The following is a 56060-nucleotide window of genomic DNA, read 5'->3' on the forward strand; positions in this document are numbered from 1 at the left end:
CGGGCAGATTGGCGCGCAATAGGTCACCGGTGCTCTTGGCCACGAGAATCGCCGGAATGGTGACGCTGGGATCGATGCCGCCCATGCCCTGGACCGCGTCGGCGGTGTTGACCACGATCACGCCCGTGGCACCAGCCGCCTGCACGTTGACGGCCTTGGAAGCGAAGGTGCAGTTGCCGCGATCAACCAGTGCGATGTTGCCGGCAATCTCGTCCGGATTGCTGATGGCCTCGCAGCCGTCGCTGCCCGAGGTACCGCCATCGACAGCCGCCACGATGCTGCCATTGAATGAACTGTCGTTGGCAACCACACCGAAGGAAGCAGTACCCATTTCATAGCCGCCCGCCGCCGCCGCCGGTGCACTCACCAGCAACGAAGTCAGATTATCCAGCACCAGTGCGGCCTGCTGGTTGACCTGCTGGCCGATCCATACGGTGTTGCCGTTGTCGACCAGTGCCTGGGCGCGCTCGGCATCGTCCATATCCGGAAACGCCTTGCCCAGCGTGTTGTTGTAGGCGTGGTTGGCATAGATATTATTCATGTCGCCATACAGGCTGCCATCGGAACTGGCCAGCCCCTGCATGCCCAGGCCATGGCCGATCTCGTGCATCACCACATTGAGGAAGTTGATGGTGCCGGCCGGCGCCTTTCCATCCAGGCCGTAATACCACTCGCTGCCGGCCAGGCAGTTGGGCTGGCCGAGGTTGCTGTTGAAGCGCGAATTGATGTCGATGGTGTCCGGATTGAGTTCGCTGCCGGCAATCGCATCAGCCAATGCCGAGGGATACCAGGTGTCGGCGGCAATCCCCGGGGCGAAGTCAGCGAACACATTGGTGGTGCCGGCTGAGCCGAGTACCGCGCCGGTGGCGGTACACGGCAGTGCCTGGAACGAAGCGCCGATGTATACCGGCACCTGGCTTTCCAGCACCGCGCCCCACATCTGCATGGCGAATTCGTAAACCAGGGTGCGTTGTTCGCCCAGCGTGGTGCCGGGGTTGAGGCCGATCGGGGTGCGCGGGCTGGGATCTTCCAGGCCGGTGCCGGTGCCGACGTCGCCGCTGACCAGGATCAATTCGGCGCCGTGCGCCGGGGCGGCCGAAGCCAGGGCAATGGCGGCGGCCAGTGCGCCGGGAATCAGGAAAGACTTATTCATGGTCAGCCTCCATGCTGTTGTCATTGGTTGCGGTGGCGTGCTCATCCTGGTGCTGGATATGCAGCTGACCACTGCTGTCGCGGCTGACCGTCAGGTGGCTCATGTAGCTCTCCGGCACCTGCATGCTGGTACCGCCATTGCTGAGCTGGCGCTTGCTGGCCATTGCCGCGCTTTCACTGGCCGGTGCGACGAAACCTTTCTTGCTGGCCAGACGTGGTTCGGCCTGGCGACGGTTGCTGGCTTTGGCTGCTTGCTGCAGCTGTTGACGCTCGGCAGCGGTCGGTGCGCGCAGCTGGCCGGTGGCCTGGTCGATGCTGACGATCTGGTTGGCGCTGGCGCTGTCGTCGACAACGGCGGCAGGCGCGACCTGTTCACCGGCGTGGGCACCGGCGACGACGAGGACGCTCGCGAAAAGCCATGATGGCTGGATGATGGGATGACGCATTGCACACTCCTTGGCATAACGGCAGGGGCGGCCCGAATCCGGGAGCGGTGACTTCCCGATTCCCGTGTTGCGGGCGTAAGACGATCAGCAGGACGATGCAAAGCTGATCGACTTTCGAGTGTGCGATCGAGTTCAGTTCACATTCAACCAACGCATTTCCTGTGACGTCGACGAGGCAACGCCGACCGCGACGCGATGATCGAAACAAGGCCTGACAGCCGCGTTCTGAAGCCACTGCCGGCTGTCAGGTGCAGCGTCGGCAACAAGTCTGGAATTGGCCATGACGCCGGTTATTGTGACTGCGAAGAGGCCTTGCATGCGCGGGGCGCGTGGTTTCATCACCCGTGCATGATGCGGATTCGCTGCGCCTGGTCGACGACAAGCTCGCCCGACAGTGCTGCAGATGGATGCAATGGCCTGGATACCGTTGGTAGTGCCGCCAATCCCGGCCTGTGCACACCGGGAGGCAGCGGGATACCGGCGATGTCCAGAAAAAAACCGGCGCCCATTGGGCGCCGGTCGGCTTCAGACATCGATGCGACGTGTGGTCAGCGTTTCAACGCGGAACAGACCAGTACCCCGACGGCATCGCGTGGGGTCAGTACACGGCTGCGCAGCGAACGCTTGGTGTAGTCGGCCATGCAGCTGACGTACTTGCCACGGTTCTTCGAGGTGCTCTCGCACATGTCGCTCCATGCCAGCACGTTGGCACCGACGATCAGGCCGCCTTCCTCATGCACATCCACGCCGGTGTTGCACCAGCCGATGCGGGCGTCGCCATCGTTGAGGGTCCAGCCGATGTCGTGATACAGGGCCGGCGTAAGGTCGACGTTGATCTGCGCCTGCAGCGTCGGCGTGGCCGCCGGTTCCATCAACGCATTGGGTGACAACGCGGTGTCGAAGTGCGAGAACGAAGATCCGCTTTCATAGGGGTTGGGTGCATACAAGCGCACGCGCCCATTGTCATCGGCACCCTGCAGCAGGTTGGGGTCGACCTGGATCGCGGCCTGTGCCGGCAGGTTGGCCCGGATCAGGTTGCCCACGCTCTGTGCCACCAGCACCGACGGGATGGTGACGGCAGGATCATCGCCGCTCATGCCCTGGGTACTGTTGGCGGTATTGACCACGATCATGCCGGTGGCGCCCGCCGCCTGCACGTTGGCGGCCTTGAGCACGAACGCACAGGTACCGCGATCGACCAGGGCAATCCTGCCGGCCAGCTCCGCGCCATTGGTGATGGCCTCGCAGGCGTCGGTGCTGACTGCGCCACCATCCAGTGCCGCGGCAATCGTGCCGTTGAGGTTGGATGCACTGGCGGCCGGGCCGAAGGTGGCGGTGCCGAACTCATAGCTGCCAGCGGCGGCCGCCGGCGAACTGACCTTGAGCACGGTGCGGTTGTCGAGGATCAGTGCCGCTTCCTGGTTGACCTGCTGGCCGGTCCATACCAGCTTGCCGGTATCCAGCAGCGACGCCGCGCGCTCGGCGTTGGTCATCTGTGCGAACGACTTGCCCAGGGTGTTGTCGTAGGCATGGATTGAATAGATGTCCTGCACCCCGGCCAGGAATCCGCCCGCCGAATTGGTGAAGCCCTGCACGCCCAGGCCGTGGCCGATTTCATGCATCACCACGTCGAGGAAGTCGATGGCATCGGCCGGAGCATTGCCATCAAGACCGTAATACCAGGTACGTCCGGTCAGGCAGTCCGGATTGACGCCGATGTCGCCGTTGAAGCGCGAGTTGATGTCGATGAAGCCGGGATCGAGATCGGTGCCGGCGATGGCATCGGCCAGTGCCGACGCGTACCAGGTGCCGGCTTCGATGCCGGGTGCGAAGTCGGAGAACACGCTGGTGGTGCCGGCCGAACCGAGCACCGCGCTGGTCGGCGTGCAGGCCAGTGGCTGGAACGAAGCACCGATGTAGATCGGCACGTCGCTCTTCAACACCGCGCCCCACAGCGACATCGCGAACTGATAGACCTTGGTGCGCTGGTCGCCCAGTGTCTTGCCGGGGTTCAGGCCGACCGGTGCCTTGGGGGTGGGATCATCCAGGCCCAGGCCGGTGCCGGTGTCACCACTGACCAGCACCAGTTCGGCGCTGTGCGCGGGGGCCGACAGTGCCATCGCGGCCATCAGCGCGCCGGGCAGCAACAACCCTGATACGAAGGTGGACTTATTCATCGCTGGCCTCCATGCGCGTGGTGGGCTTTTCGGCGGCTGCCGGCAGGCCGTCATCGGAATGCTGGATGTGCATCGTGCCGTTGGCATCGGTGGTGACGGTCAGATCGCTCATGTAGCTTTCCGGCACCTGCATGGCAGTACCGCCATTGCCAAGGCGGCGCCGGGTGCCCAGTGCTTCGCTCTGGGTCTGCGGGGCGGCAAAGCCTTTCTTGCCGGCCAACTGCGGCGTCGCCCGCCGCGCACTCTTCAGCGAGGGCGATTGCTGCTGCAGTTGCAGGCGCTCCGCGGCGGTGGCCGCGCGCATTTTGCCGGTGACCGGGTCGATGGTGACAATCTGGCCGGCGGCGACGGGTTCGGCTTGCGGGCCAGCAGCTTCGGCGGTGGCCTGGGGTTCGGCGGCCTGCGCGCTGGCGCAGGCGATCAGCATGGCGGACAGCCATAGCGGTGGGATGACGAGACGACGCATTGCACACTCCTTGGCATAACGAAGGGACGACCCGATACCAGAGGTGAAGCGATTGGATTGTGCTGGCACGGGACCAGGCGGTCAGATGATGCTCGGGGGAGCCGACCTGGCCTGAGTGTGCGTTAACGCACGTTCACCTTCAACCCGCCTGTTCACCGCGGTGAGGATGAACAGGCGGATCGCATTCCTGTTCCGTGCATCGCCATGGATGGCGGCCGACTCAGCCCGCAGGCATTGCCGCGGCGCGTCTCAGAGCACACCGCTGCCCAGCAGCAGCCGGCCCATCGCCACCACGATGACCACTGCATTCAAGACCAGCCCGGCTTTGGCCCGGCGATTGCCGGCCGGTCCGGAAAACAACACGCCGATTGCGCCGATGATCGCACCGACCACCGCAAACGGGATCAGCAGCCAGTTGCCGATGCCCAGCAGCGGGATCAGGAACAGCACCATCCAGACCAGCGAAAACATTCCCCACAACAGGCTGATCAGCCCCATTCCCATGCTCCCGTGCCAGCGCCGCCCATCGGCCGCCTCGTCGCAATTCAATATCGGGGCCGTGAACAAGGCTTGCAAGCACGCTGTGTCAGCTGGCGACGCCGTGCATGCCTTCGATTTCGACCATCAGTTCGCGCCGGCAGACATCGGCCCGCAGCATGAAGAACGGCACCGACGGGCCCAGTCTGGCGCGCAGGTGCGCGGCCACCTCGGGCGCATCTTCGCCGTCGCGGACGTAGACCTTGAGCCGCGAACTGGCATCCAGCGTCGGCGGCAGCAGGGGCTGCTGCTGGCGCGCGGCGGTGATCAGGCTGGCCAGATTGGCCAGGGTCTCGTCCAACTGCGCGTGCAGTGATTCGATGTGGCGCGAGGCATGGCCAACGATGCTGGCAGTGCCGGACAGGAACAGCGGCAGGGTCGAGTTGGCCGGTGGCAGCAGGGCGCGGGCGAAACTGGGCGATTGCGGACCGTATTCGCGCGGGTAGCGGTAGGCGCTGACCTGGCGCGGGTTTTCCAGCGGCAGCCCGGGCGCGCGTGCCGCCAGCCAGTACACCTGCAGCACCCGCTGGCCGTCGCGGCTGCCGATGGCGGTGGCCGCTGGCAGGCTGCCCACATCGACCTGGCCCAGGCCACGCACGCGGCCGACGCAGAACTGCCGGTAGCGCTCCTGGTCGTTCTCGCCCAGGGTGATGGCATCCAGATAGTTCCAGACCCGCAGCAGGTGCGGGTAGCCGCTGGACTGCCAGAACGCCCGCAGCCGTGCGTAGGCCTGCTCGCTGGCCGCGAGGATGGCGCCATCACCGCTGCCGGACCACTCGGATTCGGCCACCTCCAGCACCCCGAACTGCAACCGGCCATCCTCGCTGACGGCGATGTCGGCGTGGCGGGCGTGGCTGACCGGGCCACTGCCGCGCCACACTTCCAGCACCGGCGCGGTGGCCAGCGGTTGCAGCGGTACCTGCAGGTACCGCGGGTCGGCCAGTTCTGTCCGGCCCGGGGTGGCGTCGCCAAAGCCGAACACCGCCAGGGTGTCGGCGCGTGCCAGTTGTTGCTGGATAGTTGCCACGCATGACATCGGCGCGGGACAGGAGAGAACGTCGACCGCCAGGTGCATATCGGGACGGTCAGCGTGGGGAACAGCGGTCATCAGCAGGGGGCAGGCCGGATACGATGGCAAATGATAACGCGCTGCTCACATGGGGGCGGGGCAGGATTAGTGCAAATTCAGACAGGCCGGCACATCATGGCCGACAGCAGGGACAGGAGAGCGCGGATGAAACTTCGACTATCAATGATGTTGGCGGCGGTGCTGGTGCTGGGCGGCTGCGCCAGCAGTTCCAAGGTCATGCTGGGCCAGGCACGGCCGGCGATCGACCCGTCGCAGGTGCAGATGTATCCGGCGGTACCGCCGGGCGCGACCCAGATTGCCCAGCTGGAAGCCACCAGCGCGGTCGGCTTCGGCACCCAGGGCCAGACCGATGCGGCAATCGAGCGGATGAAACGTGAAGCCGCGGCACTGGGTGCCAATGGCGTCGTGCTGCTGGGCATGGGCAGCCAGGGCTCGCCCGGTGGCATGTCGGTTGGCGGCGGCAGCTATGGCAGCCACGGCTATGGTGGGGTCGGCTTTGGCATCCCGACCAGCCAGAAGAGCGCGGCCGGCATCGCCATCTACGTGCCGCCGAACATGATGAAAGCGCCACCACCACAGCCGATGCCGGCACCGCAGCCGGACCCGGTGCAATAAGCCGGCGCGCCAGCGCAGGCGGCAAATGAAACGGGAGGCCATCGGCCTCCCGTTTTTCTTTCATCACCTGACCCGCGCATTCCGGCTCCGCCCGGTCATCCAGCGATGACGAGATCGCGGACCCGGCGTCAGCGCGAGTGTTGCGGCACGAACTGTTCCTGCACCGCCTTGGCCAGCTGATCCGGCGGCAGCAGGCCCTGGTCGAGCAGGAAGTTGTTGAACGCGAAGCGGTCGAACCTGTCGCCCAGCGCCAGTTCGGTCTGCACCCGCAGCTGCATGATCCGGCTGTAGCCGTAGAAATAGCTGCCGGCCTGGCCGGGTGCGTTGAAGGTGTAGCGATCCAGCTCCTGGCGCACCATCGGTTTGGACAGGCCGACGTCCTGTTCCAGCACTTCGCCGGCGCGTTCACGGTCAATCAGGCCCAGGTTGAGCATCGGGTCGAGGATGGCGCGGGCCGCGCGCAGCAGGCGCAGCTGCAACGCAATCAACTGGCCATCGAGCGGCTCGTACGGGACCATCTCGGCCTCGGCGTACAAGGCCCAGCCTTCGACGTTGACCGAGTTGAAGGCAAACATGGTGCGGGCCAGTGATACCCCGCGCTCGACCATCGCGGTGAACTGCAGCTCGTGACCCGGCCGGCCCTCATGCGCGGCCAGGGTCCAGCGGCTGGCATCGAAGTTGAAGTCGTCGTAGTGCTCGTTGCCGCCATCCTTGCCCGGATTGCCCAACGGCAGCACGAACGTGCCCTGTTGACCGGTGTTGCCGACCAGCGGTGCCGGCAGGAAATGCGGCGCCGGCTGGGCCGCGCTTTCGGCTTCGCTGCCCAGGCGCATCTGCATCGGCCGTTGCGGCACGCTGACGATGCGCTGCCTGGCGATGATCGGATCAATCGTATCCAGCACCGTGCGATAGCTGGACTCCAGCTGATCGTTGGCGATGGTCTGCTTCTTCAACGCCTTGATCACCTGCCGGTAATCGCTGGCTTCGATGCCATTGGCCTTGGCCACCAGCGGTGCCAGCTGCTGCATGGCAGCGCGGGTTTCCATGAATTCCAGCTGCGCGCGTTCCATCAGGATGCGCGGATCGATGTCGATGCCGTACTGCTTCAGCTGGAACGCATACAGCTCCGGTGGCAGCCGGTTGTCGGTGCGCGCCTTCGGCAACACGCTGCTGCGTACCCATCCAGCGTAGTCCTTGAACTGCGCATCCATTGCATCCAGTGCCGCCTCGGCGCCGCTGACCTTGTACTCGGCAAACAGTTCGCGCACGCCCTTGGCATAGGTATCGACGTTGTCCAGTGCCCGCTCCACTTCCAGCCGGGTCGGTGGCAGCAGCGCCGGGTTCGACAGTTTTTCCTCGTAGCGCTGGCGCGCCAGCGTGGTGAAGGCGGTGCTGCCCGGCAGCTGGCCGGTGTAGCGCTGCAGGCGGTCCAGTGCCTTGGCCTGGCGCTCGGCCGGGACCTGCTTGGACAACAGGCTGTTGATGCCACTGAAGACCGACTGCGGTGCGTCGACCCACGGCAACATCAGGCGCTCGTTCAACTGGCTGCCCTCGATGCTTTCATCGGCGGCGTGGATCATGATGGCCAGGTCCTGGCGCACGTTAGGGTCGCGTTCGCTGGCCAGCCTGGCCTGCAATTCGGCCTTGGCCCGGTTCGTGGCTTCGCGGAAACGGCGCGGATTGTCCGGACCCAGATCGGTAACCTGATCGTCATAACCGGGTACGCCGAGGAAGCTCAGGCTTTCGGCCTGGAACGGCCCCTGCGCGTCCAGCAGGATCTGCGCGTACTGATTGCTCTTCTGCACCCATGCGGGCGAGTTGGCGGCAGCCTGCGCGGCCGGTTCGGCTGCATGGGCCGGCGCCAGCAGTGGCGCGGATACTACCAGGGCAATGGCAAGGACGAGTGGCTTCATGGTCGATTTCCGGAACGTTGGTTGGCGCCACGCTACGCGGGCGTGGCGCGCTCCACAATCGGCCGGAAGTCACTGCGCCGCGGCAGCGGTCGCAGACCAGCGGCCAGGCGGCTCAGCTTTTCATCCGGATCATCAGCTCCAGCACCTTGCGCGCGCGCTGGCCATACGGCGGGCTCAGCCAGTCGATCGCCCGCAGCGGACCCTGGTACAGGATCGGCCGCAGCTTGGAAAACGTGTTGAAGCCTTCCACCCCGTGGTAATGGCCCATGCCGCTGTTGCCGATGCCGCCGAACGGCAGCGTGTGCACGCTGACATGCAGGATGCTGTCATTGACGGTGACGCCGCCGGACAGGGTGTTCATGATGTACCACTGTGCCAGCGACTTGTCGTTGGTGAACGGATACAGCGACAGCGGACGCGGCCGGTCATTGATGTACTGCGCGGCTTCCTCGCGGGTGCGGTAACTGCGGATGGGCAGGATCGGGCCGAAGATTTCGCGCTGCATCAGTTCCATGTCGTCGTTGACGTCCAGCACCAGCTTGGGCGACATGATCCGGCGGCTGGCATCGGGGGTCTGATCCGGGGCGAGCTCGACGATGCGTGCGCCCTTGCTGCGTGCGTCTTCCAGTGCCGCCTGCAGGCGGTCATGCGAGCGCTGGTCGATGATCGCGGTGTAGTCGCCGTTGTTGATGTCCGGATAGGCGCTGGCGAAGGCCTCGCGTGCGTGGCCGGCGAAGGCCTCGATCTTGTCCTGCGGCATCAGCAGGTAATCGATATTGGTGCAGATCTGGCCGGCATTGAAGGTCTTGGCCCAGATCACCCGCTTGGCCGCGGTCTGCACGTCGTAGTCCGGCGCGATGATGGCCGGCGACTTGCCACCCAGCTCCAGCGTCACCGGGGTCAGGTTGCGCGCGGCATTGGCCATCACCGCCTTGCCGGTGGCCGGCGAGCCGGTGAAGAAGATATGGTCGAACGGCAGCGCGGTGAAGGCCGGCCCGCGGCCGCCGCCGTCCTCGAAGAACACCAGTTTCGAGGTCGGGAAATACTTCGGTGACAGGGTCTTCAGCAGTTGCGCCAGATGGTTGGAGTTTTCCGACATCTTGACCATCGCGGTATTGCCGGCGGCAAAGATGCTGGTCAGCGGATGGAACACCATCGCAATCGGGAAATTCCACGGCACCACCACCCCGACCACGCCGACCGGTTGTGGCAGCAGGCGCGCCCTGGCCAGCGGCAGCCGCATCGGGTCGACATGCCGCTTCTGCGGTTTCATCCAGCGCTTGAGGTGCTTGATCGCTTCCTGCAGGCCGTCCAGGGTGACCGCGATTTCGGCAAAGCCGGTTTCGAAGCGCGAACGGCAGCCGTAGTCCTGGTTGACGGCTTCGATCAGCGCATCGCGGTTGTCCGCCACCAGCCGCACCATCTGCTTGAGGTCGGCCACGCGTTGTTCGTGGCTGGGATAGCGCAGGCGCTCGAAGTGTGCGCGCTGGCTGGCCAGGGCATCCTGGAATTCAGCCGGGATGGCCGGGGTCTCCGCGGCGGCGTTGGCAGTGCTGGTCATCGGTGTCCTCGGTAGGGTGAACCCTGCGGTCGCCAGTCTGGCGCCACAGGGCGGTGATCGGTCATGGGGCCGGCAACGGCTCGACAATCGGGAAGCCGTAGCTGAAGGTGTCCAGCATACCCATCAATTCGGCCAGTTTGCGCGGGTCGCCCTCGACCCTGGCCTGGCCCGATTGCATTGCCGCCGCGAACGTGGTCTGGCCGAGGATGACGCTGTTGAGGGCCGCCCGCGACAAAGTCAGGCTGGCGTCGGCATTGGAAGCCTGCTGGCCTTCGACATAGGTCAGCGCCGAGTTCTCCAGGTTCAGCACGTACTGCTTGCCGAGGTCGGTGAAGTTCCAGTTCAACACGATGTGCTTGCCCTCGGCCTTGCCAGCGTTGAGGCGTACGCCCAGGTAGTCGAAGAACAGGCCGGTATCGACCGCCTTCAGGGTATCGGCGTTGAGGGTGTTGAGTGACGGCAGCTGCGGCACGCCATTACGCAGTTCCTGCGCGCCGGTCAGGTAGGCCGAACGCCAGGTGCCGGCTTCGCTCTGGTAGCCGAGTTGTTCCAGCGCATCGGCACCCAGTTCGCGGGCGGCGCGGTTGGAGGGATCGGCGAACACCACCTGGTTCATCACGCTGGCGACCCAGCGGTACTCGCCATTGGCGTAGTCCTTGCGCGCGCGCTGGATGACTGCATCGGCGCCGCCCATGTAGGCGATCGTCTTGGCTGCCTGTCGGGTTTCGGGCAATGGATTGAGGTTGGCCGGATTGCCGTCGTACCAGCCCAGGTAACGCTGGTAGACCGCACGCGCATTGTGGCGCAGGGTGCCGTAGTAGCCATGCGAGGACCATTCGCCCTGCTGGCTGGCCGGCAGCTGCAGGGTTTCGGCGATCTGGTCCGGCTTGTAGCCCTGGTTGAGCAGGCGCACGCTCTGATCGTGGATGAACTTGTACAGGTCGCGCTGCTTGCGCAGCATGTTGTCGACCCGTTGCTGGCCCCAGGTCGGCCAGTGATGCTGCGCGATCATCACTTCACTACGGGCGGCGAAGCGTTCGCGCGCCTGTTCGATGTAATGCGACCAGGCCACCGCATCGCGCACCTCGGCACCACGCAGGGTGTACAGGTTGTGCATGTTCTGGGTCACCACCTCGGCGGCGTCGAACACTTTCTGGCGCGGGAAGTACACCATCATTTCCGATGGCGCTTCGGTCCCCGGTGCGAGCATGAACTCGATATCGACGCCATCAATGCGCATCTCGCGGGTGGCATCGGTAATGCTGTCGGTGGGCTGGATCAGGGTCAGTGAACCAATCCCCAGTGACTTGCCCAGGCCGGTATCGACGCTGCCGCGCACGCCGGGCGCGACCAGGGTGCCGAACTGGTACGAGGCGCGCCGGCTCATCGCGTTGCCGGCGATGATGTTCTCGGCCACGGCGGTGTCCATGAAGTGTTCCGGCGCGTAGATCCTGACCTTGCCGGCGGCGACGTCGGCTTCACTGGTGACGCCCTTGACCCCGCCGAAGTGGTCGGCATGGCTGTGGGTGTAGATCACCGCCACCACCGGTTTGCGCGGGCGGTGCTGGTAGTACAGATCCAGCCCGGCCCTGGCTGTTTCGGCGTTCAACAGCGGGTCGATGATGATCAGGCCGCTGTCGCCTTCGACAATGGTCATGTTGGACAAATCCAGACCGCGCAGCTGGTAGATGCCGTCGGCTACTTCGAACAGGCCGTTGATCGCATTCAACCGGGCCTGCCGCCACAGGCTGGGGTTGACCGTGTCCGGTGCCTGTTGCTGGTCGAGGAAGTCGTAGGCCTGCAGGTTCCAGACGGGGCGTTCACCGTCACCGCTGATCTTGCCGCCGGGCAGGGCGGCGATGAAGCCGCGCTGCGCATCGGTAAACGCCGACGCATCCTGCCACGGCAGTTGTTTCGAGAATGCGGCATTGGCCTGGATGGTGGCCGGTTCGGCTGGCTTGGATGTGCTCTGGGCATGCACGGCGTGGGCGACGAACAGCGAGAGCAGGGCGAAGGTGGCGTGGCGATTACAGCGCATGGACGAGTGATTCCCCGGATGGAAAGTTGCAGTGAAGGTGGCGCTCAGGCCAGACGGGAGGCGTCTTCGCGGATCATCTCGGCACCTTTTTCACCGATCATGATCGTCGGTGCGTTGGTGTTGCCCGAGATAACCGCCGGCATGATCGAGGCATCGATCACCCGCAGGCGCTCGATGCCACGCACCCGCAGCCGGCTGTCGACGACGGCCATCGGATCGTTGTCCGGGCCCATCCGGCAGGTGCCGACCGGGTGGTACTGGGTATCGGCGCGGGCGCGGACCATTTCCGCCAGTGCCTTGCGATCGTTGACGTCGACCGGAATGAGCGCCTTGCCGCGGATCGGATCGAATACGCTGGATTCAATGATCCGCTGCTGTATCTGCGCGCCGGTGACCAGCATCTCGATGTCGCGCTCGTCGCTGAGGAAGCCCGGATCGATCAGCAGTTGTTCGCGCGGATCCCGGCTGGCCAGCTGCACGTTGCCGCGGCTGTATGGCCGGACCAGATCGACGTGGCTGGAAATGCCGTGGCCCCAGTGGATCTTGCGGCCGTGATCGTCGACCACCGCCACCACCATGATGGTTTGCAGGTTGGGTGCCGGTTGCTCCGGCGATGATTTGAAGAAGGCGCCGGCGGTGGCGTACGGCGATGACACCAGGCCGGTGCGGTGGCCGCGCCATTCCCACATCGCCCGGGCAAAGCGCAGGCCGAAGCCAGCCGACACCCCGAACGTATCGGCATGGCTCCTGGTATGCCAGGACTGCACCAGGTCCGGATGGTCCTGCAGGTTCTGGCCAACGCCCGGCAGATCCAGCGCGCTGTCTATTCCCATCGAACGCAGGTGCGCGCCCGGACCAATCCCCGACAGCAGCAGCAACTGCGGTGAGCCGAAGGCACCGGCCGACAGGATCACCTCACGGCGTGCTTGTACGGCGCGGGTCTGACCGTCCTGCAGGTATTCGACGCCAACGGCGCGGCCATTTTCCAGCAGAACGCGACTGGCCTGCGCATGGGTCAGTACCTGCAGGTTGGGACGTGACAGGTGTGGGGTCAGGTAGCCTTTGGCCGCACTGCACCGCTCGCCATTCCTGTGGGTTACCTGGTAGAGGAAGCAGCCCTCCTGGCTGGCGCCGTTGTAATCCGGATTCAACGGCAGCCCGATCTCCTGTTGCGCGGCTTGCAGGTAAAGCTGTCCCAACGGGCTTTGATAGTTGGCGTAGGTCACGTTCAACGGGCCGCCCTGGCCGTGGTATTCGTCGTTGAACTGCTCGTTGTGCTCGGCCTTGCGGAAGTAGGGCAACACCTTGTCATACGACCAGTCCGGGTTGCCCAGCGCCGCCCAGTTGTCGTAATCCCAACGATTGCCGCGGACGTACAGCATGGCGTTGATCGAGCTGGAACCGCCCAGCACCTTGCCGCGTGGCTGGAACCCGCGGCGGCCATTGAGGCCGGGCTGCGGCACGGTCTGATAGGCGTAGTTGACCAGCTTGGTCGGCATCAATGTGACGACACCGGCCGGGGCCTGGATCAGCACGCTGCGGTCGCTGCCGCCGGTCTCCAGCAGGCACACACTGATGTTGGGGTCCTCGCTCAAACGTGAGGCAATGACACATCCGGCAGAGCCGCCCCCCACCACTACGTAATCGAATTCCTTCATGAACAGGGCCTCCCGTCGAATTGGATGATGCAAGCCTTCTGGCGGCCAATCTGTCGTGGCAGACTCGGCGTTGCAAACAGCTCGCCTATCATCATTCGGCGGCGCGAGGGAGGAAGGTATGACGGCACGTGACGAGGGCATGACCCTGCATGACAAACGACGCATTTCCCGCCGCAAGGCGGGACGGCCGTCGCCGCATGACGCGATTTTTCCGATCCTGCCGTTTGCCGGTGTCATCGCTTTTGCCAGGGAGCAGAACTGGAGCGAAGTCGGTGGCTGGTTTCCCAGTCTGTTGGCCGAGCGCCCCGCTGGCGACCGGCGCTGCAGCTATGCCGAGGGGCGCGAGGGTTTGTTGCGGGCCCAGCACCGCGCCCGCGGCCTGCAGCTGGCGGTACACTCGGGCGCACGCAAGGCACTGCCGCACATGGGCGCACTGGGCCCCGGTCTGGCCGCGCACCGGCTGCTGGGCGATGCGTTGCAGTTTGGTCTGACCTACCAGCGCGTCGCCGGTTGCATGCTGGATCTGCGCCTGCAGCAAACCGCTGATCAGGCCTGGCTGGCCGCGTATCCGTTGTTCGATGATCCGGAACTGCAGCGGTTCCTGGATATCGATCATCTGTCCACCGTCGCCAATGCATTGCGCCAGTTGCAGCCGAATGGGCCGCCGCTGTTCGAACGGGTCGAACTGGGCTTTGAAGCCAACGGCCTGCACGATGCATTGGAGCGGCTGTTCGAAGTGCCAGTGGCGTGCGGTCGACCGATCAGCCGGCTGCTGTTACGTGGCGACGCGTTGCAGCGGACGCAGTTGCTTTACAGCGCGCTGAATATCGATCTGTCACGCCAGGCCTGCGAAAGGGAGCTGGCGATTGCCTGTCTGTCAAGCGATGGCGGCAGCAGCCTGCGTGGTCATCTGTACGACGCCTGCGGTCGCCTGCGGCCGCTGGCCGACGTCGCCAACACGCTGGCGATCAGCCTGCGCACGCTGCATCGCAGCATGGCCAGCGAAGGCATCCGCTATTCACAACTGCTGGATGAGCAGCGCCAGAATGAAGCGATGGGATTGCTGCTGCGCGGACACGCGACCGCAGCGGTCGCCGAGAAGCTCGACTTCAGCGATTCGCGCAGTTTTGTCCGTGCCTTCGAGCGCTGGACCGGCAAGAGTCCGGCCGCATGGTGCCGCGAGCAGCACTCCGCGTTGCGCAGGGCTGGCTGAGGCGATCCGGCGAGGTCGTGTGGCGGCTGGGCTCAGCCCAGTGCCAGCGCTGCCTTGATCATCAACGCAAGCACGCAGCCCAGACCGACGAACCAGGCCAGACTGCGCAATTTGTCCAGGTTGGCGATGTACATCACGCCATGCAGCACCCGCGCGACCACAAACACCAGCGCCAGCAGGTTGATGGTCGCCACCGGCACGCCGGCCAGCTGTGCCATCAACACACCCGCGACGAAGGCCGGCAGCGCTTCGAAGGCGTTCAATTGCGCCGCATGTGCGCGTTTGACCCGCGGTTCGTGCTGTTTTTCGATCCAGCCACGTGGGTCGCGGTTGTCCATGTGCTTGCCCGATGCCTTGGCAATGGAAATCCACACGTACGGCAGCAACGCGGCAATCAGGATGCACCAATAGGCAAGGCTCATGGTCAGGCTCCGGCGAAAGATGCCCCAGCATAAAGCCTGTGGCGTGCCTTGCGGCAGCATGGTTAGGAGCCTGCTCCGCTGGAGAACGGATCCGGCGACAACAGCGCGGAGGCTGCGCGATGGTGAGCGGAGCAGGCTCCGCTCTACGGCGAACGGCGGTCGCAGACAACAACGGCGCCCGCGGGCGCCGTTGCAATGCAGACAGGCAATCGCGCCGGCTTATTTGGCCTGCGCGGCCTGCATCATCTTGTCGCGGTTGGCCTTGAACGGATTGCCGTCATACCAGTTGGGCCATTGATCGCCGGCAGCGATGACTTTGCCGACGCCATAGACGGCCTCGAGATCCTGGACGGTGCCGTCCAGCTTCCAGGTATCGGGGAAGTACTCATCGCTGGGGCTGTGGTAGTGGGTGGCATAGTCATCGGCCGCTGCCTTGCCAGCCGCCGCGCCGCCATCGACCAGGTCTTCGCCGCCATCGGTGTACAGCGCCGGTACCCCGGCCTTGGCGAAGTTGAAATGATCCGAGCGGAAGTAGAAGCCACTCTGCACCGAGCTTTCGCCGTGCAGGGTGCGGCCCTGTTCGGCGGCGATCGGCTTGAGGATGTCTTCCAGCTGCGAGCTGCCAAAGCCGACCACGGTCATGTCCTTGGCCTTGCCGGCCACCGACATCGCATCGATATTGACCACGCCGGCGATCTTGTCGAGCGGGAAGGTCGGGTGGGCCACGTAGTACTTGGAGCCGAGCAGGCCGGATTCTTCCAGGGTCACCGCCAGGAACACCACCGAACGCTCGGGCTTCGGTTCCTGGTGGGCGAACGCGTCGGCGATTTCGAGGATGCCGGCGACGCCGGTGGCATTGTCGACCGCACCGTTGTAGATGTTGTCGCCGCTTTCACCCTCGTGCTTGCCCAGGTGATCCCAGTGCGCCATGTAGACCACGGCTTCGTCCTTGCGCGAAGTGCCGGGCAGCACGCCGACCACGTTGCGCGATTTCTTTTCGGTGCTGGTGCTCTTCAGGTCCGCCGACAACGTAGCCTTCAGCGGTACCGGCTTGAAGCCGCGCTGGTTGGCGGCCTTGTACGAGGCTTCCAGGTCGATGCCGGCGGCCGAGAACAGGCGCTTGGCGGCATCGGCCGACAGCCAGCCCTGGATCGGCAGGCGCGGATCCGGATCGTCCTTGGCCGGCAGGTCGTACTGCGGGCCGGACCAGGAGTTCTTGACCACGTCCCAGCCGTAGCTGGCACCAGCAGTGTCGTGGACGATGAAGGCAGCGGCGGCGCCCTTGCGCGCGGCTTCCTCGAACTTGTAGGTCCAGCGACCGTAATAGGTCATCCGCTGGCCGTCGAACAGTTTCTGGTCGCCGACATGGAAGCCCGGATCGTTGACGAACATCACGACGGTCTTGCCCTTCCAGTCCTGGCCAGCGTAGTCGTTCCAGTCCTGCTCCGGTGCATCCACGCCGTAGCCGACGAAGACCACGTCGCTGGCGTCGATCTTGACTTCATTCTCGCCGGTGCGGGTGCCCATCACGTAGTCGCTGCCGAAAGCCAGATCCAGCGGTTTGCCGTTGACCTGCAGGTCCAGCGTGCTGTTGGCCTCGTCGGCGGTGGTCTCGACCATCGGCACGTCCTGGAAATAGCTGTCGCCATTGCCGGGTTGCAGGCCGGCGCGCTGCATCTGCGCCTGGATGTAGGCCACGGTCTTGTCTTCACCGGCCGAACCGGGACCGCGGCCTTCGAATTCGTCCGATGCCAGCGTCTTGACCAGCTCGGCGAAGTCAGCCTCGTTGATGGCCGGGCTGAACGCATGGCCGGTGGCGACCGGCGCGGCGTCGGTGGAGGTGTCGGCGGCAGTTTCGGCCGCTTCGCGCTTGCACGCGGTCAGGGCGGTGGCAACGGCCAGCGCCAGCAGTAGCTTGCGGGACATCGGGATTCCTTACGCTTTGGAATCCCCGATTCTATGCGATCCAGCCCGGCACGAAACCTGGTCGCGGAAGGACGCCGTGCCGGGCCGCGATGCGGCAAGGCCACCTGCGTGCCGGCAGATGGCACCCGCCGCAAAGGACGATCGCTCAGTCCTTGGGCGCGGTATCGGTGTTGAACATGCGCGCGGTAGCGCCGGTGATCGGGCCGGTCTTGGCGCTTTCATGCACCAGCAGCGTTACCTCGCGCTCGAAAATCAGCGGGCCGTCGACCACCGCATGCGGTCCGATGATGATGCGCGGCACCCTGTTGACGCCGAAGTTGAAGCTGCCCTTGGGCTTTTCCACCTTCAGCTGGCCCTTGACGTGCGAATCGATGCCGATGGTGACGTCGCCGGTGACCGTCTGCACGTCGCCGCCGACCTCGGTAGCGACCAGGCCGATGCCACCGTTGACGTTGGAGACGTCGCGCTGCACCTGGGTGCCGCGGTCGAGGAAGATGCTGCCGTTGACGGCTTCGACGCCCCCGCTGATCCGGACATTGTTACCGGCCTTGATGCCGCCGTTGACGGTGGTCAGCGAATCCAGCACCGCGTTGTCGGCAACATCGATGCCGCCATTGACCGTGGATGCGTCTTCGACATGCGCGCCGGCGCCGATATGGACGCTGCCGTTGACGGTCTCCAGATCGCCGTAGGTCTGGCCGGCGTCGGCGGTGACGGTGCCGTTGACCTTGGAGACATCATTGCTGGCCAGGGCCGGGCTGGCCACCAGGGCCAGGGTCAGGAGCAACGCATTGCGTGAAGGGGTCATATTGGCTTCCTCTGGTTCGCCTGTGTATGCCGTTGTGATGCCGGATCCGCGTGGAAGGTTTAAGCCGTTGCCGGCGAATACCGCTGGTCGCAACTGGTCTGCTGTCATCTGAGCACGCTTGGTTACAATCGACACCTGCCTGAAGTCACTGGAACCTTGCTCGTGTCCCCAACCTCCACGCCCGCCTCAACCCGCCCCAAGCCCGTGGTACTGCTGATCCTCGATGGCTGGGGACACCGCGAGGATCCGACCGACAATGCGCTGGCCCAGGCGACCCTGCCGAACTGGCAGCGTCTGCTGTCGACCTGTCCGCACACCCTGATCCATACCGAAGGCCGCCACGTCGGCCTGCCGGATGGACAGATGGGCAACTCCGAAGTGGGCCACATGAACCTGGGCGCCGGCCGCATCGTCTACCAGGACCTGACCCGGGTCGATGCCGCCATCGAGGACGGCAGCTTCTTCGACAACGCGGAACTGCTGGCGGCATGCCAGGCCGCGCGCCAGGGCAACCACACCCTGCATGTGTTTGGACTGCTGTCGCCGGGCGGAGTGCACAGCCACGAACGGCATGTTTTCGCGATGCTGGAAATGGCCCATCGCCAGGGCGTGGCCAAGGTCCTGGTGCATGCGTTCCTTGACGGCCGCGATACCCCGCCGCGATCGGCCGAGTCCAGCCTGCGCGCACTGCAGGCGCTGTGCGACAAGCTCGGCAACTGCCGCATCGCCAGCGTCAGTGGCCGCTACTACGCGATGGACCGCGATCAGCGCTGGGACCGCCTGCACAAGGCCTGGGATGCGATTGTCGAGGGCCGCGCCGAGCATCACGCCGATGACGCGCTTGGCGCGTTGCAGGCGGCCTATGCACGCGACGAGAACGACGAGTTCGTGCTGCCGACCGTGATTGGCAGCCCGCAGCCGATGGCCGATGGCGACGCGGTGGTGTTCATGAACTTCCGCGCCGACCGTGCCCGCCAGATTACCGCGGCTTTCGTCAGCCCCGACTTCACCGGGTTCGAGGCGCGCCGGCCGGCGTTGTCGCGTTTCGTCTGCCTGACCGAATACGACGCCAGACTGCCGGCGCCGGTGGCCTTTGGCCCGGACGATCTGCGCCAGACCCTGGGCGAGTTGCTGGCCGACAACGGCCTGACCCAGCTGCGTATCGCCGAAACCGAAAAATACGCGCACGTGACGTTCTTCTTCAGTGGCGGCCGCGAGGACGTGTTCAACGGCGAGGAGCGTATCCTGGTGCCCAGTCCCAAGGTCGCCACCTATGATCTGCAGCCGGAAATGAGCTGCCCGGAACTGACCGACAAGCTGGTCGCCGCGATCGACTCGGGCCGCTTCGATTGCATCATCTGCAATATCGCCAACCCCGACATGGTCGGTCACAGCGGTGACCTGCAGGCGGCCATCCTCGCCGCGCAGGCGGTCGACGTAGCCATCGGCAAGGTCGAAGCAGCGGTGCGACAGGCGCATGGCGCGATGCTGATCACCGCTGATCACGGGAATCTCGAAATGATGCGCGATCCCGCCACCGGCCAGCCGCATACCGCCCACACCGTCGGTCCGGTGCCGTGCGTCTACGTCGGCGAGCGCCGCCTGGCCCTGCGCAGCGGTGGCGCCCTGCGCGATGTCGCGCCGACCTTGCTGGACCTGCTCGGCATCGTGCAACCCGAAGCCATGACCGGTCGCAGCCTGATCAGCCCGGCGCAATGATGAGGTTCGCCCGCGCGCTGGCCGTTGCACTGTTGTTGCTGGCATCGGCGGCGCCAGGCGACGGCGCGTGGGCGCAGGACAAGCGCAGTGCCGAAAAGAAACTCGAACGCGTGCGTGGCGAGCTGAAGACGATTTCGCAGGAACGGCGCAAAATCGAGGATCAACGCGGCGATGCTTCACGCCAGCTGCGCAAGGCCGACGAGCAGGTCGGCAAGACCAGCCGCAGCCTCACTGAAACCGAAGCGGCGCTGCGTCGCGAAGAAGCCGCGCTGGCCGAACTGCAGGCGCGGCAGGCGGAGATGCGCAAGCGCATGGCCGGCGAACGCGAGCAACTGGCCACGCTGGTGCGCGCGGCTTACCTGATGGGCGACGATGCGGCGTTGAAAGTGCTGCTGTCGCAGGACCAGGTGGCCGATGCGCATCGCACCCTGACCTACCATCGCTATCTGCAACGCGATGGCAGCCAGCGCATCCGCCAGTTGTCCACCGATCTGGCCGAAGCCGATGCCCTGCAGGAAGAGATCAGCCGGCGCCAGGCCGAGCTGCTGGCCAGCCGCGAGCAGCAGCGTGCCCAGGTCGCCAAGCTGGAAAGCGACCGCAAGGCGCGCGCCAGCCTGGTCGCCGAACTCGACCAGAAGTACCAGGATCGTGCCCAGCGCGAAAAAGCCCTCGGTCGTGATGCACGGTCGCTGGAGACACTGCTGGCCAACCTGCGCGCCGCCGCCGCCCGGGCCAAGGCCGAACAGCGCGCCGCGGCCAAGCGCGCCGCCGCCGAGCGGGCTGCCGCCGAGCGCGAACCCCGGCAGCAGGCCAGTGAGCCCGGCAGCGCCCCCAGGGTCGCCCGCAAGCCGCCGCCGCCGAAGGTCGCCACTGCACCGGCACTCAAGGTCGGCGGCCTGGGCTGGCCGCTGTCCGGCAACCTGCTGGCCGGCTACGGCGGCACGTTGCCCGACGGCCGCAAGAGTTCCGGAGTGATGATCGCCGCGCCGGCCGGCAGCACGGTCACCGCGGTCGCCGACGGCACGGTGGTGTTTTCCGAATGGATGACCGGCTATGGCCTGATCCTGATCGTCGACCATGGCAACGGCTACATGAGCCTGTACGCGCACAACGACAGCCTGTTGCGCGACGCCGGCGACCAGGTCAAGCGCGGTGACGCGGTGGCCAAGGTCGGCAGTTCCGGAGCGCAGGGCATCAGCGCGCTGTATTTCGAGCTGCGCCTCAACGGCCAGCCGGTCAACCCGGCCTCGTGGCTGCAGCGGCGTTGACCGCCGCGGCCGGCTTGAACATCCCCTTGCCCCGGCTTCGCGCATAATCGCTGGAACCTCGCGAGCTTTTCGCGGTCACTGGACACTCGGCAACTGGAGCCTTGCATGCGTTTGCGTTATTCCCTGATGTTGGCCCTGGCGCTGGCGACCCCCGCGGCAATGGCCCAGCAACAAACGCCGCCGGCAGCGGATCAGGATTCGGCGACCGACGTCGAACCGGCGGATGACGCGCTGGACGATGTCGAGGTCGCCGCCAGCGACGATCCGGATGCCGCCGAAACCACCACCTCGAAAGTGCCGCTGGATGAAATCCGCCGCTACGTGGCGGTGTTCAATGCGGTCAAGGAGGCCTATGTCGAACCGGTCGATGACAGCAGGCTGATGCATTCGGCGATCCGCGGGTTGCTGCTGGATCTGGATCCGCACAGCACCTATTTCGACAAGGATGACGCCGAGGAATTCGACGAGCAGTCCAATGGCGCCTACGACGGCATCGGCGTCGAGCTGTTCCAGCAGCCGGACAACACGCTGAAGGTGGTCGCACCGATCGACGGCACTCCGGCCGCGCGCGCCGGCATCAAGTCCGGGGATCTGATCATCGCCATTGACGGCAAGCCGATCAGTGGCGAGGACGGCATGGAACCGTTGCGTGGCGAGCCGGGCAGCAAGCTGACCCTGAGCATCGTGCGCGAGGACAAGCCGAAGCCGTTCGATGTCACCCTGACCCGTGAAACCATCCGCCTGGCCAGCGTCCGCAGCAACCTGCTGGAACCGGGCTACGGCTATATACGCATCAGCGCGTTCCAGGCCGATACCGCGGCCGACTTCCAGAAGAACCTGGATACGCTGCAGGCCAAGGGCAAGTTGCGCGGGCTGGTGCTGGATCTGCGCAGCAATCCCGGCGGCCTGCTGCTGGCGGCGGTGCAGGTCGCCGACACGGTGCTGGACAAGGGCAATATCGTCTCCACCCGTGGCCGCATCGCGATCAGTGATTCAACCTTCGACGCGACCCCCGGTGATCGCCTGGGCGGCGCACCGATCGTGGTGCTGGTCGATGCCGGTTCGGCCAGTGCGTCGGAAGTGCTGGCCGGCGCGCTGCGCGACAACAAGCGCGCCCGCATCGTCGGCAGCCGCACCTTCGGCAAGGGCTCGGTGCAGACCGTGTTGCCGCTGGACAACGGCGACTCGGTCAAGCTCACCACCGCCCGCTACTACACTCCCAGCGGCCGTTCGATCCAGGCCAGTGGCATCGTGCCGGACGTGGTCCTGCATCCGGACGGCGTCGAGGCACCGGCGACCATCATCGACTACAGCGAAGCGACCCTGCCGGGGCACCTGAAAGGTGATGAGGAAGGTGCCGAGAACTACACCAGCGGCGATGTGCTGGACGGCGAAAAGCCGATCGCTGAAGCACTGGCCGAGCTGAAGAAGATGGTCGCCGGCACCACGGTCAGCGCCAGCAAATAGCCGCGCTGGAGATCAGCGCGGCTTGCCCGGCAGCGGGAACGGTGTGACCACCTTCTCGCCGCTGGCCGCGTCGCGGATCACCGCCTGGCCTTTTTTCTCGACTTCCTCGACGCGGATGATGCTCTGCATCGGCAGGTGCAGCACCTGGGTCGCGCCAAACTCATCGCGCAGGCGTTCCTCGGTCGGATCCACGACCAGGCCTTCGTGCACGTCGAACACCAGATCACTGACTTCGGTGAACCCCCACAGGCCGCTGGCGGCGACGTGGCGGGCATACAGCTCGTACACCTTGGTGTGGTTCAAAAACGAAATCTTGTAGAGCTTCTTGGCCATCCCGGCATTATAAATCGGCGGATGCCCCGTAGAGCGGAGCTTGCTCCGCTAAGGGAGCTTGCCCCGCTACCCGAACAGCTGCCGCAGCCTAATCGCATGCTGACATGCCTCAGCGGAGCAAGCTCCGCTCTACGGGGGCGAGGAACATCGCACCTAGAATCCATGCCGCTTGCGCAGTTGCCGGGCGATGCGCGCCCGCGCCAGCAGCGCGTAGGTCACGCCGAACAGGAAACCGGCGATATGCGCCGACCAGGCCACCGCACCGAAGGCCGGACCGATGTAGGCAAACAGCACCTGCAGCAGCGCCCAGATCCCGATCAGCAGCGAGGCCGGCGCCTTGACGAATTCCAGGAACAGGCCCAGCGGCAGGACCACGCCGAGCTTGGCATTTGGAAACAGTGCCAGATACGCGCCAATCACCGCCGACACCGCGCCACTGGCGCCGATGATGACCGTGTCCGGGGTGCCGATGCTGAGCGCGGCGGCGAAGTTGGCGACCGCGCCGCCGACCAGGAACAGGAACATGAAGCGCCACGGCCCCAGCGTGCGTTCGGCGGGCAGGCCGAAGATCAGCAGGAACACCAGGTTGCCGAGCAGGTGGGCCCAGTCGGCATGCAGGAACAAGGCGGTGAACAGCCGCAGCAGGCGGCCATCATGCAGTTCCATCCACCAGTGACCACGGGCCAGCGTGTCTCCGGTCAGCGCGCCCCAGCGGACCAGCAATTCCCCCTGCAACGCGGGTGAACGGGTATTGGCCCAGAGAAAAGCCAGCCACAGGACCACGAACAGCAACGGCGTGGCCCACCGTAATGGGGCCTTTTTGCGTGATGGCAATGAGACGAACATGACGGGAATTTAACCGGTCGTGAGCCTGAAGCGGTGAAAGCACCTATTCATGTAACTGAAGTGGGAAACGGCAACCCGGTTGTTATTGTTTGGTTAGAACGGATCGCTATACTGCATACGGCATCGTATGTCGGGAGGGGCTTCCGGCTGACGAGTGTGCTCTACCGCCAGTGTCCACAGAGGCACGGCGGTTTTTTCAACGTCTCCGGAGAGAACTACAACATGCAACTCACCAAACGCATCATCCATGTTTCCGCATTGGCGTTCGCGATTACCGGTGCACTGGCCGCCGGCCAGGCACATGCGTCGGCTTTCCAGCTGAAGGAAAACAGCGTCAAGGCCCAGGGCCGCGCGATGGCCGGTTCGGCATCGGCACTGGGTGACGCCTCGGTCGTGGCCAACAACCCGGCCGTCATGTCGACCTTCACCGACAGCACCCTGCAGGCCGATGTCACCGGCATCGATCTGTCCTTCAAGTTCAATGGTGGCGGCAGCGCCGCTGCTGGCAGCCCGCTGCAGCAGCCGCTGACCGGTGGCAACGGTGGCGAAGCCGGCGACCTGACCCCGGTGCCGGCGATGTCCTTCATCCTGCCGCTGAGCGACAACTTTGAATACCTGACCCTGGGTGCCATGGTCAGCGCGCCGTTCGGCCTGAAGACCGAATACGACAACGACTGGGTCGGCCGTTACCACGCGCTGAAGTCGGACGTGCAGATCGTCGACCTGACCCTGGCGATGTCGCTGGAACTGACCGAGCGCTTCTCGCTGGGCCTGGGTGCGGTGTACGAACACGCCGACGTGACCCTGTCCAACGCCATCGATTTCGGCTCGGCGGTCTGCGCCAACCCGGCCTCGCAGGCACTGTGCTTCATGCCCAACCCGATCCAGGGCCCGTACGGTCCGCAGAAGAACGACGGCACCGTCAGCGTGCAGGGCACCAGCAACAGCCTGGGCTGGATCGCCGGCGCCAACTGGCGTCCGACCGACAAATGGTCGATCGGTTACGTGCACCGTTCGGAAATCGATCATGACATCGACGGTGACGCCGACTTCACCGTGCCGGCCAGCGTGGCTCCGATCCTGGCCGGTACCGGTGCCTACATCGACACCGGCGCCGGTGCGGCGTTGACCACCCCGGCTACCGACACCCTGAGCGCCAGCTGGTACGCCACCGACAACTTCGCGCTGATGGCCGAAGTCTCGCGTACCGACTGGTCGTCGCTGCAGGAAATCCGCATCACCTTCGACAACCCGGCGCAGGCCGATTCGGCCGAAGACTACAACTGGGAAGAAAGCTGGATGTACTCGCTCGGTGGCGAATATAAGTTCAGCGATGCGTTCACCCTGCGAGCCGGTGTTGCCCGCGACGACTCGCCGGTCAGCCTGCCGTACCGCACCCCGCGCATGCCCGACCAGGACCGCATGTGGTACTCGGTCGGTCTGACCTGGCAGGCCACCGAAAACTTCGAGCTGAGCGCCAACTACACCAAGATCGATCTGGTCGATACGCCGGAAGTCGACATCGTCTCCTCCAGCGGTTCGCGTCTGGTTGGCGACTTCGACGGTGGTGCCGACCTGTACGGCATCTCGGCGCAGTACCGCTTCTGATAGCAGCGCGACATGTTTCGACAAAAACCCCGCTCCGGCGGGGTTTTTTTTGTCGTCGGCGAGCGTGGGTGGGCCGGGGGTCGAAGATCAGACCGCCGCTTCCAGTACCTGTACCTGGTTGCGGCCTTTCTGCTTGGCCACGTAGAGGGCGCGGTCGGCATCGCGCATCAGGGTCTCCATCGTCGCCGACGGGACCGCGCTGTAGCAGATGCCGACGCTGACCGATGCGCGCAGCGCGGTGGCGCCGGCAAATGAAAGCGACAGCGTCTGCAGGCGGATGCGTTCGGCAATCTGGCAGGCGCCTGCGTGGTCGACGCCCTGCAGCAGCAGCACGAATTCGTCACCCCCCTGGCGGACGAAAATGTCGCCGCCGCGGATGTTGTCACGGACCACTTCGGAAAAACGCCGCAGGACCACGTCACCGGCGTCGTGGCCGTGCTGATCGTTGATGGTCTTGAAGTGATCCAGATCCAGCGCGACCACGGCAAAGCCCCGCTGGGATCCGCTGGCTGGCGAGACTTGTTCAATCGCTGTCGCCAGCCCGCGCCGGTTGAGCGCACCGGTCAAAGGGTCATACATCGCACTGTGGCGCAGCGATTGCGCGGCGTGGAAGCTGGTCAGCATCAGCATGCAGAAATTGAGCAGGAACCACAGCGACAGGTCGATGTTGACCCAGTCCGAATTGGGTGCGTACAAGCCGCGGACGCCGTAGTAGACATCCCGCCCGTACAGGCCCAGCAACACCAGGCAGGCAGCCATCATGATGCGTGCCGGCAGGCGGTCGGGGACATCACGCAGGCGGGCCAGGTGCTGCAGCATGAGCAGCAGCGCCACCACCTCGACCACGCTCATCACCGTGCCCTGGCTGTCGATGCTGTCGGACAGCACCGACACCAGCAATGACGCCGCTGCCGCGGCCGGCACCAGCGCCTGTTCCCAGGAACGCAGCGGACGCTGGCTGCTGAACCGGATCATCGACCAGGCCAGCCCGCTCATGCCGATGCAGGCCAGCAGGCCGCCGATGGCCGCGGTGTTGCCGGCCAGCGCGGTGTTGCCGGCCAGGGTGATCGTCTGCGATGTGCCGTCCAGCATCGCCGCACCCAGCGAGTAGACGAAATGGGCCACGCCCCAGGTGCGGATGCCGCGGACGCCGTGCGAGACATGACCCACATACCAGAACAGCACCAGCAGCAGGGCAGCCAGTGCGGTGTCGCTCAGCAGCAGGTTGTAGAAATCCGTCGTGATCAAGCATGCCTCTCTGGCGGTACCGCTCCCTAGTGTGACGACGTCGCCGGTGGGCGCGTGTCTACACCGTCTCTATTTCCACCAATGTGACAAATAGAACACGTGCTTGAGGCCGAATTCCGGCCACCCGGCCTGCACGGCCGGGCGGATGCGCCAGGTCAGTCGCCCAGCGTCAACAACGATGCGTTGCCGCCAGCGGCGGTGGTATTGATGGTGATCGCCTTCTCGGTGGCGAAGCGCGGCAGGTAATGTGGTCCGCCAGCCTTGGGACCGGTGCCCGACAGGCCCTGGCCACCAAACGGCTGCACCCCGACCACCGCGCCAATCTGGTTGCGGTTGACGTAGACATTGCCGACCCGGGCGCGGCTGGCAATCCGATCCACGGTCTCGTCGATGCGTGAATGGATGCCCAGGGTCAGGCCGTAGCCGCTGGCGGTGATCGCATCGATGACCTGGTCCAGTTCATCGGCCTTCCAGCGGATGACGTGCAGGGCTGGCCCGAAAATCTCCTTGTGCAGCTGATCCAGCGAATGCAGTTCCCACGCGCGCGGGCCGAAGTAAGTGCCGTGCGCGGCCGCTTCCGGGCACTCGGTCTGCTTGATCAGGCGCGCTTCGTTGTTCATCCGCGCGGCGTGATCTTCCAGCAGCTTGAGCGCATCGGCGTCGATGACCGGACCGATGTCGGTGGACAGCAGTCCGGGGTCGCCGATCTTCAACTCGTCCATCGCCCCGGCCAGCATCGTCATCACCTTGTCGGCGATGTCATCCTGCACGAACAGCACACGCGAGGCCGAGCAGCGCTGTCCCGCCGAGGTGAAGGCCGAGGAGATCGCGTCCTTGACCAGTTGTTCCGGCAGTGCCGAGGAGTCGGCGATGAAGGCGTTCTGGCCACCGGTTTCGGCAATCAACACGCCAATCGCGCTGTCACGGGCGGCCAATGCGCGGTTGATCGCCCGCGCGGTGTCGGTGGAGCCGGTGAAGGCGACCCCGGCCACCCGTGGGTCGGCAGTCAGCGCGGCACCGACGGTGGCGCCGTCACCGGGCAGGAACTGCAGCACCGCCGCCGGGATGCCGGCCTCGTGCAGCAGTTGGGTGGCGCGGTAGCCAACCAGGTTGGTCTGCTCGGCCGGCTTGGCAATCACCGCGTTGCCGGCGGCCAGCGCGGCGGCGATCTGGCCGATGTAGATCGCCAGCGGGAAGTTCCACGGGCTGATGCAGACGAACACGCCGCGGCCATGCAGCTGCAACTGATTGGATTCACCGGTCGGGCCGGGCAGTGGCTCGGGATTGAAGCTGGTCCGCAGCTGGCCGGCGTAATAGCGCAGGAAGTCGACCGCCTCGCGTACTTCGGCGACGCTGTCGGGGATGGTCTTGCCGGCTTCCTTGACGCACAGCGCGATGTACTCGGCGGTGCGCGCTTCCAGCAGGTCAGCGGCATGTTCGAGGATGGCGGCGCGGCTGGCCGGCGGGGTGCGATCCCAGGCCGGCTGGGCGGCAACCGCATTGACCATGGCTTTTTCCACGGTGGCGCTGTCGGCCGGCTGCCACTGGCCGACGATCTGGCGGTGGTCGGCCGGGTTGCTGATCGGCAGGAAGGCATTGGACGGCACCGCGCCCGGGACCAGCGGGGTCGCCAGCTGGTTGCCGGCCAGCAGTTTTTCGCCGGTGGCATTGACCTGCTCGGCCAGTGCCTGCAGTGCCTTGTCGTTGGCCAGATTGACGCCCATGGAGTTGTTCCTGTCTGAAGTCTTGATCGGTGCGGGCTGGTTGCGGAACAGCTGCACTGGAAGGGGAATGCGTGGATGGGGGATGCTGTCGAAGCCGTTGACGGTCTCGACCGGGTCGCGGACCAGATCCTCGATCGGCACGCTGTCATCGGTGATGCGGTTGACGAAGCTCGAGTTGGCGCCGTTTTCGAGCAGGCGGCGGACCAGATACGGCAGCAGGTCCTCGTGCGAGCCGACCGGCGCGTACACCCGGCAGGGGATACCCAGCTTGTCGGCCGGAATCACTTCCGAATACAGGTCATCGCCCATGCCGTGCAGTTTCTGGTGCTCGTAGTCGCGCCCGGCGGCGATGCTGCGGATGGCGGCGATGGTCTGCGCGTTGTGGGTGGCGAACATCGGATACAGCGCGTCGCCGTGGTCGAGCAGGCGACGGGCGTTGGCCAGATAGGACACGTCGGTGTTGGCCTTGCGGGTGAACACCGGATAGCCCGGATATCCCTCCAGTTGGGCGCGCTTGATCTCGGCATCCCAGTAGGCGCCCTTGACCAGTCGCACCGGCATCCTGCGACCGACCCGGCGGGCCAGATCAGCCAGGAAATCGAGCACGTACGGGGTCCGTTTCTGGTACGCCTGCACGGCCAGGCCATAACCTTCCCAGCCGTCCAGCGAGGGATCGGCGAAAGTGGCCTCGATCAGGTCCAGCGACAGTTCCAGGCGCTCGGCTTCCTCGGCATCGATGGTGAAGCCGATGCCGTAGGATTTCGACAGCTGCGCCAGTTCGAGGATCGCCGGTGAGAGCTCGGCCAGCACCCGCTCGCGCTTGGCGTGTTCGTAGCGCGGATGCAGCGCCGACAACTTGACCGAGATGCTGGGCGCGGCGAACACATCGGCGAACGGGCCGGTGGCACCGATGGCGTGGATGGCCTGGCGATAGGAGTCCAGGTAGCGGGCGGCATCGCCGGCGGTCAGCGCGGCCTCGCCGAGCATGTCGAACGAATAGCGATACGCCGCCTGCTCGCCCTTGCGCGAGCGCGCCAGCGCCTCGCCGATGCTGCGCCCCATCACGAACTGGTGGCCCATGATCCGCATCGCCTGGCGCACCGCCAGCCGCACCACCGGCTCGCCGACACGACCGATCAGGCGCTTGAAGGCGCCGCGGGTGTCGTGGCGGGTCAGGTCGTTCAGGCTGACCAGCTTGCCGGTCAGCATCAGTCCCCAGGTCGAGGCGTTGACCAGCATCGAATCGCTGCCGCCCATGTGCTTCTTCCAGTCCGCGTCGCCGAGCTTGTCGCGGATCAGCTTGTCGGCGGTGTCCTGGTCGGGAATCCGCAGCAAGGCCTCGGCCACGCACATCAGCAGCACGCCTTCCTCGCTGCCCAGGTCGTACTGGCGCATGAAGGCTTCGATCGCCCCCTGGTCCTGGGCGTGCTCGCGTACCCGGCGCACCAGATCGGTGGCCAGTGCCTGTGCTCGCGCCTGTTCCTCGGCGGGCAGGCGGGCCTGCTCCAGCAGCTCGCGCACGTGCTCGGTCTCGTCACGCAGCCAGGCCGCGGTGATGGCCGCGCGCAGTGGCGACGGCGAGGCCGGCAGTTCCGGCGCAATCATGTCGCCCGGCAAGTCGGCCAGGGCGGTGTAGGGAAGACTGTCGACGCTGGCGGACATGGCAGATACAAGACCAAAGGAAGCCCAATAGTGTAGAGCTTGTCGGGCCTTGGGAACATGCTTGCCGATGCTCCGAATGCCTTGCCACAGCTGGGATTCAGAAGATGTGTCACATCTCTCATGGCAGTGGCGCGAGGCTGCGCTGCGGCCGCCGCCGCCGTCCGGCGCCGATGTCCGCATACCGGCGGCAGATGCGCCGCAGCTTGCCGCCGTGGCGCCGCGGAGGCTACCATTTAACAGTTTTCCGCAGCCTCAAAGCGCGGTTGGCAACATGATCGAGGTGTTTACCTCATTGCCTGCAGGTTCTGGCGCGCGACTGCGGTTGCGACCGCCGCGGGCGTTGACGGCCCGCCAATTCGTGACTCTGTTCGCGGTGTTGGCGGGGGCGATGTGGCTGGTGGCCCTGATGGGCTGGCTGGCCGGCAATGTCTATGCACCCGGGTTCGCGTTGCTGCACAGTGTGATGGTGGCGGCGGCGTTGTGTGCTTCCTGGCGCAACGGCGAGCGCAGCGAGGTCATCAGCATTGGTCCGGAGCGGGTGGAAGTCCATCAGCCTTCGCGGTCGGCGCCGGTGTTCACGGCGCATCCCTACTGGGTGCAACTGCGGGTCGAAGAGGGTGGTGAAAGGATTTCGCTGGCGTCCAGCGGCAACCGGATCGAGGTGGGCAACCTCCTGGGACCGGCCGAACGCCTGGAACTGGCGGAAAAACTGCAGGGTTTACTGGCGGCCGCCAAAACGGCCGCAACCGATGACGCATTGGGGTCTAGGCAATGACGCAAGTGAATGGGTTTTGGAAGCGTTTGATGATGGCTGGCCTGTCGCTGGCAACGCCGGCGTTGGCGTGGGCACAGTCGGCGGACCCGAAGGAGTGGCAGCTGAACATGGGGCGCGGCGTCACTTCGTCCTCGCAGCATGCCTACGACGCGCACATGATTTCGCTGTGGGTATGCGTGGTCATCGGCATCATCGTGTTCGGCGCGATGGGCTATGCGATGTTCAAGTTCCGCAAGTCCAAGGGTGCCGTGGCCGCCCAGTTCAGCCACAACACCACCGCTGAAATCATCTGGACCATCATCCCGGTGCTGATCCTGGTGGTCATGGCCTGGCCGGCGACCGCCAAGCTGATCGCCATGTACGACACCCGCGATGCCGAGATGACCGTCAAGATCACCGGTTACCAGTGGATGTGGAAGTACGAGTACCAGGGCGAGAACGTGGCCTTCACCAGCCGCCTGGACAAGGAATCCGACCGTATCCGCCAGAGTGGCGACATCCCCAGCGTCAAGGACAACCCGCATTACCTGCTGGACGTCGACAACATGCTGGTGCTGCCGACCGATACCAAGATCCGCTTCGTGATCACCGCCGACGACGTCATCCACGCCTGGTGGGTGCCGGCGCTGGGCTGGAAGCAGGACGCCATCCCGGGCATCGTCAACGAAGCCTGGACCGACATCCAGGAGCCGGGCATCTATCGCGGCCAGTGCGCCGAGCTGTGCGGCAAGGACCATGGCTTCATGCCGATCGTGGTCAAGGCCGTGCCCAAGGCCGAGTTCCAGCAGTGGCTGGCGTCGAAGAAGCCAGCGCCGGAAGCGGTGCCACAGGCGCCGAGCGAAGTGCCTGCCGCGCCGGTTGAAGGCGACGCCGCGCCGGCGCAGGACGCCACCCCCTCCAACGAGACGGCTGCGCCTTCGGCGCAGGCCTGACCGTCCGCATCAGCTGCAAAGAGATCACGCACATGACCCATAGCGCAGTCGACAATCATCATCACGATGGCCACGACGATCATCACGGTCACCAGCAGAGCTTCATCGAGCGCTGGTTCTTCTCAACGAACCACAAAGACATCGGTACCCTGTACCTGATCTTCAGCTTCATCATGTTCATCATCGGCGCGGGCATGTCGGTGATCATCCGCGCCGAGCTGATGACCCCGGGCCTGCAGTTCGTCAAGCCCGAGTTCTTCAACCAGATGACCTCGGTGCATGCGCTGGTGATGATTTTCGGTGGCGTGATGCCGGCCTTCGTCGGCCTCGCCAACTGGATGATCCCGCTGCAGATCGGCGCGCCCGACATGGCGCTGCCGCGGATGAACAACTGGTCGTTCTGGATCATGCCGTTCGCGTTCACCCTGCTGCTGATGACGCTGTTCCTGCCGGGCGGCGCGGTTGCCGGCGGCTGGACGCTGTATCCGCCGCTGTCGCTGCAGGGTGGCGCCAACGTGGCGTTCTCGATCTTCGCCATCCACATGATGGGCGTCAGCTCGATCATGGGCGCGATCAACATCATCGCCACCGTGCTCAACATGCGCGCGCCGGGCATCGACCTGCTGAAGATGCCGATTTTCTGCTGGACCTGGCTGATCACCGCATTCCTGCTGATCGCGGTGATGCCGGTGCTGGCCGGTGCGGTGACCATGCTGCTGACCGACAAGTTCTTCGGCACCAGCTTCTTCAATGCCGCTGGTGGCGGTGACCCGGTGATGTACCAGCACATCTTCTGGTTCTTCGGTCACCCCGAGGTCTACATCATGATCCTGCCGGCGTTCGGCATCGTCTCGGAAATCATCCCGACCTTCAGCCGCAAGCCGTTGTTCGGTTACCAGGCGATGGTCTACGCGACCGCCTCGATCGCCTTCCTGTCGTTCATCGTCTGGGCCCACCACATGTTCACCGTGGGTATGCCGCTGGGTGGCGAAATCTACTTCATGTTCGCGACCATGCTGATCGCCATCCCGACCGGGGTGAAGGTGTTCAACTGGGTCAGCACCATGTGGAAGGGCTCGCTGACCTTTGAAACCCCGATGCTGTGGGCGGTCGGCTTCGTCATCCTGTTCACCATCGGTGGTTTCTCGGGCCTGATGCTGGCGATCGTGCCGGCTGACTTCCAGTACCACGACACCTACTTCGTGGTCGCCCACTTCCACTACGTGCTGGTGACCGGCGCGCTGTTCTCGATCATCGCCGCGACCTATTACTGGTGGCCGAAGTGGACCGGCCGCATGTACAGCGAGTTCTGGGGCAAGTTCCACTTCTGGTGGACGGTGGTGTTCGTCAACCTGCTGTTCTTCCCGCAGCACTTCCTTGGCCTGGCCGGCATGCCGCGCCGTATCCCGGACTACAACCCGGTGTTCGCCGACTGGAACTTCATCAGCTCGATCGGTGCGTTCGGCATGTTCGTGACCCCGTTCCTGATGGCCGGCATCCTGTTCCACTCGCTGCGCAGCGGCAGGAAGGCAGACGCCCGCGCCTGGGAAAACGCCAGGGGCCTGGAGTGGACCGTGCCGTCGCCGGCGCCGCACCACACCTTCGCGACCCCGCCGATCATCAAGGAAGGCGATCTGGCACACGGCGACGTGAGCCACTGATACGCACGCCGGAGCCAAGCCGATGAATGCGCCGCAGCCACGTCCCGATGACACCGCACGCCGCCGCAGGGCGGTGCTGCGCACGGCGCTGGTCATGGCGTTCATCGCCGTGGCGATCTACGTGGCCTTCATCCTGTCCGGAGTGATGAACGCATGAGCGAGCCGCAACGCAAGTCCAACTCGGCCGGCATGGTCAAGCTGATTGGGGTGGCGATGGCGGCGTTCGTGCTGACGTTTTCACTGGTACCGCTGTACCGCATCGCCTGCGAGAAGGTATTCGGCATCCGCCTGGAGCAGGGCCCCGGCCAGGTGTCGGCGCAACAGGCGGCCAAGCCGTCGCGGCTGATCACGGTGGAGTTCGATGGCGGGGTCAATTCCAAGCTGCCGTGGGCGTTCCATCCCGAACAGCTGACCATGCAGGTGGTGCCGGGCGAGCTGTACGAAGCCAAGTACTTCGCCCGCAACGACAGTGGCAAGGACATTGTCGGCAGCGCGGTTCCCTCGGTGGCGCCGGCGCGCGCCTCGGGTTACTTCACCAAGACCGAGTGCTTCTGCTTCACCGCCCAGACCCTGGCCGCCGGTGAAAGTCGCGACATGCCGGTGCGCTTCATCGTCGACCCGGATCTGCCGGATGACGTGAACACGATTACGCTTTCATATACCTTCTACAAGAACGATGCGCTGACTGCCCGGCTGGGCGCGTCCAGCGCAACCCAAACGCCGCATGCGGCGCCCTGATTGAGTTTAGGAACGGAAAACACCGCCATGGCACAAGCCCATTCGCCAGACGCCAACATTTATTTCGTGCCGCACCAGAGCAAGTGGCCGTTCGTGGGATCGATCGCCATGTTCGTCACCATGGTCGGCGTGGCCAGCTGGCTGAATGACGCCAGCTGGGGCAAATGGACCTTCTTCGCCGGCGTGCTGATGCTGTGCGCGACCTTGTTCATGTGGTTTGGCGATGTCATCCGCGAATCGTTGGCTGGCAACTACAACCGCCAGGTCGATGTGTCGTTCCGGATGGGCATGGTCTGGTTCATCTTTTCCGAAGTGATGTTCTTCGCGGCGTTCTTCGGCGCGCTGTTCTACGCGCGCAACCTGGCGCTGCCGTGGCTGGGTGGCGAAGGCGACGGGGTGATGACCAACAGCGTGCTGTGGGAAGGTTTCAGCGCGGCCTGGCCGAGCAACGGCCCGGGCCAGATCGGTGGGCATTTCCAGACCATCCCGGCATGGGGCCTGCCGCTGATCAACACGCTGATCCTGCTGACCTCCGGCGTCACCATCACCCTGGCCCACCATGCGTTGAAGGCCGCGCACCGCACCCAGTTGCTGGTGTGGCTGGGCGCGACCGTGCTGCTGGGCTGCGTGTTCCTGTACTTCCAGGCCGAGGAATACATCCACGCCTACAAGGAACTCAACCTGACCCTGGGTTCGGGCATCTACGGCTCGACCTTCTTCATGCTGACCGGTTTCCACGGTGCCCACGTAACCCTGGGAACCATCATGCTGGCGATCATCTGGCTGCGTTGTGCCAAGGGCCACTTCAGCAAGGACGATCACTTCGGTTTCGAAGCCGTGGCCTGGTACTGGCACTTCGTCGACGTGGTCTGGCTGGGCCTGTTCCTGTTCGTCTACGTGATTTGATTCCAGCGACCAACATGCCGTGGCCGGGGCGACTGGCTGCAACATGATGGGTTGCAAACAGAAAAGGCCGGCAATGCCGGCCTCTTCTGTTTCAGGACGACATGTTCAGAAGAGCATGTTCAGAAGGGCGTGATCAGCCATTGATGCCGTGTGGCTGGATCACGCCGGTATAGATCCCAAGGATGACCAGCAGAATGAGGCCGACCGACAACGCGATGCGACGGGTCAGGGCGTTGACGGTGCGTTTGCTTTGTCCCTTGTCGACCAGCAGGTAATACAGGCCGGCGCCGAGGTTCCACAGAATCAGGATCAGGAACGCAATGATGAGCAAGGTTTTGAGCGAGTCGTTCATGATGCCCTCGGTGGCGGTGGGACGATGATGGCGACATTATCGCAGCGATGGCTGCCGGCCGGGGCGATGCCGGGCGGACGACGCCGCTGCAGTGGCCTGGCAGCGGGCGACCGCGCATGAGCCGGCGAACAATGCCGCTGGCGGTGGGCTGGTTGCTGGCCGCCCTGGTCATCGTCGGCTTCTGCATGCTCGGCAACTGGCAACTGCATCGCGCCAGCCAGAAACAGGCGATGCTGGCAGACGCGCAACAGGTGCTGAGCCGGCGCGTGGCACTGCCGCTGACCGCGGCCAATGATGCCCAACGAGCGACCCGCTACGACTGGAGCAGCGGCACGGTTGCTCTGTTGCCGACCCCGGTATTCCTCGACAACCGCATCCACGAGGGAAGGCCCGGGGTACAGCTGTATTGCCTGGCACGGCCCAGTGGGCAGTCGTTCGTGATGCTGATCGATGCCGGCTGGCTGCCATTGGGCGATCAACGCGCGTTGCCGGACGTGCGCTGCCCGACCGGGGCGGAGCTGACGTTGCGGGGCCTGCTGGCACCGCCGCCGGCGGCTGGCATGACCCGTTGGCTGGCCAGTCCGACGCAGCAGGATCAGCAGCGCCATCTGGTCACCCATATCGATGTGCGCGCGATCGGTGCGCGGCTTGCGCCCGGCATGGCGGTGGCGCCGCGGGTGCTGCGCCTGGATCCGGCGCTGCGGGTTGGTGGGCTGCCCGCGGATGCCCGCCGCGATCTGGAGATCCTGCCCAATACGATCCCGCCACAACGCCACCTGGGCTATGCCGTGCAGTGGTTCGGACTGGCGCTGGCGGTGTTGATCACCGCACTGCTGCTGAGCTGGCGCGGACGCCGCGCGCGACAGAGGGCGCATTGAATGGCTGCGCGTGAGAAAATGCCGGAATGAATTCTTCCATTCCCGACCCCGCCCGGACCCGGCGCGGCCGCTGGATGCTGGTGGCGCTGTTCGTGCTGTTCTTCGGCAGCATGGCCGGGGCCGGCGTCCTGCGTTTTGCCGGCTGGCAACCTGCCGGACACAAGAACCATGGGCAGCTGCTGCAACCGCCGGCCGACGTGCGCCTGTTGCGGCCCATGCAACAGGACGGCAGCCCTTACAGCTGGCGCGTGGAACAGCGCATCTGGCGCATCGTGGCCGCGCCGCCGGCCGGCTGCGGCGCCGACTGCGACACGTTGGCCAGGGATCTGGATACCGTGTGGAGGCTGTTCGGACATAACGCCGACAAGGTCGAGATCCTGTGGCTGGGACCGTGGCCGGCGTCCGCGCGCAAGCCGGATTCGCTGCATCTTCTGGCCAGCGATGATGCATTGCGTAGCGCCTTGCCCGCTGTCGACGATCCGGCCGGAGTGCCGGTCTACGTGATCGATCCCAACGGCTTCGTCATCCTGCGCTACGCCCCGGGCTTCGACCCGGCCGACCTGCGCACCGACGTCGCCAAGCTGCTGAAACTAATATGAGTGCGCCACCGCGATGAACGCTTACTCCCGGCCTTCGGTCTACCGTCATTTCCACCGCATCGCCTGGCTTGCGGCTGGTCTGGCCCTGTGCGTGATCGTGTTCGGCGCATTCGTGCGCCTGTCCAACGCCGGCCTCAGCTGCCCAGACTGGCCGACCTGCTACGGACGCGCCGCATGGCCGTCGGCGGCCCAGGACGTCAATGATCACGCGGCGTCGGCGATCCGTCCGTTCGAAACCCACAAGGCCTGGCGCGAACAGGTCCATCGCCACCTGGCCGCCACCCTCGGCATGCTGGTGCTGCTGCTGTCACTGCTGGCGGCGCGCAAACGACGCTGGGGCATTGCCCAGATCCTGGCCGCCGCCGCGCTCGTCGGCTGCGGCATTCCGCTGTACATGCATGGCGAGCACATGGCCGCATCGCTGCTGGCGATTGCCGGCGAAGCGATCCTGCTGGCGGCGGCGATGCGCTGGTCGAACAGTGATCTTGCCCGGGTCGCCGCGTTGACCCTGGCGGTGATCATCTTCCAGGCCCTGCTGGGTATGTGGACGGTCACCTGGCTGCTCAAGCCGATCGTCGTGATGGGCCATCTGCTTGGCGGCCTGACCACATTCGCGCTGCTGGTGTGGATGGCCTGGCGCGCGACCGACATGCCAATCACGCTGGCCGATGCGCGCGCCCTGCGGCGCTGGCTGATCGGTGGCCTGTGCCTGCTGGCGTTGCAGATTGCCCTGGGTGGCTGGGTCAGTGCCAATTACGCGGCGTTGTCGTGTGGACTGGATTTCCCCAAGTGCGTGGGCCAGTGGTGGCCGCCAACCAACTTCAGCGAAGGCTTCGTGTTGTGGCGTGGGGTTGGCGTTGATTACGAAGGTGGGGTGCTCGATGGCGCGTCGCGCATCGCCATCCAGATGGCCCACCGGATGGTGGCGGTAGTGCTGGCGGTGTATCTGCTGGCGCTGGCGTGGCGGCTGCTGCGCACGCCAAGCATGCGTGGCTGGGCGGTGGCGCTGGCGTTGCTGGTGTGTGGCCAGGTCACCCTTGGCATCCTCAACGTCAAGCTGAGCCTGCCGTTGCCGATCGCGGTGGCGCACAACGCCGGCGCCGCGCTGCTGTTGTTCACCCTGATCACCCTGGTGGCGCGCCTGCGCCGGCCGGACTGACATGGCCTTTCCCTTGCGCCAGTACTGGTCACTGACCAAGCCACGGGTGGTGGCGTTGATCGTCTTCACCGCGCTGGTCGGGATGCTGCTGGCCATCGATGGCGCGCCTAGCTGGGAGCAGGTCCGTCGCGGCGTGATCGGCTTCATCGGCATCTGGCTGGCCGCGGCCAGTGCGGCGGCGATCAACCAGCTGCTGGATTCGCGCATCGACGCCAAGATGGCGCGCACCTCATGGCGTCCGCTGGTGGTCGGCGAGGTCAAGCCATGGCAGGCATTGCTGTTTGCACTGGTGCTGGCGGCATTGTCGATGCTGCTGCTGGTGCTCTGGGTCAACACCATCACCGCGGTGCTGACGTTTGCCTCACTGATTGGCTACGCGCTGGTCTATACCGGCTTCCTCAAGCGGGCCACGCCACAGAACATCGTCATCGGCGGCGTCGCCGGCGCCGCGCCGCCATTGCTGGGCTGGTCGACGATGACCGGCATGACCGGCGAATGGGACTGGGCGCATGCGCTGTTGCTGGTGCTGATCATCTTCGTCTGGACGCCGCCGCATTTCTGGGCGCTGGCGATATTCCGCCGCGAAGACTACGCGCGCGCGCTGGTGCCGATGCTGCCGGTGACTCACGGCGTGACCTATACCCGCTGGCAGATCCTGTTCTACACCGTGCTGCTGGTCGAAATCACCGCATTGCCGGTGGTGTTCGGCATGAGCGGGCTGTTCTATCTGGGCGGCGCACTGGTACTGGGTGCGGTGTTCCTGTGGTACGCGTGGCGCCTGCTGGATCCGCCGGATGATTACTTCCCGATGCGGGTATTCAACTATTCAATCGTCTATCTGATGGCACTGTTCGCGTTCCTGCTGGTCGATCACTGGTTGCTGCCGTTCACCGACATCACCCGCCTGCGGTAGTCGTTCTAGGGCTGAATCGGCGGTAGTCCAAGGCGCTGGCGCACGATCGGCTCCAGTGAGCCAAGACCCGCGGCTTTACCTCGTCGCAGCGCAGATTCGGCATCTTCGCCGGGCTTTTCCGCAGCGATCAGGGCCAGCAGTGCACCAACCCGGTTGCCGCTGGCACAGTGCAGCAGTATCGGCCCCTGGCTGTCATCGAGCAGGCGTTGCAACGCGCGCGCATTGCCGTTGTTGATGTCCTCCGCGGAGCCGATTGGCAGGCTCACGTACTGCATGCCCAATGCCGGCACGATGCTGGCTTCATCGATGCCGCGTTCTTCTTCCGGCGCGCGCAGGTCGATGACGGTGGCCACTCCCTTGCCCGCCAGATCCCGCAGTTGCGCGGCGCTGGGTTGGCCGCCGGTATACAGACCTGGCTGCAGCAGCGTGGGTTGGGACGCCGGCAGGTTGGCGCTGGCAGCGAGCAGGCACAGCAGCAGCCACCAGGGCCGCAGACGTATCCGGGTTTGATCTGTGTGGCTCATGTCTTCACCTTGGCTCAGCGGTGGCTGGCGCGTGCCTGCAACAGCATGCGCAGTTCGTATTTGTCGGCATCGTCCAAACCGGTCGCGCGACCTTTTTCCTGCAACTCTTCCAATCGTTGCTGCAGCAACTGGCGCTCCATCTGCTGGATCGCGTCGAGCAACTCGTCACGCCAGTTTTCGATGTCACCGGGGATCTCCTGCATCGCCAGCCTGTGCAGGGCATCCCACTCCTGTCGGTCGGCGAAATGCTCGAGCAATGCGCCGGTGGTGATGTCCGGCCGCTGCTGGACGATATCCAGCAGTTCCAGCAACAGCTCCATACCGGGCAGGCGCAGGCCGGCGAATGCGAACGGCGGCTGCAGGCTCAGCGCCAGCGCCGGATGATGCAGCAGGCGGACGATGGCACTGCGTACCAGACTGGGTTTATTGGCCGGATTCTGCGGCTTGCGGCTGATCCGTGGTGGTGGCGCAGCTGGACGGTTGCGCGACGGGTCGCCCATCCCGGTCAGTTCACCCAGCCGCAGCCGCATCAGATCCGCGAATGCGCCGTCGGGTATCTGCGCCAGCAGCGGCTTGGCGCGCTCGGCCAGGCGTGCCTTGCCGTCCAGCGTGCCCAGGCGGATGTCCTTGCCGATTTCATTGAAGAAGAACTCCGACAGCGGCATCGCCTGTTGCAGGCGCGCATCGAAACCGGCCACGCCCTCCTTGCGGACGATGCTGTCCGGGTCCTCGCCATCAGGCAGGAACAGGAAGAAACCCTGGCGGCCGTCCTTCATCCGCGGCAGCACCGATTCCAGCGCCCGCCATGCCGCGCGCTGGCCGGCGGCATCGCCGTCAAAACAGAAGTACACATCCGGTGCATTGCGGAACAGCAGCTCGGCGTGTTCCGGCGTGGTCGCGGTGCCGAGCGTGGCCACCGCCTGCGGCACCCCGAACTGGAACAGCGAGACCACGTCCATATAGCCTTCGACCACGATCAGCCGGGTGATCTTCTGGTTGGCCTGGCGTACCTGCCACAGGCCGTACAGTTCGCGACCCTTGTGGAACAACGCGGTTTCTGGCGAATTGAGGTATTTCGGGCCGTCGTCCTTGTCCAGCACGCGGCCGCCAAACGCGATCACGCGGCCACGCCGATCATGGATCGGGAACATCACCCGGTCGCGGAACTTGTCATAGACATGGCCGCGATCATTCTTCGAATACAAGCCAGCGCGGTCCAGCAGCTTGTGCCGGCGCTCGTCGGTCCCCAGTGCGTCCTTCAGCGCCGAATAGCCATCCGGTGCATAGCCGATCGAGAACTGCTGGCGGATGTTCTGATCGACGCCACGCTGGTCCAGATAGGCCTTGGCCTTGTCACTGCCGGCCAGCTGCTTTTCGAAGAAGCGGCTGGCCGCATCCAGTGCCGCGTACAGCTCGCGGCTGTCGCTGTTCTGATTGCGCTGCTGGGTTTCGCGCGGCACTTCCATGCCGTTGCGGCGCGCCAGCTCCTCGACCGCGTCCAGGAACTCCAGCTTGTCGTAGTTCATCAGGAACGACAGCGCGGTGCCGTGCGCGCCGCAGCCAAAACAGTGATAGAACTGCTTGGTCGGTGACACCGTGAACGATGGCGAGCGCTCGTCGTGGAATGGACAGCAGGCCGAATATTCCTTGCCCTGCCGTTTCAGCGGCACGCGCGCGCCGACCACCTCGACCACGTCGGTACGGGCCAGCAATTCGTCGATGAAAGCGTCAGGGATGCGTGCCATGACCGACTAGGATGCCATGCTTCAGGCCTGTGTCGGCGACGAATCCACGGCCGCTGCCGGGGCCGGGCGGTAGCGTTCATCAATGACCGCGGTTAGTGCCGCGCCGACAAAGAACACCAGCGTGGCGTAGTAGATCCAGACCAGCAGGATCACCAGCGTTCCCATCGTGCCGTAGGCGCTGCCGGGCGCGGCATGGCTGATGTACAGGCCAATGGCATAACGGCCGAGCACGAACAGCCCGGCGGTCAGCACGCCGCCCATGAACGCCTGTGGCCACTGCACCGGCCGGTCCGGCAGATAGTGGTACAGGAAGGCAAAGGCCAGCACGTACACCACCAGCGACATGACGTTGGCCACCACCGGCAACAGCGACGGGATCTGCGCGAACACCACCTGCAACACCGTGCTCAGCAGCATCGAAATCAGCAGCAGGAAGCCCAGCGCCAGGACGATGCCGAACGAGAACACCCGCTTGCGCAGCCAGGCCATGATCCCGTCCAGGCGCGGCTCGTCGGTCTGGAAGATCAGGTTGAGCACGGTCTGCAGCCGGGCGAACACCGCGCTGGCGCCGACGAACAGCAGAATGGTGCTCCACAGCCCGGCCAGCGAGCCCACGCTGGGCTGGGTGTTGGCGTTCTCGATGACGGTATCGGCGACGGTCGCGGCGCCTTGCCCGGCCAGCTGGCCCAACTGGTCGAGCAGCGATTCCTGGGCGGCCGGATACAGCAGGCTGGTCAGCCACAGCAGCAGGACCAGCAGCGGTGCCAGCGACAGCAGGGCGAAGAACGCCAGCGAGGCCGCCTGGGTAATCAGGTCGGCACTGATGAAGCGATCGATGAAGGCGGCGGGAAGACTGCGCTGCCAGCGTTGCTGGAGCGCTAGCAGGACGGGCGGAAGCTGCAAGGGCATGGTACCGGGCGGGGACGGTGGAACACCGCCCCAGCATGCCAGAGCAGGCGCCAGCGCTGCGTGACAGCGCTTAGTCGATGGGTTGCCCCGCCAACCCCCGCAAGGCGTCGCCGGTCAAGCGTTGTACCGTCCATTCCTGCAGGCCGATCGCACCAATGCGGCGGTAAAAGCCGATCGCCGGGGCATTCCAGTCCAGTACCGACCACTCAAAGCGGCCATAGCCGCGCTGCACCGCCAGCCGTGCCAGATGGATCATCAGCCGCTTGCCGATGCCCTGGCCGCGCAACGCCGGACGCACATATAGATCTTCCAGATACAGGCCAGGTTGCGCCAGGAAGGTGGAAAAGTTGCGGAAAAAAAGCGCAAAACCGGCTGGCTTGCCATCGACTTCGGCGATCAGCACTTCCGCCGCCGGCTGCGGACCGAACAGCTGTTCGGTCAGGCCCGCTTCGGTCGCGACCACTTCATGCGCCAGCTGTTCGTATTCGCCCAGCTCACGGATGAAGGCCAGGATCTGCCCCGCGTCCTCCACGCGCGCCTGGCGGATGCGGATATCGACGGCGTTACCCATGGCCGGATCAGGCGCTGAAGGATTTCTTGATCAGCGCCGAGACCTGACCCATGTCGGCCTGGCCAGCCAGGCGCGGCTTGAGTACGCCCATCAGCTTGCCCATGTCGGCTGGGCCGCTGGCGCCGGTTTCGGCGATGGCGGCGTCGATGGCGGCCTGGATCTCGGCTTCGCCTAGCTTGGCCGGCAGGTAGTGTTCGATGACCGCGATCTCGTCGCGCTCGATGACGGCCAGATCCTCGCGGCCGGCGGCTTCGAACTGGTTCACCGAATCCTTGCGCTGCTTGACCATCTTTTCCAGCACTGCCAGTACGGCGGTGTCGTCCAGCTCGATGCGTTCATCCACTTCGCGCTGCTTGATGGCGGCATTGACCAGGCGGATGACGCCGAGGCGATGCTTGTCGCCGGCTTTCATCGCGGTCTTCATGTCATCGGTGAGCTGTTGCTTCAGGGACATGTGGATCTCCTGCGGTAAGTGGGGACAGTTGCCTTGCAAAACCTGAAACACAAAAAGCCGGCGACGCTTGCGCGTGCCGGCTCCGGGGCCACTTGCAGCCGGCCGGTGGCCGGACTGCCAGGACCTGCGCAGCTGCTCAGTACAGGCGCTGGCGCTTGGTCACATCGCGCGAGCTGCGACGCAGCTGGCGCTTGACCGCTGCAGCCGCCTTGCGCTTGCGTTCCTGGGTCGGCTTCTCGTAAAACTCGCGCTTGCGGGTTTCGGCCAGCACGCCGGCCTTTTCGCAGGTGCGCTTGAAGCGACGGAGCGCAAATTCAAAGGGCTCGTTCTCGCGGACTTTGACGCTGGGCATAGGTAATCTCGAAAAATTTGGGTAACGGCTCTCGGGGACAGCCGGGTAAACAACAATAGACCACATCCCGGTCAGACCGGGTGAGCCGCGCATTATAGCGGCCTAGCGCGGAAAGGTGCAACATACACCCATGAAAGTCCTAGGCATCGAAACCAGCTGCGACGAGACCGGCGTCGCCGTCTATGACACCGGACAGCCCGCCGCCACTGCGTTGCGGGCCCATGCGGTGTACACCCAGATAGCCCTCCACGCCGAATATGGCGGGGTGGTGCCGGAACTGGCCAGCCGCGACCATGTGCGCAAGCTGTTGCCGCTGATCCGGCAGACCCTGGATGAGGCCGGGCTGCGCATCGCCGATCTGCAGGGCGTGGCCTATACCGCCGGGCCCGGACTGGTGGGGGCGTTGCTGGTTGGCGCCGGGGTGGCGCGCTCGCTGGCCTGGGCGCTGGAAGTGCCGGCCATCGGCGTCCACCACATGGAAGGCCATCTGCTGGCGCCGTTGATGGAGGAAAACGCCCCGGAGCCCCCGTTCGTGGCCTTGCTGGTGTCGGGCGGCCACACCCAGCTGGTGGCGGTGGAGGCAATCGGCCAGTACCGGCTGCTGGGCGAAACCCTCGACGATGCCGCCGGCGAGGCGTTCGACAAGACCGCCAAGATGATGGGCCTGCCGTATCCGGGCGGCCCGCAGCTGGCGGCCCTGGCCGAGCAGGGCACGCCCGGCCGCTACCGTTTTTCACGGCCGATGACCGACCGGCCCGGCCTGGACTTCAGCTTTTCCGGGCTCAAGACCCAGGTCCTGCTGGCCTGGCGCGACAGCGACCAGAGCCCGCAGACGCGCGCCGACATTGCCCGCGGTTTCGAGGATGCAGTGGTCGATACGCTGGCGATCAAATGCGAACGTGCGCTGGAGGCGTCCGGCTGCAACGTGCTGGTCGTGGCCGGCGGCGTCGGTGCCAACAAGCGGCTGCGGGCCAAGCTGGATGTGATGACCCGGCAGCGTGGCGGCCGCGTCTGCTTTCCACGGCCAGCGCTGTGTACCGACAACGGCGCGATGATCGCTTTTGCCGGTGCCCTGCGGCTGCAGGCCGGCCAGCACGAACCGGCACAGGTAAAGGTCACCCCGCGCTGGGACATGGCCGCGTTGCCGGCGCTGGCAGCGCAGGGGGCGTGATGACCAGCGCAACCTGCAGGGACCGGGTCTTCATCGACCAGTTGGACGTGGATGCGGTCATCGGCGTCTACGACTGGGAACGCGACATCCGCCAGCGCCTGCAACTGGATATCGAGATGGGCTTTGACAACCGGATCCCGGCAGCCAGCGACGACGTCGCCGACACCCTGGATTACGACGCCATCAGCCGCCGCCTCAGCGCCTATGTCGCGCAATCGCAGTTCGCGCTGGTGGAAACCCTGGCCGAGCGCTGCGCGCAGTTGCTGCAGGATGAATTCGGCGTGCGCTGGTTGCGGATCAAGCTCAGCAAGCCCGGTGCGGTCGGCAATGCGCGCGCGGTCGGCGTGCTCATCGAACGCGGCCAGCCATGAACCGTCCACCCGCTGCGGCATGAGTGGGCTTGAACACGCGGCGGGTTTGTCTACCCTGTGCTGATGGAATTTTTTGCACCCTTACATGACAGGCTGCATGCCTGGGCGGACGCATCACAGATGCCGGCCGCGTTCGAAACCGCCATCGTGCTGGCGGTGCTGCTGGCGCTGGCCTTGCTGGCCGACTGGCTGACCCAGCGCATCCTGCGTCCGCTGGCAGTCAAGCTGGTGACCGCGACCCGCAGCCAGTTCGACGATGCGTTGCTGGAGCGTGGAGTGCTGAGCCGGTTGTCGCACGTGGTACCGGCGCTGGTGGTGTTCCAGGGCGTGCAGCTGGTGCCGCACCTGCATGGCGGCCTAGTCAATTTCGTCGGCAAGCTGGCGTTGGCCTACCTGATGTTCACCATCGCCCGCGGCGTCAGTGCATTCCTGAATGCGGTCAATGATCAGTACAGCAAGAGGCCGCATGCGCGCAGCCGCCCGATCAAGGGCTATCTGCAACTGCTCAAGATCATCATCTACGTAGTGGCTGCCATCGGTATCGTCGCGGTGATGATCAACCGCTCTCCGGTCGCATTGCTGACTGGCCTGGGCGCGCTCGGCGCGGTGATGCTGCTGGTATTCCGCGACACCATCCTGTCGCTGGTGGCCAGCGTGCAGATTGCCTCCAACGACATGGTACGGGTCGGCGACTGGATCGAAATGCCCAGCCTCGGCGTCGATGGCGAAATCGTCGATATCGCCCTGCACACCATCAAGGTGCAGAACTGGGACAAGACCATCGTCACCGTGCCGACCCATCGGCTGATTGAGGACAGCGTCAAGAACTGGCGCGGGATGACCGATGCCGGTGGCCGCCGGATCAAACGCTCGCTGTTCCTGGACCAGCAGAGCGTGCGCTTCCTGCAGGCCGATGACATCCAGTCGCTGCGGCACTTCGTACTGCTGGACGAGTACCTGCAGAAGAAAGATGGCGAACTGGCCGAGTTCAACGCCGACCTGGGCAAGAAGGGGCTCAATGCGCGCAACTCGCGGCAGTTGACCAACCTGGGCACGTTCCGCATTTACGTGCAGAACTACCTGCGCCAGCATCCCGGCATCCATCAGCAGATGACGTTGATGGTGCGCCAGCTGCCGCCGACCGCGACCGGCCTGCCGCTGGAGATCTACTGCTTCACCAGCGACATCCGCTGGGAACGCTACGAAGCCATCCAGTCCGATATCTTCGATCACCTGCTGGCCATCCTGCCGGCCTTCGGCCTGCGGGTGTTCCAGGACATCAGTGATGCCGGCTCGACGTTGTTGCCGGCGGCACTGGCAGCCTGCTCCAGCGCCACGACGCAGCCGCCAGCAGAGTCATGAGCAGCCACGATTATCTGCTGCTGCTCGGCAGCGATGCCGCCGATGCCGGCCAGCTGGAGATCGCGCGCAGGCATTTGCAGGCCAGCGGCCGGATCACCGCGGCATCGGCGGTTGTCCATGGTCCCAGTGTGGTCGACGGTGATGAGCGCTGCTATTTCAACCAGGCGCTGCGGGTCAGCAGTGCGTTGCCGCGCGCTGGGTTCGCAGTGACCTTGAAAGCAATCGAATCAGCGATGGGCCGGGGCACGGTGGCTGGCTGCCTGATCGATATCGATCTGGCTGCCGAGTACGGCCATGATGACGCCTTCGTCTGGCAGGCAGCGGACAAACTGGTGCATCCGCTGTTCGTGCGCCTGTCAGCGCAGCTGCGCCCACTTGATTGAATCGTCCCGGCTGAGGACGACTGCCCTCTAGATGAACGTGCTGCGGCCGCCGTCGATGGCCAGCACTTGGCCGGTGATGTATTGATTGCCGGTCAGCAGCCAATGGACCGCCGAGACGATGTCCTCCGGTCGGCCCTGGCGATGCAGCGCGGTACGTTCGCGAACGATGTCCAGCGTCTCCGCCTTGACCGGATTCTCCGACCACAGCACGTTGCCCGGTGCGACCGCGTTGACCCGCACTTCCGGCCCCAGCTCACGCGCAAGCGACTGGGTCATCATCACCAGCGCCGCCTTGGCCATGCAGTACACCGTGTGTCCGGCCAGCGGCCGTTGCGCGTAGATGTCGGCGATGTTGACGATGGCGCCGCTGCTGGCCTTCAGGTGCTGGGCAGCCGCCTGTGAAAGAAAGAACGGCGCCCGCGCATTGGAGGCGAACAGATCGTCCCACTGCGCCGGCGTGGCTTGGCCAATCGGTGTGCGGTAATAGGCCGATGCGTTGTTGACCAGTGCGTCGAGCCGGCCGAAGCGCGCAATCGTGCGTGCGACCAGCTCGGGCAACGCATCGACATCGGCCAGATCGGCCTGCAACGGCATCACCGAATCGGCGCGGCTGCGCTGCAGCTCTTCGACCAGTGCCTGCATCTCGCTGGCCGAGCTGCGGTAATGCAGCGCCAACTGGTAACCCTGCGCATGCAGATGACGGGCGATGGCGGCACCGATGCGTCTGGCGCTGCCGGTAATCATGGCGACCGGGGCTGGAGGGGTCATGGCGGGACTGGTTGGCGGGGAATGCACCATTGTGGCGCGAACCGGGCACTAATGCCTATGTTAAGTGCTTCTCCTATAAGGCATTCGGCTTGACGCCGGCCAATCGCAGCAGGCATGTTGCAATGCAAAGGCTGGTTTGGCACTTCCGCCAGCGCAGCAACGGACAGGGCGAATGGACTGGAGCACTTACCGTACAACCACGTTTGACGAACTCATCCAGGCTGACGGGCAACCGCGGCCGGCGGCACGTGCGGTAGTCGAGTACCTGGGCAGTCTGAGCGGTCGCGATATCGCCGAACGGCAACTGGCCGCTGATGTCATCGCCCGCGTCCAGGGCATCACCTTCACTGTCTATTCGGACGGCCGCAACGTCGACCGCACGCTGCCGTTCGATCTTATTCCACGGGTCATCGCCCGCAGCGAGTGGGAACGCACCGAGGCCGGTCTGCGCCAGCGGATGCAGGCGCTCAATCTGTTCATCGGCGACATCTATGGTGAGCAGCGGATCGTCAAGGACAAGGTGTTCCCGGCGATGCTATTGCAGGACTCGGTCAATTTCCGCCCGCAATGCGTTGGCATCAAGCCGCCACTGGATGTGTGGGCGCATGTCTGCGGTTCGGATCTGGTGCGTGACGGTGACGGCACCCTGTATGCGCTGGAAGACAATCTGCGCATTCCCAGTGGCGTGTCCTACATGCTGGAAAACCGGATGGTCGCCAAGCGGGTGTTCCCGGAACTGTTCCAGACCAGCCGCATTCTGCCGGTGGACGCCTATCCGGCGCAGTTGTACGACACCCTGGCTGCATTGTCGCCACGGCCCGGTGATCGTCCAGTCATCGCGATCCTGACCCCGGGTGTTTTCAACAGTGCCTATTTTGAACATGCCTATCTGGCACAGGCGATGGGCGTGGAGCTGGTCGAAGGCAGCGATCTGTTCGTTGCGGATGATGACTGCACCTATATGCGCACCATTTACGGATCGCAGCGCGTCGATGTGATCTACCGACGAGTCGATGACATGTTCATCGATCCGGAAGTGTTCCATCCCGATTCGGTACTCGGCGCACCGGGTCTGATCCGCAGCTGGCGCGCCGGCAAGGTCGCGCTGGCCAATGCGCCGGGCGCCGGCGTGGCCGACGACAAAGTGGTGTTTGCCTATGTGCCGAAGATGATCAAGTACTACCTGGATCAGGATCCGATTCTTCCCAACGTGCCGAGCTATCTCTGCCACGATGCCGATGAGTGCAAATACGTGCTAGACAACATCGAGAAACTGGTGGTCAAACCGGCCAACGAATCCGGTGGCTACGGCATGCTGATCGGACCACGCTCGACCAAGGCCCAGCAGCGCACCTTCAAGCAATTGATTCGCGACAATCCGCGCAACTACATGGCGCAGCCGACCCTGTCGCTGTCGACTGCGCCAATCGTCACCAAGCAGGGGCCGTCAGCGCGCCATCTGGATCTGCGGCCATTCGTGCTGTCACGCCAGGACATCTATGTCACCACCGGCGGCCTGACCCGGGTGGCAATGGAAAAAGGATCGCTGGTGGTCAATTCATCACAGGGCGGTGGCGCCAAGGACACCTGGGTCGTTGACCTGCCAGAGACGGAGGCGCACTGATGCTGTCGCGAGTCGCCAACAATCTGTACTGGTTCAGCCGCTACATCCGTCGCGCCGAGAATACCGCGCGTCTGGTCAGCGTCGGCAGCCAGTTGCAGCTGGATCTGCCGCCGTCGGTGGATTTCAACTGGCTGCCACTGATCGATACTGTCGGTGTCAACCAGCTGTTCCTGGACGGCCACCGCGGGGATGGTCCCGTCGGTGACACCGAGGTGGTGCATTTCCTGCTGCTGGACGATGCCAACCCGTCGTCGCTGCGCAGCTCGATCGATACCGCACGCGAACTGTTGCGAAGCATCCGCGACACCTTGCCGGGTTCGGTCTGGGAAGCGGTCAACGATCTTTACCTCTACATCGAATCGGCCGCCGAGCGCGATATAGGCCGCCGCTACCGCATCGATTTCCTCAACCGGGTACTGGACGGTTGTCTCAAGGTGTCGGCCCTGCTCAGCGCCAACGTCAGCCATGACATCGGCTACCAGTTTCTGCGCCTGGGCACGGCACTCGAACAGGCCGACATGACCACCCGCATCATCGATGCCGGTGCTTCCGGCCTGGTCACCCCACGCAACGAAGGCGACCGCGAAGTGTTCCAGAACATGCAGTGGATGAGCGTGCTGCATTCACTGGCCGGCTACCAGATGTTCCGTCGCCACGTCCGCCAACGCGTCACTGGCGCATTGGCGCTGGGCTTCCTGCTGCAGGATACCCAGTTTCCGCGCAGCACCCAGTTCTGCCTGTCGCGCGCGCATTCGGTGCTGATGTCGCTACCGGCGCGTCCCGGTGTCGAGCGTCCGCTCAACCGGGTCATCGGCTTGATCCGCAACGCCGACCCGGCCTCGCTGGCCGAGCGCAATCCGGCGCAGTTCATGGATGAGATCCAGATCGATCTGGGCACCCTGCATACGACACTGGCGCAGGCGTATTTCGATAGTTGAGATGGACCTGGATATTCTCACCCGCAGGGCTACTCTACTGCTAGATTGCTTCCAAAGATTGCTGGGCGCGCTCAGGTGATAGCGACTTGGTCGAAAGCTGCGATGCGTTAGGCCGTCAGACGTACCCGTGCTTTGTTTTTTGCAAGGACATGCAAGATGCCAGCTGATTCTGTTCGCCCCCACGCCATGCGCCTGGGCTGGGCGCTGTTCGTTCCACTTCTGTTTGCCGGATGCCACGCCATGAACACACCCCCCGACCAGACCCCACGACCTCAGCCAGGCATGCCGGGCTACGTACCGACCGATGCCAATGGCATCGTGCATATCGATACCCGCTATCCGATTCCGTTTGACAACCATAAGTTCATGGCAATGTGTTTCGACACTTATCATTGCCAGGTCATCTACAACGGCATGTACATGGAACGTCAGGAAGGCGATGAAAAGTCCATCTCTTCGTCATCCATCGGCAGCAGATATCCGGACAAAGTGTTGGATAGCGCTTGGGTGATTGACATCAGCAATTTCCCGCCACCGGCCAAGGTCAGCTGGCAGTCCAAGGACGGCCAGTCGCATCAGGCAACTGTCGATATAGCCGAGATCTTCAAGGACCAGGTGGTGCTGCACAAAGTGCCGCAGGACCAGTTGCTGCCGATTATGAGGGCGCCTATCTTTCCCGGCATCGTGCTGGAGGTCAACGACCGCACCATCAATGTCTATATGCGGGCACATGTCAGCACTCGCGTATTGCAGGAGCTTGGCAATCCGCTCAGTGATTATCGTAACGACCTGATACTTGCCTACAGCAAGACCTATGACTGATTCGCAAGGAGACAAAGGATATGTCCGAGAAGATTGACCCGGCCCGACCGGATGGGGTGGATACCTATCCCGTCGATAGCGCCATGCTGTCCACCTATGAAAGGGCCAGAGCAGAACTCAAGCGCTTCCAGGTGCCGGTACTGGCTGGGGGCCCGCATCAGCGCCTGTTCGTGGCCAACTTCGATGGCACCGGCAACAATATGTACCAGGACCCGCTGCATATCACCAACGTTGGCGCGTTTTATAAACAGATAAAGTCAGAAAAGTATTCAGGTGATACGTTTGCTACCGGCTACTCTCCGGGTGTCGGCACCCAGCACAACCGTATCGAGCGTTTGCTTGATGAAGCGGTCGGGTACAGCTATGGCCCGCGCATGGAGCAGATGTATCTGGATTTCATCACCCAGGCCAAGGAATGGCAGCGGGAAGACCCCAACGCCGAAATCAGCCTGGCCTCGGTCGGCTTCAGCCGCGGTGCGGTGACGGCGAGCCTGTTCACCCGCATGGTCCACGAGCGCGGCATCCAGAACCCCGATGGCATGATTCTCGAGCGTGGCGCCGATGGTCAGCTCATTGGCATGACCCCGACCCAGCCACCCTTGGTCCTACCCGGTCAGACCCGGCAGGTGCTGGGCATGTTCGACCCGGTGGCTACCGGTGATTTGAACCTGGCTGACGTGCGTCCGGCGCCCTCGGTGGTGTCGGGCTTGCAGATTACCGCCTTGCACGATGCCCGCGACGTCTTTCTCATCAAGTACATCTTTGACCGCGGCGTGTCCGAGGATGGCCGCTTCCTTAACGTGATGGTCCCCGGCGCTCACAGTGATACCGGCGGCAGTTACCTGCTCAATGGCTTGTCGGTGCGCAGTGGCAACCTGATGGCCGGCTGGTTGAACACCGTGGCCGGACAGCCGCTGCTGCAGGACCAGCCGGTGCCCAGCGACCCGCGGATGAACGTGGTGCACCGTTCCGAGCAACACCTGGCCATCTACACCACGCTGGGCTTCGATGCGGCGGGCCGACGCCTGGGGACCGAGGACCTGGCCGGCAATCGCGTCCTGCCCAGACAGGAGGCCAGCAATCCCTTGCCGGCCGACCCGGCGTTGATGCGCGGGCTGGACTACCGGCCGGTGCGACTGCCCGCCGAGCGCTTTGATGACAGCGTGCCGGCATTCCTGCTGCCCGAGCCGGGACCGGCGGCGCCCACCGATGTGCAGTGGAACCAGCTGTGGCAGAACACCCCACTGGGAATGCAGCCTGGCAACGGGCCGCAGGCACCGGGCAAGCGACCGGGCCAGGGCGTGGACGCCGACTACGCGCCGGCGCACGACCCGCGGGTGGCGGCGGTGCTCAATGCCGCGGAACGCGGTGACAGGGACACCATCATCGCCATCGGCCGCGAGTACGCGCAGACCCCTGCCGGCCAGGCCTGGCTGCAACAGGGCCGTGACGAACTGGACCGGCAGCTGGTCCAGCGGGCACGCGAGCAGCAGGCACTTGAAGAGCGCGCACTGGAACAGCAGACGCGTGAACAGGCGCGTGAACAAGAGCAGGAGCAGCAGCGCATGCTGGCGCTGCAGGCAGAGGAACCACAACGTCGCCAAGGCAGGTCGATATGATGGAATACAGCAAGAACAAGCTGGAGAGCTGTAGCCGGAGCGAGCACATCATCGCGTCTTTGAAGGCCGGCGACAAAACAGTTTGAAGTTAACTTGGGGGAGTCTCCTTACTCCATGGCCACCCGATATCCGGGCTCTTCGAGTGAGGATTACCTTGCCTTCGCAGCCGTCGGACGGGGTATTTTCCAGACATCTGCTCGGATCTACTCCGCCGCATACGCCGCAAGGCGTTGCGACAGGGTGCCGGTATGCAGTTCGAACAGGTGATTGTCGAAGTCATGGAAATACAACGACTGGCCTTCGCCCTGGATCCGGCTGCGCGCGGGCAGCAGCTCGACGCCCAGAGCCTCCAGACGGGCGCGGTATAGCGGCAGTTGCTCATCGCTGACCGCGAATGCGACGTGCTGGTAGCTGCGTTGGATGGGCGGCTCGCCTTCCATGATCGCGATCCAGACCCCGGCGAGCAGGAAAAAACGTTCGCGCGATAGCGAGAAGTTCCTGCCATGGCTGTCGTAGACCAGTTCGGCGCCCAGCCCGTCGCAAAGCAGGCGCGTCATTCTGTCCAGGTCGCGGACCAGGAATGTCAGGTGACTGATGCCTTGCATTCGCGGTCAGCCGTGCCGTTGCTTACTGCTGGCCCTGTGCATCGCCGGGGTCGCGCTGCGCCGCCACCCGGCGCGGCGGCATGTTTGGCAGACTGGCCGGTGTTTCGTCGCCCGCCGCCAAGGCCGGCTCCCACGGGAAACGTGGCAAGGTTCGAACCGCCGCCTCCAGTTTGCGCGACCAGCTGTCCTGGATGTCGGCATAGACCGGACTGTCGCTCTCCAGCCGCATCTGCTGGCCGAGTTTGAGTTCGCCGTTGCGCAGCAGTGCCAGATCCACCGGCAGTCCCACTGACAGATTGGAACGGATGGTCGATTCCAGCGATACCAGCGCGGTGCGCGCCGCGTCTTCCAGTGGGGTCTCCCGACGCAGGATGCGATCCAGGATCGGTTTGCCGTACTTGGATTCACCAATCTGCAGATACGGCGTCTCCGGCGAACTGGCAATGCAGTTGCCAAGCGGATAGATCATGTACAGGCCGGGCCGCTCGCCGGCAATCTGTCCGCCCAGGATCAGGGTCGATTGCACATTGACGCCGTTGTTGGATGGCTCGTCGCGTAATACCGCCTGGCTGGCGACCAGTTGCTCGCCGACGTATTCGGCCGCTTCGAACAGATGCCGGAAGCTGCGCAGGCTGCGGCTGCATTGCGGATCGTCGAGATCACGCTGGATCCGCGACAAGGTGGCCTGGGTGGTGGCCAGGTTGCCGGCCGACATCACCACGAACACCCGATCGCCGGGAAATTCGAAGACATGCATCTTGCGATAGGTGCGGACATCGTCGAATGAGGCGCTGGTGCGCGTATCGGCGGCAAACACCAGTCCGTCGTTTACCTCGATGCCGACGCAGTAAGTCATCTGAGCTCCTAAATGTGCGATGCCGTTTGATTCTAGGGGGATGGGCGCGATTTTGGCTAGGAAAATGCGGATAACCGTACAATGATGAGCCCGGAATCACATTGGACCGCCGATGAAGGCCGATCTCCCTCTCCCCGCCGAAGACGCGCTGGACCACAGTCGCACGCTGGCCGGTTTCATCCGCAACGAGCTCGAATCCGAAGGCGGCTACCTGCCGTTCTCGCGATTCATGGAACGCTGCCTGTATGCGCCCGGGCTGGGCTACTACAGCGCCGGCAGCAGTAAATTCGGCGCCGCCGGTGACTTTGTCACCGCGCCGGAACTGGGGCCGCTGTTCGCCACCTGCGTGGCTGATGCGGTGGCCCCGGTGCTGCGCGGGATCGGCAGCGAAGCGGTGTTCGTCGAGATCGGCGGCGGCAGTGGCGCGTTTGCTGAAACCATGCTCAAGCGCTTGCTGGAAGTGGATGCGCTGCCGGCGCGCTACGCCATCCTCGAGCCCAGTGCCGACTTGCGCCAGCGCCAGCGCCAGCGCCTGGGTGAACACTTGATTCCGCCGTTGTTCGCGCTGGTCGAATGGCTGGATGGGCCGCTGGAAGAGCGGTGGGACGGAGTGCTGTTCGCCAACGAAGTGATTGATGCGTTGCCAACTCCGCGCTTCCTGATCCGCGACGGTGAAGTCTGGGAAGAAGGGGTCGCCATCGATGAGCAGCAGGGCTTCGTGCGTAGCGAGCGGCCGGCCGATGCCCTGCTCACCGCTGGTGTGCGCCATGTCGAGCGTTATCTTGGCCAGGCCTTCGCCGAGGGTTACCGCTCGGAACTGCTGCCGCAATTGCCGTACTGGATCCAGGCGGTGATGGGGGCGATGAACGATGGCGTGATGCTGTTCGTCGATTACGGTTATCCGCGCAAGGAGTACTACCTGCCGCAGCGCGATGACGGCACCCTGCGCGCGTTCTACCGGCAGCGTACCCATAATGATGTGTACCTGTGGCCCGGCCTGCAGGACATCACCGCTTCGGTGGATTTCACCGCCTTGGCCGAAGCCGGCACCCAGGCCGGGTTCGAGCTGGCCGGTTACACCAACCAGGCCAGCTTCCTGCTCGGCAACGGCTTGCAGCAACGATTGCAGGAAGTGGAGCTGCGCGCCAGCGAAACCGCGCAGCTGCGTTTCCGCAATGAGGCCAGGCAGCTGACGCTGCCGAGCGAGATGGGCGAGCGCTTCCAGGTGATGGGATTTGCCCGCGGGGTCGAGTTCGAGGCGCCGTTCCTGCTGAATGAAATGAGCTGGCGACTGTGACCACATGGCCACGCCGGGCATGCTGAAACCGTTCCGCCATCCACGACGCTGGCTGGGGTTGTGGCTGGCGGCGGTGACGACCGTCATCGTGCTGTCGCTGGTGCCACCACCGCCGTTGCCGCCGCTGCCATCGGGCAGCGACAAGCTGGAACATTTCTCCGCCTATTTCCTGCTTGCGGCCGGCGCGGTGCAGCTGTTTGCCCGGCCGCGCGTGGTCTGCGCCTGCGGACTGGCGCTGGTGCTGATGGGGGTGGCGCTGGAGTTCGCCCAAGGGGCTTACACCAGTACCCGCATGCAGGATGGCTGGGACGCAGTGGCGAACAGCATCGGTGTCATTGCCGGCATCGCCACGGTGCTGACGCCCTGGCGCGATGCCTTGCTGCGCTGGCAGCGCCGATAAAAAAAGGGCTCCGCCAGGAGCCCTCTTCGATTGGCCGTCAGCCGTTGGCCGAGCGGTCAGCGCGGTTGCAGGGTGATGCTGTCCAGCACCCACATCTGCGGCCGGGTGTCGCCGGTGAACACGATGCACAGATCCTGCGTACCCTTGGCATCTTCAGGCAGCGGGCTGCGCAGGGTGATGAATCCATCCGCGTCCGGCTGCGCCGGCAACGGCGTGGTGGCCAGTATCCTGCCCTTGCAGCCGCCACCGCGGATCACCAGCTCGCCATTCGGCGTGCTGGCCGGCTCGAATTTGCGATTGGGTTCGTCGTGGGCCAGCTGGAAGTAATACGGAATCCGCCCGGCGCGGACCTGCACGCCGCCGATACCGTCCAGATTGGCCTGGTTCCACTGCCAGCACGGATAGAAGATCGTGGTGTTGAAGATCGCGCGCTCACCGACCAGCGGACCGTCGTCTTCCAGCCGCAGCAGCAGGCGGCC

52 protein-coding genes and 2 pseudogenes (2 of these 54 only partly in view) are annotated in these 56060 nt (G+C 64.7%); 26 read left to right on the forward strand and 28 right to left on the reverse strand.

Features of this window, described 5'->3' with window-relative positions; all coding sequences use genetic code 11:
• The 6 genes from ABB29_RS13530 to ABB29_RS13555 form a co-directional block, all read right to left on the reverse strand.
• Window positions 1-1153: the 5' portion of a PA domain-containing protein gene (locus ABB29_RS13530; RefSeq protein ID WP_057659938.1), read on the reverse strand. It extends 464 nt beyond the left edge of the window; only the first 1153 of its 1617 coding nucleotides appear in the window; it begins with the start codon at window positions 1151-1153; its stop codon lies beyond the left edge, outside the window.
• A complete protein-coding gene (locus tag ABB29_RS13535; protein ID WP_057659940.1) occupies window positions 1146-1598 on the reverse strand; it encodes a post-PEP-CTERM-1 domain-containing protein in 453 nt (150 codons plus the stop codon). Before ABB29_RS13535 ends, ABB29_RS13530 begins: the two co-directional genes overlap by 8 nt.
• A 548-nt stretch (window positions 1599-2146) precedes the next feature.
• Window positions 2147-3775 (reverse strand): PA domain-containing protein, encoded by a 1629-nt coding sequence (locus ABB29_RS16760; protein WP_170185876.1) that lies wholly within the window; start codon window positions 3773-3775, stop codon window positions 2147-2149.
• A complete protein-coding gene (locus tag ABB29_RS13545) occupies window positions 3768-4241 on the reverse strand; it encodes a post-PEP-CTERM-1 domain-containing protein (protein ID WP_157062662.1) in 474 nt (157 codons plus the stop codon). Before ABB29_RS13545 ends, ABB29_RS16760 begins: the two co-directional genes overlap by 8 nt.
• Before the next feature lie 249 nt (window positions 4242-4490).
• Window positions 4491-4739 (reverse strand): hypothetical protein, encoded by a 249-nt coding sequence (locus ABB29_RS13550; protein WP_057659946.1) that lies wholly within the window; start codon window positions 4737-4739, stop codon window positions 4491-4493.
• An 88-nt stretch (window positions 4740-4827) separates the two neighbouring features.
• The gene (locus ABB29_RS13555; protein WP_425414777.1) at window positions 4828-5814 is read right to left on the reverse strand and encodes a chorismate transformation FkbO/Hyg5 family protein; all 987 of its coding nucleotides are present in this window, start codon (window positions 5812-5814) and stop codon (window positions 4828-4830) included.
• Between the two features lie 198 nt (window positions 5815-6012).
• Between ABB29_RS13555 and ABB29_RS13560 the strand changes: the two genes are divergently transcribed.
• On the forward strand, window positions 6013-6483 hold the full coding sequence (locus ABB29_RS13560; RefSeq protein ID WP_057659949.1) for a hypothetical protein: 471 nt from the start codon (window positions 6013-6015) through the stop codon (window positions 6481-6483).
• A gap of 128 nt (window positions 6484-6611) precedes the next feature.
• On the opposite strand, the gene ABB29_RS13565 is transcribed toward ABB29_RS13560, so the two are convergent.
• From ABB29_RS13565 to ABB29_RS13580, 4 genes are all read right to left on the reverse strand, one after another.
• The gene (locus ABB29_RS13565; RefSeq protein ID WP_057659951.1) at window positions 6612-8396 is read right to left on the reverse strand and encodes a DUF885 domain-containing protein; all 1785 of its coding nucleotides are present in this window, start codon (window positions 8394-8396) and stop codon (window positions 6612-6614) included.
• A gap of 112 nt (window positions 8397-8508) precedes the next feature.
• The gene (locus tag ABB29_RS13570) at window positions 8509-9957 is read right to left on the reverse strand and encodes a coniferyl aldehyde dehydrogenase (protein ID WP_057659953.1); all 1449 of its coding nucleotides are present in this window, start codon (window positions 9955-9957) and stop codon (window positions 8509-8511) included.
• A gap of 61 nt (window positions 9958-10018) precedes the next feature.
• Entirely contained in the window at window positions 10019-11995 is a 1977-nt protein-coding gene (locus ABB29_RS13575; protein WP_057659955.1) for an alkyl/aryl-sulfatase, read from the reverse strand.
• Window positions 11996-12039: 44 nt separating this feature from the next.
• Complete coding sequence (locus ABB29_RS13580) at window positions 12040-13653, reverse strand: GMC family oxidoreductase (RefSeq protein WP_057659957.1); 1614 nt, start codon at window positions 13651-13653, stop codon at window positions 12040-12042.
• A 118-nt stretch (window positions 13654-13771) separates the two neighbouring features.
• Here ABB29_RS13580 and ABB29_RS13585 point away from each other — a divergent pair, with 118 nt between their 5' ends.
• Window positions 13772-14866, forward strand: a complete 1095-nt coding sequence (locus tag ABB29_RS13585; protein WP_057659959.1) for a helix-turn-helix transcriptional regulator — start codon at window positions 13772-13774, stop codon at window positions 14864-14866.
• A gap of 32 nt (window positions 14867-14898) precedes the next feature.
• Here the strand turns inward: ABB29_RS13585 and ABB29_RS13590 are convergent, their stop codons facing one another.
• The 3 genes from ABB29_RS13590 to ABB29_RS13600 all read right to left on the reverse strand — a co-directional run bounded on the left by ABB29_RS13590 (window position 14899) and on the right by ABB29_RS13600 (window position 18022).
• Window positions 14899-15288 (reverse strand): MAPEG family protein, encoded by a 390-nt coding sequence (locus ABB29_RS13590; RefSeq protein WP_057659961.1) that lies wholly within the window; start codon window positions 15286-15288, stop codon window positions 14899-14901.
• A gap of 219 nt (window positions 15289-15507) precedes the next feature.
• On the reverse strand, window positions 15508-17214 hold the full coding sequence (locus ABB29_RS13595; RefSeq protein WP_057659963.1) for a M28 family metallopeptidase: 1707 nt from the start codon (window positions 17212-17214) through the stop codon (window positions 15508-15510).
• A gap of 145 nt (window positions 17215-17359) precedes the next feature.
• Window positions 17360-18022: a DUF4097 family beta strand repeat-containing protein gene (locus tag ABB29_RS13600; RefSeq protein WP_057659965.1), complete on the reverse strand. Its 663-nt coding sequence runs from the start codon at window positions 18020-18022 to the stop codon at window positions 17360-17362.
• Between the two features lie 162 nt (window positions 18023-18184).
• Here ABB29_RS13600 and gpmI point away from each other — a divergent pair, with 162 nt between their 5' ends.
• The 3 genes and pseudogenes from gpmI to ABB29_RS13615 form a co-directional block, all read left to right on the forward strand.
• Window positions 18185-19741: a 2,3-bisphosphoglycerate-independent phosphoglycerate mutase gene (gpmI, locus tag ABB29_RS13605; protein WP_057659966.1), complete on the forward strand. Its 1557-nt coding sequence runs from the start codon at window positions 18185-18187 to the stop codon at window positions 19739-19741.
• Complete coding sequence (locus ABB29_RS13610) at window positions 19738-21009, forward strand: murein hydrolase activator EnvC family protein (protein WP_057659968.1); 1272 nt, start codon at window positions 19738-19740, stop codon at window positions 21007-21009. The genes gpmI and ABB29_RS13610 overlap by 4 nt, the downstream gene beginning before the upstream one ends.
• A 105-nt stretch (window positions 21010-21114) precedes the next feature.
• Window positions 21115-22473, forward strand: a pseudogene (locus ABB29_RS13615) (S41 family peptidase); the annotation flags it as partial.
• Between the two features lie 15 nt (window positions 22474-22488).
• On the opposite strand, the gene ABB29_RS13620 reads toward ABB29_RS13615, so the two are convergent.
• Together ABB29_RS13620 and ABB29_RS13625 are read right to left on the reverse strand one after the other, a co-directional pair.
• On the reverse strand, window positions 22489-22809 hold the full coding sequence (locus ABB29_RS13620) for a DUF1820 family protein (protein WP_057659970.1): 321 nt from the start codon (window positions 22807-22809) through the stop codon (window positions 22489-22491).
• 153 nt (window positions 22810-22962) lie between these two features.
• Window positions 22963-23655, reverse strand: coding sequence for a rhomboid family intramembrane serine protease (locus tag ABB29_RS13625; RefSeq protein ID WP_057659972.1), 693 nt, complete (start codon window positions 23653-23655; stop codon window positions 22963-22965).
• Between the two features lie 222 nt (window positions 23656-23877).
• Here ABB29_RS13625 and ABB29_RS13630 point away from each other — a divergent pair, with 222 nt between their 5' ends.
• The gene (locus tag ABB29_RS13630; protein WP_057659974.1) at window positions 23878-25263 is read left to right on the forward strand and encodes an OmpP1/FadL family transporter; all 1386 of its coding nucleotides are present in this window, start codon (window positions 23878-23880) and stop codon (window positions 25261-25263) included.
• A gap of 87 nt (window positions 25264-25350) precedes the next feature.
• Here ABB29_RS13630 and ABB29_RS13635 read toward each other — a convergent pair whose 3' ends face one another.
• Together ABB29_RS13635 and putA are read right to left on the reverse strand one after the other, a co-directional pair.
• Window positions 25351-26511 carry a GGDEF domain-containing protein gene (locus ABB29_RS13635; RefSeq protein WP_057659976.1) on the reverse strand — a complete coding sequence of 387 codons (1161 nt, stop codon included), beginning with the start codon at window positions 26509-26511 and terminating at the stop codon, window positions 25351-25353.
• 155 nt (window positions 26512-26666) lie between these two features.
• On the reverse strand, window positions 26667-29840 hold the full coding sequence (putA, locus tag ABB29_RS13640) for a bifunctional proline dehydrogenase/L-glutamate gamma-semialdehyde dehydrogenase PutA (RefSeq protein ID WP_425414778.1): 3174 nt from the start codon (window positions 29838-29840) through the stop codon (window positions 26667-26669).
• A 328-nt stretch (window positions 29841-30168) separates the two neighbouring features.
• Here putA and ABB29_RS13645 point away from each other — a divergent pair.
• The 6 genes and pseudogenes from ABB29_RS13645 (at window position 30169) to ABB29_RS13665 (ending at window position 34909) form a co-directional block, all read left to right on the forward strand.
• Window positions 30169-30650 (forward strand): annotated as a pseudogene (locus ABB29_RS13645) (DUF2244 domain-containing protein).
• Window positions 30651-30668: 18 nt separating this feature from the next.
• On the forward strand, window positions 30669-31604 hold the full coding sequence (coxB, locus tag ABB29_RS13650; protein WP_057659981.1) for a cytochrome c oxidase subunit II: 936 nt from the start codon (window positions 30669-30671) through the stop codon (window positions 31602-31604).
• A 32-nt stretch (window positions 31605-31636) separates the two neighbouring features.
• Window positions 31637-33265 (forward strand): cytochrome c oxidase subunit I, encoded by a 1629-nt coding sequence (gene ctaD, locus ABB29_RS13655; RefSeq protein WP_057659983.1) that lies wholly within the window; start codon window positions 31637-31639, stop codon window positions 33263-33265.
• 22 nt (window positions 33266-33287) lie between these two features.
• Complete coding sequence (locus ABB29_RS16765) at window positions 33288-33422, forward strand: hypothetical protein (protein ID WP_281177437.1); 135 nt, start codon at window positions 33288-33290, stop codon at window positions 33420-33422.
• Window positions 33419-34003, forward strand: coding sequence for a cytochrome c oxidase assembly protein (locus ABB29_RS13660; RefSeq protein ID WP_057659984.1), 585 nt, complete (start codon window positions 33419-33421; stop codon window positions 34001-34003). The genes ABB29_RS16765 and ABB29_RS13660 overlap by 4 nt, the downstream gene beginning before the upstream one ends.
• 27 nt (window positions 34004-34030) lie before the next feature.
• A complete protein-coding gene (locus ABB29_RS13665; protein WP_057659986.1) occupies window positions 34031-34909 on the forward strand; it encodes a cytochrome c oxidase subunit 3 in 879 nt (292 codons plus the stop codon).
• A 133-nt stretch (window positions 34910-35042) separates the two neighbouring features.
• On the opposite strand, the gene ABB29_RS13670 is transcribed toward ABB29_RS13665, so the two are convergent.
• Complete coding sequence (locus ABB29_RS13670; RefSeq protein ID WP_057659987.1) at window positions 35043-35261, reverse strand: twin transmembrane helix small protein; 219 nt, start codon at window positions 35259-35261, stop codon at window positions 35043-35045.
• Window positions 35262-35377: 116 nt separating this feature from the next.
• On the opposite strand from ABB29_RS13670, the gene ABB29_RS13675 reads away from it, so the two are divergent.
• Genes ABB29_RS13675 through ABB29_RS13690 form a run of 4 tightly spaced genes read left to right on the forward strand, consistent with a single transcriptional unit; the run spans window position 35378 to window position 38810 of the window.
• A complete protein-coding gene (locus ABB29_RS13675; protein ID WP_083487918.1) occupies window positions 35378-36139 on the forward strand; it encodes an SURF1 family protein in 762 nt (253 codons plus the stop codon).
• A gap of 26 nt (window positions 36140-36165) precedes the next feature.
• Window positions 36166-36738 carry a hypothetical protein gene (locus ABB29_RS13680; RefSeq protein ID WP_057659990.1) on the forward strand — a complete coding sequence of 191 codons (573 nt, stop codon included), beginning with the start codon at window positions 36166-36168 and terminating at the stop codon, window positions 36736-36738.
• Window positions 36739-36751: 13 nt separating this feature from the next.
• The gene (locus ABB29_RS13685) at window positions 36752-37897 is read left to right on the forward strand and encodes a COX15/CtaA family protein (RefSeq protein ID WP_057659992.1); all 1146 of its coding nucleotides are present in this window, start codon (window positions 36752-36754) and stop codon (window positions 37895-37897) included.
• Window position 37898: 1 nt separating this feature from the next.
• Window positions 37899-38810, forward strand: a complete 912-nt coding sequence (locus ABB29_RS13690) for a heme o synthase (RefSeq protein WP_057659994.1) — start codon at window positions 37899-37901, stop codon at window positions 38808-38810.
• A gap of 5 nt (window positions 38811-38815) precedes the next feature.
• On the opposite strand, the gene ABB29_RS13695 is transcribed toward ABB29_RS13690, so the two are convergent.
• The 6 genes from ABB29_RS13695 to rpsU form a co-directional block, all read right to left on the reverse strand.
• Window positions 38816-39334 (reverse strand): protein tyrosine phosphatase family protein, encoded by a 519-nt coding sequence (locus ABB29_RS13695; protein ID WP_057659996.1) that lies wholly within the window; start codon window positions 39332-39334, stop codon window positions 38816-38818.
• A gap of 14 nt (window positions 39335-39348) precedes the next feature.
• Complete coding sequence (gene dnaG, locus ABB29_RS13700; protein WP_057659998.1) at window positions 39349-41079, reverse strand: DNA primase; 1731 nt, start codon at window positions 41077-41079, stop codon at window positions 39349-39351.
• A gap of 21 nt (window positions 41080-41100) precedes the next feature.
• Window positions 41101-41988, reverse strand: coding sequence for a YihY/virulence factor BrkB family protein (locus ABB29_RS13705; RefSeq protein ID WP_057660000.1), 888 nt, complete (start codon window positions 41986-41988; stop codon window positions 41101-41103).
• Between the two features lie 70 nt (window positions 41989-42058).
• Window positions 42059-42559 carry a GNAT family N-acetyltransferase gene (locus ABB29_RS13710; protein WP_057660004.1) on the reverse strand — a complete coding sequence of 167 codons (501 nt, stop codon included), beginning with the start codon at window positions 42557-42559 and terminating at the stop codon, window positions 42059-42061.
• A gap of 7 nt (window positions 42560-42566) precedes the next feature.
• Window positions 42567-43013, reverse strand: coding sequence for a GatB/YqeY domain-containing protein (locus ABB29_RS13715; protein WP_057660006.1), 447 nt, complete (start codon window positions 43011-43013; stop codon window positions 42567-42569).
• Between the two features lie 136 nt (window positions 43014-43149).
• Window positions 43150-43365, reverse strand: coding sequence for a 30S ribosomal protein S21 (rpsU, locus tag ABB29_RS13720; RefSeq protein ID WP_002808376.1), 216 nt, complete (start codon window positions 43363-43365; stop codon window positions 43150-43152).
• A 130-nt stretch (window positions 43366-43495) separates the two neighbouring features.
• Here rpsU and tsaD point away from each other — a divergent pair, with 130 nt between their 5' ends.
• The 4 genes from tsaD (at window position 43496) to ABB29_RS13740 (ending at window position 46652) form a co-directional block, all read left to right on the forward strand.
• Window positions 43496-44536 (forward strand): tRNA (adenosine(37)-N6)-threonylcarbamoyltransferase complex transferase subunit TsaD, encoded by a 1041-nt coding sequence (gene tsaD, locus ABB29_RS13725; protein WP_057660007.1) that lies wholly within the window; start codon window positions 43496-43498, stop codon window positions 44534-44536.
• On the forward strand, window positions 44536-44907 hold the full coding sequence (gene folB / locus ABB29_RS13730) for a dihydroneopterin aldolase (protein ID WP_057660009.1): 372 nt from the start codon (window positions 44536-44538) through the stop codon (window positions 44905-44907). The genes tsaD and folB overlap by 1 nt, the downstream gene beginning before the upstream one ends.
• 120 nt (window positions 44908-45027) lie before the next feature.
• Complete coding sequence (locus ABB29_RS13735; protein ID WP_057660063.1) at window positions 45028-46269, forward strand: mechanosensitive ion channel family protein; 1242 nt, start codon at window positions 45028-45030, stop codon at window positions 46267-46269.
• Window positions 46266-46652 (forward strand): 2-amino-4-hydroxy-6-hydroxymethyldihydropteridine diphosphokinase, encoded by a 387-nt coding sequence (locus tag ABB29_RS13740; RefSeq protein ID WP_057660011.1) that lies wholly within the window; start codon window positions 46266-46268, stop codon window positions 46650-46652. The genes ABB29_RS13735 and ABB29_RS13740 overlap by 4 nt, the downstream gene beginning before the upstream one ends.
• A gap of 27 nt (window positions 46653-46679) precedes the next feature.
• Here the strand turns inward: ABB29_RS13740 and ABB29_RS13745 are convergent, their stop codons facing one another.
• A complete protein-coding gene (locus ABB29_RS13745; RefSeq protein WP_057660013.1) occupies window positions 46680-47420 on the reverse strand; it encodes a pteridine reductase in 741 nt (246 codons plus the stop codon).
• A 172-nt stretch (window positions 47421-47592) separates the two neighbouring features.
• Here ABB29_RS13745 and ABB29_RS13750 point away from each other — a divergent pair, with 172 nt between their 5' ends.
• The 4 genes from ABB29_RS13750 (at window position 47593) to ABB29_RS13765 (ending at window position 52423) form a co-directional block, all read left to right on the forward strand.
• The gene (locus ABB29_RS13750; protein ID WP_057660015.1) at window positions 47593-49044 is read left to right on the forward strand and encodes a circularly permuted type 2 ATP-grasp protein; all 1452 of its coding nucleotides are present in this window, start codon (window positions 47593-47595) and stop codon (window positions 49042-49044) included.
• Window positions 49044-49982: an alpha-E domain-containing protein gene (locus ABB29_RS13755; protein WP_057660017.1), complete on the forward strand. Its 939-nt coding sequence runs from the start codon at window positions 49044-49046 to the stop codon at window positions 49980-49982. The genes ABB29_RS13750 and ABB29_RS13755 overlap by 1 nt, the downstream gene beginning before the upstream one ends.
• A 156-nt stretch (window positions 49983-50138) precedes the next feature.
• Window positions 50139-50804, forward strand: a complete 666-nt coding sequence (locus ABB29_RS13760) for a hypothetical protein (RefSeq protein ID WP_245622640.1) — start codon at window positions 50139-50141, stop codon at window positions 50802-50804.
• A 20-nt stretch (window positions 50805-50824) separates the two neighbouring features.
• Window positions 50825-52423, forward strand: a complete 1599-nt coding sequence (locus ABB29_RS13765; protein WP_057660020.1) for a phospholipase effector Tle1 domain-containing protein — start codon at window positions 50825-50827, stop codon at window positions 52421-52423.
• 203 nt (window positions 52424-52626) lie between these two features.
• Here ABB29_RS13765 and fosX read toward each other — a convergent pair whose 3' ends face one another.
• Both fosX and ABB29_RS13775 read right to left on the reverse strand, forming a co-directional pair.
• Window positions 52627-53028 carry a FosX/FosE/FosI family fosfomycin resistance hydrolase gene (gene fosX, locus ABB29_RS13770; protein ID WP_057660022.1) on the reverse strand — a complete coding sequence of 134 codons (402 nt, stop codon included), beginning with the start codon at window positions 53026-53028 and terminating at the stop codon, window positions 52627-52629.
• Between the two features lie 22 nt (window positions 53029-53050).
• A complete protein-coding gene (locus ABB29_RS13775; RefSeq protein ID WP_057660023.1) occupies window positions 53051-53884 on the reverse strand; it encodes a proteasome-type protease in 834 nt (277 codons plus the stop codon).
• Between the two features lie 112 nt (window positions 53885-53996).
• On the opposite strand from ABB29_RS13775, the gene ABB29_RS13780 reads away from it, so the two are divergent.
• Together ABB29_RS13780 and ABB29_RS13785 are read left to right on the forward strand one after the other, a co-directional pair.
• A complete protein-coding gene (locus ABB29_RS13780) occupies window positions 53997-55181 on the forward strand; it encodes a class I SAM-dependent methyltransferase (RefSeq protein WP_057660025.1) in 1185 nt (394 codons plus the stop codon).
• Between the two features lie 4 nt (window positions 55182-55185).
• Window positions 55186-55581: a VanZ family protein gene (locus ABB29_RS13785; RefSeq protein ID WP_057660027.1), complete on the forward strand. Its 396-nt coding sequence runs from the start codon at window positions 55186-55188 to the stop codon at window positions 55579-55581.
• Window positions 55582-55637: 56 nt separating this feature from the next.
• Here the strand turns inward: ABB29_RS13785 and ABB29_RS13790 are convergent, their stop codons facing one another.
• Window positions 55638-56060: the 3' portion of a family 20 glycosylhydrolase gene (locus ABB29_RS13790; protein ID WP_057660028.1), read on the reverse strand. 1929 nt of this gene lie beyond the right edge of the window; 423 of the gene's 2352 nt are visible here — the last part of the coding sequence; its start codon lies beyond the right edge, outside the window; its stop codon occupies window positions 55638-55640.

The sequence above is a fragment of the Pseudoxanthomonas dokdonensis genome (assembly GCF_001431405.1).
Lineage (GTDB): Bacteria > Pseudomonadota > Gammaproteobacteria > Xanthomonadales > Xanthomonadaceae > Pseudoxanthomonas_A > Pseudoxanthomonas_A dokdonensis.

Excerpts from the sequence above, each read along its gene's own strand:
- ABB29_RS13685 (WP_057659992.1), top strand. The coding sequence starts at position 36,752 with ATGAACGCTTACTCCCGGCCTTCGGTCTACCGTCATTTCCACCGCATC.
- ABB29_RS13735 (WP_057660063.1), top strand. The coding sequence starts at position 45,028 with ATGCCGGCCGCGTTCGAAACCGCCATCGTGCTGGCGGTGCTGCTGGCG.
- ABB29_RS13545 (WP_157062662.1), bottom strand. The coding sequence starts at position 4,241 with ATGCGTCGTCTCGTCATCCCACCGCTATGGCTGTCCGCCATGCTGATC.
- ABB29_RS13775 (WP_057660023.1), bottom strand. The coding sequence starts at position 53,884 with ATGACTTACTGCGTCGGCATCGAGGTAAACGACGGACTGGTGTTTGCC.
- ABB29_RS13585 (WP_057659959.1), top strand. The coding sequence starts at position 13,772 with ATGACGGCACGTGACGAGGGCATGACCCTGCATGACAAACGACGCATT.
- dnaG (WP_057659998.1), bottom strand. The coding sequence starts at position 41,079 with ATGGCACGCATCCCTGACGCTTTCATCGACGAATTGCTGGCCCGTACC.
- ABB29_RS13535 (WP_057659940.1), bottom strand. The coding sequence starts at position 1,598 with ATGCGTCATCCCATCATCCAGCCATCATGGCTTTTCGCGAGCGTCCTC.
- ABB29_RS13675 (WP_083487918.1), top strand. The coding sequence starts at position 35,378 with ATGAGCCGGCGAACAATGCCGCTGGCGGTGGGCTGGTTGCTGGCCGCC.
- ABB29_RS13665 (WP_057659986.1), top strand. The coding sequence starts at position 34,031 with ATGGCACAAGCCCATTCGCCAGACGCCAACATTTATTTCGTGCCGCAC.
- ABB29_RS13755 (WP_057660017.1), top strand. The coding sequence starts at position 49,044 with ATGCTGTCGCGAGTCGCCAACAATCTGTACTGGTTCAGCCGCTACATC.
- ABB29_RS13560 (WP_057659949.1), top strand. The coding sequence starts at position 6,013 with ATGAAACTTCGACTATCAATGATGTTGGCGGCGGTGCTGGTGCTGGGC.
- ABB29_RS13765 (WP_057660020.1), top strand. The coding sequence starts at position 50,825 with ATGTCCGAGAAGATTGACCCGGCCCGACCGGATGGGGTGGATACCTAT.
- ABB29_RS13595 (WP_057659963.1), bottom strand. The coding sequence starts at position 17,214 with ATGTCCCGCAAGCTACTGCTGGCGCTGGCCGTTGCCACCGCCCTGACC.
- ABB29_RS13590 (WP_057659961.1), bottom strand. The coding sequence starts at position 15,288 with ATGAGCCTTGCCTATTGGTGCATCCTGATTGCCGCGTTGCTGCCGTAC.
- ABB29_RS13695 (WP_057659996.1), bottom strand. The coding sequence starts at position 39,334 with ATGAGCCACACAGATCAAACCCGGATACGTCTGCGGCCCTGGTGGCTG.
- putA (WP_425414778.1), bottom strand. The coding sequence starts at position 29,840 with ATGATTGCGCCGGAACTGCCGGCCTCGCCGTCGCCACTGCGCGCGGCC.
- ABB29_RS13620 (WP_057659970.1), bottom strand. The coding sequence starts at position 22,809 with ATGGCCAAGAAGCTCTACAAGATTTCGTTTTTGAACCACACCAAGGTG.
- ABB29_RS13785 (WP_057660027.1), top strand. The coding sequence starts at position 55,186 with ATGGCCACGCCGGGCATGCTGAAACCGTTCCGCCATCCACGACGCTGG.
- ABB29_RS16765 (WP_281177437.1), top strand. The coding sequence starts at position 33,288 with ATGAATGCGCCGCAGCCACGTCCCGATGACACCGCACGCCGCCGCAGG.
- folB (WP_057660009.1), top strand. The coding sequence starts at position 44,536 with ATGACCAGCGCAACCTGCAGGGACCGGGTCTTCATCGACCAGTTGGAC.
- ABB29_RS13750 (WP_057660015.1), top strand. The coding sequence starts at position 47,593 with ATGGACTGGAGCACTTACCGTACAACCACGTTTGACGAACTCATCCAG.
- ABB29_RS13565 (WP_057659951.1), bottom strand. The coding sequence starts at position 8,396 with ATGAAGCCACTCGTCCTTGCCATTGCCCTGGTAGTATCCGCGCCACTG.
- ABB29_RS13550 (WP_057659946.1), bottom strand. The coding sequence starts at position 4,739 with ATGGGGCTGATCAGCCTGTTGTGGGGAATGTTTTCGCTGGTCTGGATG.
- ABB29_RS13580 (WP_057659957.1), bottom strand. The coding sequence starts at position 13,653 with ATGAAGGAATTCGATTACGTAGTGGTGGGGGGCGGCTCTGCCGGATGT.
- ABB29_RS13625 (WP_057659972.1), bottom strand. The coding sequence starts at position 23,655 with ATGTTCGTCTCATTGCCATCACGCAAAAAGGCCCCATTACGGTGGGCC.
- coxB (WP_057659981.1), top strand. The coding sequence starts at position 30,669 with ATGACGCAAGTGAATGGGTTTTGGAAGCGTTTGATGATGGCTGGCCTG.
- ABB29_RS13555 (WP_425414777.1), bottom strand. The coding sequence starts at position 5,814 with ATGTCATGCGTGGCAACTATCCAGCAACAACTGGCACGCGCCGACACC.
- ABB29_RS13690 (WP_057659994.1), top strand. The coding sequence starts at position 37,899 with ATGGCCTTTCCCTTGCGCCAGTACTGGTCACTGACCAAGCCACGGGTG.
- ABB29_RS13575 (WP_057659955.1), bottom strand. The coding sequence starts at position 11,995 with ATGCGCTGTAATCGCCACGCCACCTTCGCCCTGCTCTCGCTGTTCGTC.
- ABB29_RS13570 (WP_057659953.1), bottom strand. The coding sequence starts at position 9,957 with ATGACCAGCACTGCCAACGCCGCCGCGGAGACCCCGGCCATCCCGGCT.
- ABB29_RS13670 (WP_057659987.1), bottom strand. The coding sequence starts at position 35,261 with ATGAACGACTCGCTCAAAACCTTGCTCATCATTGCGTTCCTGATCCTG.
- ABB29_RS13705 (WP_057660000.1), bottom strand. The coding sequence starts at position 41,988 with ATGCCCTTGCAGCTTCCGCCCGTCCTGCTAGCGCTCCAGCAACGCTGG.
- ctaD (WP_057659983.1), top strand. The coding sequence starts at position 31,637 with ATGACCCATAGCGCAGTCGACAATCATCATCACGATGGCCACGACGAT.
- ABB29_RS13715 (WP_057660006.1), bottom strand. The coding sequence starts at position 43,013 with ATGTCCCTGAAGCAACAGCTCACCGATGACATGAAGACCGCGATGAAA.
- ABB29_RS13745 (WP_057660013.1), bottom strand. The coding sequence starts at position 47,420 with ATGACCCCTCCAGCCCCGGTCGCCATGATTACCGGCAGCGCCAGACGC.
- tsaD (WP_057660007.1), top strand. The coding sequence starts at position 43,496 with ATGAAAGTCCTAGGCATCGAAACCAGCTGCGACGAGACCGGCGTCGCC.
- ABB29_RS13630 (WP_057659974.1), top strand. The coding sequence starts at position 23,878 with ATGCAACTCACCAAACGCATCATCCATGTTTCCGCATTGGCGTTCGCG.
- ABB29_RS13660 (WP_057659984.1), top strand. The coding sequence starts at position 33,419 with ATGAGCGAGCCGCAACGCAAGTCCAACTCGGCCGGCATGGTCAAGCTG.
- rpsU (WP_002808376.1), bottom strand. The coding sequence starts at position 43,365 with ATGCCCAGCGTCAAAGTCCGCGAGAACGAGCCCTTTGAATTTGCGCTC.
- ABB29_RS13760 (WP_245622640.1), top strand. The coding sequence starts at position 50,139 with ATGCCAGCTGATTCTGTTCGCCCCCACGCCATGCGCCTGGGCTGGGCG.
- ABB29_RS16760 (WP_170185876.1), bottom strand. The coding sequence starts at position 3,775 with ATGAATAAGTCCACCTTCGTATCAGGGTTGTTGCTGCCCGGCGCGCTG.
- ABB29_RS13610 (WP_057659968.1), top strand. The coding sequence starts at position 19,738 with ATGATGAGGTTCGCCCGCGCGCTGGCCGTTGCACTGTTGTTGCTGGCA.
- ABB29_RS13710 (WP_057660004.1), bottom strand. The coding sequence starts at position 42,559 with ATGGGTAACGCCGTCGATATCCGCATCCGCCAGGCGCGCGTGGAGGAC.
- fosX (WP_057660022.1), bottom strand. The coding sequence starts at position 53,028 with ATGCAAGGCATCAGTCACCTGACATTCCTGGTCCGCGACCTGGACAGA.
- ABB29_RS13680 (WP_057659990.1), top strand. The coding sequence starts at position 36,166 with ATGAATTCTTCCATTCCCGACCCCGCCCGGACCCGGCGCGGCCGCTGG.
- ABB29_RS13740 (WP_057660011.1), top strand. The coding sequence starts at position 46,266 with ATGAGCAGCCACGATTATCTGCTGCTGCTCGGCAGCGATGCCGCCGAT.
- ABB29_RS13780 (WP_057660025.1), top strand. The coding sequence starts at position 53,997 with ATGAAGGCCGATCTCCCTCTCCCCGCCGAAGACGCGCTGGACCACAGT.
- ABB29_RS13600 (WP_057659965.1), bottom strand. The coding sequence starts at position 18,022 with ATGACCCCTTCACGCAATGCGTTGCTCCTGACCCTGGCCCTGGTGGCC.